The 54,490-nt window shown below is 73.1% G+C and carries 57 protein-coding genes and 1 rRNA gene (1 of these 58 cut by a window edge); 34 read left to right on the forward strand and 24 right to left on the reverse strand.

Features of this window, described 5'->3' with window-relative positions; genetic code table 11:
- Both rrf and ABEB07_RS05060 read left to right on the forward strand, forming a co-directional pair.
- A 5S ribosomal RNA gene (gene rrf / locus ABEB07_RS39145) occupies positions 1–67 on the forward strand; the annotation flags it as partial.
- A gap of 69 nt (positions 68–136) precedes the next feature.
- Positions 137–712, forward strand: a complete 576-nt coding sequence (locus tag ABEB07_RS05060; RefSeq protein WP_345667204.1) for a GNAT family N-acetyltransferase — start codon at positions 137–139, stop codon at positions 710–712.
- Between the two features lie 14 nt (positions 713–726).
- Here ABEB07_RS05060 and ABEB07_RS05065 read toward each other — a convergent pair whose 3' ends face one another.
- The 6 genes from ABEB07_RS05065 to ABEB07_RS05090 form a co-directional block, all read right to left on the reverse strand.
- A complete protein-coding gene (locus ABEB07_RS05065) occupies positions 727–2,256 on the reverse strand; it encodes a type IV secretory system conjugative DNA transfer family protein (RefSeq protein WP_345667205.1) in 1,530 nt (509 codons plus the stop codon).
- A gap of 23 nt (positions 2,257–2,279) precedes the next feature.
- Positions 2,280–3,704, reverse strand: a complete 1,425-nt coding sequence (locus ABEB07_RS05070) for an ATP-binding protein (protein ID WP_164588123.1) — start codon at positions 3,702–3,704, stop codon at positions 2,280–2,282.
- Between the two features lie 14 nt (positions 3,705–3,718).
- On the reverse strand, positions 3,719–5,278 hold the full coding sequence (locus ABEB07_RS05075) for an SCO6880 family protein (protein ID WP_176149562.1): 1,560 nt from the start codon (positions 5,276–5,278) through the stop codon (positions 3,719–3,721).
- On the reverse strand, positions 5,275–6,651 hold the full coding sequence (locus ABEB07_RS05080) for a hypothetical protein (RefSeq protein ID WP_345667206.1): 1,377 nt from the start codon (positions 6,649–6,651) through the stop codon (positions 5,275–5,277). The genes ABEB07_RS05075 and ABEB07_RS05080 overlap by 4 nt, the downstream gene beginning before the upstream one ends.
- Positions 6,641–7,495, reverse strand: a complete 855-nt coding sequence (locus tag ABEB07_RS05085; RefSeq protein ID WP_345667207.1) for a hypothetical protein — start codon at positions 7,493–7,495, stop codon at positions 6,641–6,643. Before ABEB07_RS05085 ends, ABEB07_RS05080 begins: the two co-directional genes overlap by 11 nt.
- Positions 7,496–7,756: 261 nt before the next feature.
- Entirely contained in the window at positions 7,757–8,065 is a 309-nt protein-coding gene (locus ABEB07_RS05090) for a hypothetical protein (RefSeq protein WP_009189392.1), read from the reverse strand.
- A gap of 543 nt (positions 8,066–8,608) precedes the next feature.
- Here ABEB07_RS05090 and ABEB07_RS05095 point away from each other — a divergent pair.
- The 3 genes from ABEB07_RS05095 (at position 8,609) to ABEB07_RS05105 (ending at position 11,542) form a co-directional block, all read left to right on the forward strand.
- Complete coding sequence (locus tag ABEB07_RS05095) at positions 8,609–9,406, forward strand: trypsin-like serine peptidase (protein WP_164588118.1); 798 nt, start codon at positions 8,609–8,611, stop codon at positions 9,404–9,406.
- Between the two features lie 183 nt (positions 9,407–9,589).
- A complete protein-coding gene (locus tag ABEB07_RS05100; protein ID WP_345667298.1) occupies positions 9,590–10,591 on the forward strand; it encodes a C40 family peptidase in 1,002 nt (333 codons plus the stop codon).
- A 246-nt stretch (positions 10,592–10,837) separates the two neighbouring features.
- A complete protein-coding gene (locus tag ABEB07_RS05105; RefSeq protein ID WP_345667208.1) occupies positions 10,838–11,542 on the forward strand; it encodes a phosphatase PAP2 family protein in 705 nt (234 codons plus the stop codon).
- A 137-nt stretch (positions 11,543–11,679) separates the two neighbouring features.
- Here the strand turns inward: ABEB07_RS05105 and ABEB07_RS05110 are convergent, their stop codons facing one another.
- Positions 11,680–13,281 (reverse strand): FAD-binding oxidoreductase, encoded by a 1,602-nt coding sequence (locus ABEB07_RS05110; protein ID WP_345667209.1) that lies wholly within the window; start codon positions 13,279–13,281, stop codon positions 11,680–11,682.
- Between the two features lie 408 nt (positions 13,282–13,689).
- Between ABEB07_RS05110 and pstS the strand changes: the two genes are divergently transcribed.
- The 4 genes from pstS to pstB all read left to right on the forward strand — a co-directional run bounded on the left by pstS (position 13,690) and on the right by pstB (position 17,835).
- A complete protein-coding gene (gene pstS, locus ABEB07_RS05115; RefSeq protein ID WP_345667210.1) occupies positions 13,690–14,817 on the forward strand; it encodes a phosphate ABC transporter substrate-binding protein PstS in 1,128 nt (375 codons plus the stop codon).
- Positions 14,818–14,918: 101 nt separating this feature from the next.
- On the forward strand, positions 14,919–15,926 hold the full coding sequence (gene pstC / locus ABEB07_RS05120) for a phosphate ABC transporter permease subunit PstC (RefSeq protein ID WP_164588114.1): 1,008 nt from the start codon (positions 14,919–14,921) through the stop codon (positions 15,924–15,926).
- Positions 15,923–16,987, forward strand: coding sequence for a phosphate ABC transporter permease PstA (gene pstA, locus ABEB07_RS05125; RefSeq protein WP_345667211.1), 1,065 nt, complete (start codon positions 15,923–15,925; stop codon positions 16,985–16,987). The genes pstC and pstA overlap by 4 nt, the downstream gene beginning before the upstream one ends.
- Before the next feature lie 71 nt (positions 16,988–17,058).
- Positions 17,059–17,835, forward strand: coding sequence for a phosphate ABC transporter ATP-binding protein PstB (pstB, locus tag ABEB07_RS05130; RefSeq protein ID WP_164588112.1), 777 nt, complete (start codon positions 17,059–17,061; stop codon positions 17,833–17,835).
- Between the two features lie 157 nt (positions 17,836–17,992).
- Here pstB and ABEB07_RS05135 read toward each other — a convergent pair whose 3' ends face one another.
- A complete protein-coding gene (locus ABEB07_RS05135; protein ID WP_164588111.1) occupies positions 17,993–18,991 on the reverse strand; it encodes an inorganic phosphate transporter in 999 nt (332 codons plus the stop codon).
- Positions 18,992–18,998: 7 nt separating this feature from the next.
- Positions 18,999–19,619 carry a DUF47 domain-containing protein gene (locus ABEB07_RS05140; protein WP_009189381.1) on the reverse strand — a complete coding sequence of 207 codons (621 nt, stop codon included), beginning with the start codon at positions 19,617–19,619 and terminating at the stop codon, positions 18,999–19,001.
- Between the two features lie 203 nt (positions 19,620–19,822).
- On the opposite strand from ABEB07_RS05140, the gene ABEB07_RS05145 reads away from it, so the two are divergent.
- Positions 19,823–20,170 carry a metal-sensitive transcriptional regulator gene (locus ABEB07_RS05145; RefSeq protein ID WP_345667212.1) on the forward strand — a complete coding sequence of 116 codons (348 nt, stop codon included), beginning with the start codon at positions 19,823–19,825 and terminating at the stop codon, positions 20,168–20,170.
- 52 nt (positions 20,171–20,222) lie between these two features.
- On the opposite strand, the gene ABEB07_RS05150 is transcribed toward ABEB07_RS05145, so the two are convergent.
- Positions 20,223–20,402: a hypothetical protein gene (locus ABEB07_RS05150; protein ID WP_164588109.1), complete on the reverse strand. Its 180-nt coding sequence runs from the start codon at positions 20,400–20,402 to the stop codon at positions 20,223–20,225.
- Positions 20,403–20,469: 67 nt separating this feature from the next.
- Entirely contained in the window at positions 20,470–21,309 is an 840-nt protein-coding gene (locus tag ABEB07_RS05155; RefSeq protein ID WP_345667299.1) for a hypothetical protein, read from the reverse strand.
- Positions 21,310–21,445: 136 nt separating this feature from the next.
- Here ABEB07_RS05155 and ABEB07_RS05160 point away from each other — a divergent pair, with 136 nt between their 5' ends.
- Positions 21,446–21,652, forward strand: coding sequence for a hypothetical protein (locus ABEB07_RS05160; protein WP_176152011.1), 207 nt, complete (start codon positions 21,446–21,448; stop codon positions 21,650–21,652).
- Between the two features lie 73 nt (positions 21,653–21,725).
- Here ABEB07_RS05160 and ABEB07_RS05165 read toward each other — a convergent pair whose 3' ends face one another.
- Positions 21,726–22,916 (reverse strand): CHAD domain-containing protein, encoded by a 1,191-nt coding sequence (locus tag ABEB07_RS05165; protein WP_345667213.1) that lies wholly within the window; start codon positions 22,914–22,916, stop codon positions 21,726–21,728.
- The gene (locus ABEB07_RS05170; RefSeq protein ID WP_425588952.1) at positions 22,897–25,254 is read right to left on the reverse strand and encodes an RNA degradosome polyphosphate kinase; all 2,358 of its coding nucleotides are present in this window, start codon (positions 25,252–25,254) and stop codon (positions 22,897–22,899) included. Before ABEB07_RS05170 ends, ABEB07_RS05165 begins: the two co-directional genes overlap by 20 nt.
- A 234-nt stretch (positions 25,255–25,488) precedes the next feature.
- On the opposite strand from ABEB07_RS05170, the gene ABEB07_RS05175 reads away from it, so the two are divergent.
- From ABEB07_RS05175 to ABEB07_RS05195, 5 genes are all read left to right on the forward strand, one after another.
- Positions 25,489–26,031: an RNA polymerase sigma factor gene (locus tag ABEB07_RS05175; protein ID WP_176149549.1), complete on the forward strand. Its 543-nt coding sequence runs from the start codon at positions 25,489–25,491 to the stop codon at positions 26,029–26,031.
- Positions 26,028–26,915: a zf-HC2 domain-containing protein gene (locus tag ABEB07_RS05180; protein ID WP_345667215.1), complete on the forward strand. Its 888-nt coding sequence runs from the start codon at positions 26,028–26,030 to the stop codon at positions 26,913–26,915. Before ABEB07_RS05175 ends, ABEB07_RS05180 begins: the two co-directional genes overlap by 4 nt.
- Positions 26,916–27,036: 121 nt before the next feature.
- Positions 27,037–27,900 carry an ABC transporter ATP-binding protein gene (locus tag ABEB07_RS05185; RefSeq protein WP_176149547.1) on the forward strand — a complete coding sequence of 288 codons (864 nt, stop codon included), beginning with the start codon at positions 27,037–27,039 and terminating at the stop codon, positions 27,898–27,900.
- Positions 27,897–29,471, forward strand: coding sequence for an ABC transporter permease (locus tag ABEB07_RS05190; protein WP_345667216.1), 1,575 nt, complete (start codon positions 27,897–27,899; stop codon positions 29,469–29,471). The genes ABEB07_RS05185 and ABEB07_RS05190 overlap by 4 nt, the downstream gene beginning before the upstream one ends.
- The gene (locus ABEB07_RS05195) at positions 29,459–30,178 is read left to right on the forward strand and encodes an ABC transporter (protein ID WP_345667217.1); all 720 of its coding nucleotides are present in this window, start codon (positions 29,459–29,461) and stop codon (positions 30,176–30,178) included. The genes ABEB07_RS05190 and ABEB07_RS05195 overlap by 13 nt, the downstream gene beginning before the upstream one ends.
- Before the next feature lie 47 nt (positions 30,179–30,225).
- On the opposite strand, the gene mshD is transcribed toward ABEB07_RS05195, so the two are convergent.
- The 7 genes from mshD to ABEB07_RS05230 form a co-directional block, all read right to left on the reverse strand.
- On the reverse strand, positions 30,226–31,146 hold the full coding sequence (gene mshD, locus ABEB07_RS05200; RefSeq protein ID WP_176149545.1) for a mycothiol synthase: 921 nt from the start codon (positions 31,144–31,146) through the stop codon (positions 30,226–30,228).
- Positions 31,147–31,241: 95 nt separating this feature from the next.
- Positions 31,242–32,744, reverse strand: coding sequence for a sensor histidine kinase (locus ABEB07_RS05205; RefSeq protein WP_345667218.1), 1,503 nt, complete (start codon positions 32,742–32,744; stop codon positions 31,242–31,244).
- The gene (locus tag ABEB07_RS05210) at positions 32,741–33,481 is read right to left on the reverse strand and encodes a response regulator transcription factor (protein WP_164585160.1); all 741 of its coding nucleotides are present in this window, start codon (positions 33,479–33,481) and stop codon (positions 32,741–32,743) included. The genes ABEB07_RS05205 and ABEB07_RS05210 overlap by 4 nt, the downstream gene beginning before the upstream one ends.
- Before the next feature lie 118 nt (positions 33,482–33,599).
- The gene (locus ABEB07_RS05215) at positions 33,600–34,277 is read right to left on the reverse strand and encodes a hypothetical protein (protein ID WP_345667221.1); all 678 of its coding nucleotides are present in this window, start codon (positions 34,275–34,277) and stop codon (positions 33,600–33,602) included.
- Between the two features lie 47 nt (positions 34,278–34,324).
- Complete coding sequence (locus tag ABEB07_RS05220; protein WP_345667222.1) at positions 34,325–35,527, reverse strand: S1C family serine protease; 1,203 nt, start codon at positions 35,525–35,527, stop codon at positions 34,325–34,327.
- 148 nt (positions 35,528–35,675) lie between these two features.
- Positions 35,676–36,698, reverse strand: coding sequence for a LacI family DNA-binding transcriptional regulator (locus ABEB07_RS05225; RefSeq protein WP_176149541.1), 1,023 nt, complete (start codon positions 36,696–36,698; stop codon positions 35,676–35,678).
- Positions 36,699–36,784: 86 nt separating this feature from the next.
- Positions 36,785–37,594: a response regulator transcription factor gene (locus ABEB07_RS05230; RefSeq protein WP_345667223.1), complete on the reverse strand. Its 810-nt coding sequence runs from the start codon at positions 37,592–37,594 to the stop codon at positions 36,785–36,787.
- 303 nt (positions 37,595–37,897) lie between these two features.
- Here ABEB07_RS05230 and ABEB07_RS05235 point away from each other — a divergent pair, with 303 nt between their 5' ends.
- The 8 genes from ABEB07_RS05235 to ABEB07_RS05265 all read left to right on the forward strand — a co-directional run bounded on the left by ABEB07_RS05235 (position 37,898) and on the right by ABEB07_RS05265 (position 43,408).
- A complete protein-coding gene (locus tag ABEB07_RS05235; protein ID WP_345667224.1) occupies positions 37,898–38,812 on the forward strand; it encodes an alpha/beta hydrolase in 915 nt (304 codons plus the stop codon).
- Between the two features lie 43 nt (positions 38,813–38,855).
- Positions 38,856–39,110 (forward strand): MoaD/ThiS family protein, encoded by a 255-nt coding sequence (locus ABEB07_RS05240; protein WP_345667225.1) that lies wholly within the window; start codon positions 38,856–38,858, stop codon positions 39,108–39,110.
- Positions 39,111–39,113: 3 nt separating this feature from the next.
- The gene (locus ABEB07_RS05245) at positions 39,114–40,430 is read left to right on the forward strand and encodes a hypothetical protein (RefSeq protein ID WP_345667226.1); all 1,317 of its coding nucleotides are present in this window, start codon (positions 39,114–39,116) and stop codon (positions 40,428–40,430) included.
- A gap of 207 nt (positions 40,431–40,637) precedes the next feature.
- Positions 40,638–41,357 carry an LmeA family phospholipid-binding protein gene (locus ABEB07_RS05250; RefSeq protein ID WP_164582606.1) on the forward strand — a complete coding sequence of 240 codons (720 nt, stop codon included), beginning with the start codon at positions 40,638–40,640 and terminating at the stop codon, positions 41,355–41,357.
- Between the two features lie 287 nt (positions 41,358–41,644).
- A complete protein-coding gene (locus tag ABEB07_RS39150; protein WP_351515640.1) occupies positions 41,645–41,725 on the forward strand; it encodes a putative leader peptide in 81 nt (26 codons plus the stop codon).
- A 141-nt stretch (positions 41,726–41,866) separates the two neighbouring features.
- Complete coding sequence (locus tag ABEB07_RS05255; protein ID WP_345667227.1) at positions 41,867–42,712, forward strand: sulfurtransferase; 846 nt, start codon at positions 41,867–41,869, stop codon at positions 42,710–42,712.
- Positions 42,713–42,751: 39 nt separating this feature from the next.
- Positions 42,752–43,039: a DUF1416 domain-containing protein gene (locus ABEB07_RS05260; RefSeq protein WP_009189358.1), complete on the forward strand. Its 288-nt coding sequence runs from the start codon at positions 42,752–42,754 to the stop codon at positions 43,037–43,039.
- Positions 43,040–43,150: 111 nt separating this feature from the next.
- Complete coding sequence (locus ABEB07_RS05265) at positions 43,151–43,408, forward strand: DUF3099 domain-containing protein (protein ID WP_164582603.1); 258 nt, start codon at positions 43,151–43,153, stop codon at positions 43,406–43,408.
- 25 nt (positions 43,409–43,433) lie between these two features.
- Here ABEB07_RS05265 and ABEB07_RS05270 read toward each other — a convergent pair whose 3' ends face one another.
- The gene (locus ABEB07_RS05270) at positions 43,434–43,796 is read right to left on the reverse strand and encodes a DsrE family protein (RefSeq protein ID WP_176149534.1); all 363 of its coding nucleotides are present in this window, start codon (positions 43,794–43,796) and stop codon (positions 43,434–43,436) included.
- A 105-nt stretch (positions 43,797–43,901) separates the two neighbouring features.
- Between ABEB07_RS05270 and ABEB07_RS05275 the strand changes: the two genes are divergently transcribed.
- The 6 genes from ABEB07_RS05275 (at position 43,902) to ygfZ (ending at position 48,719) form a co-directional block, all read left to right on the forward strand.
- Complete coding sequence (locus tag ABEB07_RS05275; RefSeq protein WP_345667228.1) at positions 43,902–44,717, forward strand: hypothetical protein; 816 nt, start codon at positions 43,902–43,904, stop codon at positions 44,715–44,717.
- Positions 44,714–45,613 carry a hypothetical protein gene (locus ABEB07_RS05280; RefSeq protein WP_345667229.1) on the forward strand — a complete coding sequence of 300 codons (900 nt, stop codon included), beginning with the start codon at positions 44,714–44,716 and terminating at the stop codon, positions 45,611–45,613. The genes ABEB07_RS05275 and ABEB07_RS05280 overlap by 4 nt, the downstream gene beginning before the upstream one ends.
- Positions 45,610–46,461, forward strand: a complete 852-nt coding sequence (locus ABEB07_RS05285; RefSeq protein WP_345667230.1) for a hypothetical protein — start codon at positions 45,610–45,612, stop codon at positions 46,459–46,461. Before ABEB07_RS05280 ends, ABEB07_RS05285 begins: the two co-directional genes overlap by 4 nt.
- A 225-nt stretch (positions 46,462–46,686) precedes the next feature.
- Complete coding sequence (locus ABEB07_RS05290) at positions 46,687–47,262, forward strand: heme-binding beta-barrel domain-containing protein (protein ID WP_164582595.1); 576 nt, start codon at positions 46,687–46,689, stop codon at positions 47,260–47,262.
- A gap of 44 nt (positions 47,263–47,306) precedes the next feature.
- Positions 47,307–47,744, forward strand: coding sequence for a Fur family transcriptional regulator (locus ABEB07_RS05295; RefSeq protein ID WP_176149532.1), 438 nt, complete (start codon positions 47,307–47,309; stop codon positions 47,742–47,744).
- Positions 47,745–47,753: 9 nt separating this feature from the next.
- On the forward strand, positions 47,754–48,719 hold the full coding sequence (ygfZ, locus tag ABEB07_RS05300; RefSeq protein WP_176149531.1) for a CAF17-like 4Fe-4S cluster assembly/insertion protein YgfZ: 966 nt from the start codon (positions 47,754–47,756) through the stop codon (positions 48,717–48,719).
- Between the two features lie 21 nt (positions 48,720–48,740).
- On the opposite strand, the gene dtd is transcribed toward ygfZ, so the two are convergent.
- The gene (gene dtd, locus ABEB07_RS05305) at positions 48,741–49,166 is read right to left on the reverse strand and encodes a D-aminoacyl-tRNA deacylase (RefSeq protein WP_345667232.1); all 426 of its coding nucleotides are present in this window, start codon (positions 49,164–49,166) and stop codon (positions 48,741–48,743) included.
- Between the two features lie 181 nt (positions 49,167–49,347).
- On the opposite strand from dtd, the gene ABEB07_RS05310 reads away from it, so the two are divergent.
- The gene (locus tag ABEB07_RS05310) at positions 49,348–50,148 is read left to right on the forward strand and encodes an RsiG family protein (protein WP_345667233.1); all 801 of its coding nucleotides are present in this window, start codon (positions 49,348–49,350) and stop codon (positions 50,146–50,148) included.
- Positions 50,149–50,329: 181 nt separating this feature from the next.
- Positions 50,330–51,607 (forward strand): GNAT family N-acetyltransferase, encoded by a 1,278-nt coding sequence (locus tag ABEB07_RS05315; RefSeq protein WP_345667234.1) that lies wholly within the window; start codon positions 50,330–50,332, stop codon positions 51,605–51,607.
- Positions 51,608–52,004: 397 nt separating this feature from the next.
- On the opposite strand, the gene ABEB07_RS05320 is transcribed toward ABEB07_RS05315, so the two are convergent.
- Complete coding sequence (locus ABEB07_RS05320; protein WP_176149527.1) at positions 52,005–52,193, reverse strand: hypothetical protein; 189 nt, start codon at positions 52,191–52,193, stop codon at positions 52,005–52,007.
- A 182-nt stretch (positions 52,194–52,375) separates the two neighbouring features.
- Here ABEB07_RS05320 and ABEB07_RS05325 point away from each other — a divergent pair, with 182 nt between their 5' ends.
- Both ABEB07_RS05325 and ABEB07_RS05330 read left to right on the forward strand, forming a co-directional pair.
- Complete coding sequence (locus tag ABEB07_RS05325; protein ID WP_425588953.1) at positions 52,376–53,320, forward strand: GntR family transcriptional regulator; 945 nt, start codon at positions 52,376–52,378, stop codon at positions 53,318–53,320.
- Positions 53,321–53,394: 74 nt separating this feature from the next.
- A complete protein-coding gene (locus ABEB07_RS05330; RefSeq protein WP_345667235.1) occupies positions 53,395–54,075 on the forward strand; it encodes an RraA family protein in 681 nt (226 codons plus the stop codon).
- A 36-nt stretch (positions 54,076–54,111) separates the two neighbouring features.
- Here the strand turns inward: ABEB07_RS05330 and ABEB07_RS05335 are convergent, their stop codons facing one another.
- On the reverse strand, positions 54,112–54,490 hold the final stretch of the coding sequence (locus tag ABEB07_RS05335; RefSeq protein ID WP_345667236.1) for a MerR family transcriptional regulator. It continues 695 nt past the right edge of the window; only the last 379 of its 1,074 coding nucleotides appear in the window; its start codon lies off the right edge, out of view; its stop codon occupies positions 54,112–54,114.

Consider the following 54,490-nt stretch of genomic DNA (forward strand, 5'->3'; position numbering starts at 1 on the left):
AGCTAAGCCTTACAGCGCCGATGGTACTGCAGGGGGGACCCTGTGGGAGAGTAGGACACCGCCGAACAATTTTTGAGAAAAGGCCCACGCCGGAAACGGTGTGGGCCTTTTCTTTTTTCTGGACTACCGTGACCCCATGAGCAGCCCTGACAGTCCCGACAGCGACGAGAAGTACCTGGTCCGTGCCATACGCGCCGACGAGTGGCCCGCCGTGAAGACGCTGCGGCTGCGTGCGTTGCAGGACCCGATCGCCCACCTCGCCTTCCTGGAGACGTACGACAACGCTGCCGCCAAGCCGGATTCCTTCTGGCGGGAGCGGGCGGCCGGGGCCGCCGAAGGCGCGGTCGCCATGCGGCAGTTCATCGCGGAGGCGCCCGACGGGGAGTGGGTCGGGAGCGTCACCGTGCTGATCGAGGAGCCCGGGACGAAGGACTGGGCCGGCTGCCCGGTCGAACAGCGGCAGGGGCATCTCGTCGGCGTGTACGTACGGCCCGAGCACCGCGGCTGCGGTCTCACCGAGGTCCTGTTCGACGAGGCCGTGCAGTGGGCCTGGTCGGTCGGCCTGGAGCGGGTGCGGCTGTTCGTGCACGAGGACAACGGGCGGGCCCAGCGCTTCTACCGGCGGTTCGGGTTCGTGCCGAGCGGCCACACCGTGCCCATGTCCGGGCATCCCGAGCAGACCGAGCTGGAGTACGTACTCGATCGGGCCTGAGGCCGGCGGGGCCGTCAGGCCGGCAGTTCGTCGTGCGGCCAGCGGGCGCGGCCCTGTTCCCGGGAGCGGAGCAGGGCCAGGGTCGGCAGTCCCCGCCCGGCGCCCGCGGCCAGCAGTTCGGGGAGCTGGGGCAGTGGCGCCACGGCCGCCACGTCGTCCAGGACGAGGGCGAGTGGTGGGTCGAGCCGACCGGAGGATGACCGTTCGGCCATGCGCCGGCCGCGCTCGACCACGCTTGCGGCGAGCGCCGTCAGAAGAGGCATGGCGCCCGGGTTGGTGCGAGGGTCCTCGATGGATTCCCCCACCACGTAAAGCGTTCCCCCTTCGTTGACGAAGGAATCCAAGGCGAGCGCATCATTTCGGTGCGGAGTGCAGGCCTCGCGGACGTTCACCGTGAAGAGGGCGGCCAGGGCACGGCTCGTCAGCTCCTGGGCGATGTCGCGGCGTTCGGGGTGCGAGGTGAGCGCGGCCTCCAGCTCTCCCGCGGCGCCGGCGGCCGCCTTCGGGCTGGTGCGCAGGGTCCGTACCGCGTCCTGGAGCTGGGTGCCCTGCGACCAGCGGTGCACGTGGCGGATGGTGCGGCCGTCGACGGCGGCGGCGTGCAGGAAACTGCGCAGCAGGGTCTCCGCGGTGTCGGCCACCGCCTGGTCGATTCTCGCGCTCGGGCGGACCGGGGCGAGGAGGGCCCTCGCCCGCGCCAGGGCGGTCTGCTTGTCCTCGCAGCCGGCCGTGGGGGACCAGTGCAGCCGGGCCGGGGTGTCGCACAGGTGCGTGGGGTCGTAGAGGAGGACCGGGCCGAGTTTGGCGCGGGAGTCCTTGGTGTCCTGCCACAGTGCCGGGTTCGAGGTGACGACGAGGGCGGGGCCGGCGGCGTCGCGGATCGCCTGGGCGGCCGGGCCCCGGCGTTCCTCCCGCGGCGCGACGAGCACGGTGGGCCGCGGAGCCTCCGGGAACGCCGTCGGCGGCGGTTCCTCGGCTGCGGGCGCGGGCGCCTCCGGCCCGGGTGTCCGTACGGGTGCCGGCTGCTGGGGGGCGGTGCGAGGTTCCGCCGGTGTGCGGGCGGGGGCGGTGCGCTGGAGGGGGACCTCGTGGTGGGCGGGGGCGTCGTACGGGACCGGTGCGGGCTCCGCCGGCCCCCGCTCCCTGGCCACCGCCGCTTCCGCGCGTCGGCGGGCCCGGCCGGCCCGCCAGCGGGTCAGCGTGCCCAGGACGAACACGGTCAGCACGCACAGCACCATCAGCTGGCCGATGAACAGGCCCCAGAACAGGCCGTACCCGGAGAGCGCGGCCGGTGGGGTGCCGGGCCAGGCGCCGGGGAGGTCGTGCGGTCGCGCGGCGAGGTGGCGCATGGCCAGGGGCGTACGGGTGAAGGAGACGCCGGACGGCCAGGAGCCGTGGCTGAACAGGCCGGCCAGGCCCGTCGCCGTCCACACCAGCAGCGTCATGCCGAGGAGGAAGGCGAGGAGGCCGATCAGCAGGCCGTCGGGAATGCCGCCCTGGCCGTCCCGACGGCCACCGCCCTGCCCGCGGTCGTCCGGTCTCACCGCTGTGCGCCTCTCTGTAGGCCCTAGGCCACCGTCGACTCGGAGGAGCCGCCCAGGTCGGGGACGTGCTGCTCCACGAAGGCCGCCGCCCGTGCCTCGGCCTCCAGTTCGGCGGCGCGCAGCGCGTCGTCGGCCAGGCGGTCGAGGGAGGACTCGGTCATGGCGCGGTCGGTGAAGACCAGCGGCCGTTCGGTCTCGGTGATCAGGTGCTTGACGACCTGGACGTTGCCGTTGACGTCCCACACCGCGATGCCCGGGGTCAGGGTCGGGATGATCTCCACCGCCCAGCGGGGCAGGCCGATCACCCGGCCGGTGGCGCGGGCCTCGTCGGCCTTCTGGGCGTAGATGGTGCGGGTGGAGGCCATCTTCAGGATCGCCGCGGCCTCCTTGGCCGCCGCGCCGTCCACCACGTCGGACAGGTGGTGGACGACCGCGACGAAGGAGAGGCCCAGCCGGCGCCCGAACTTCAGCAGCCGCTGGAACAGCTGGGCGACGAACGGGCTGTTGATGATGTGCCAGGCCTCTTCCACCAGGAAGATGCGCTTCTTGCGGTCGGGGCGGATCCAGGTGTGCTCCAGCCACACGCCGACGATCGCCATGAGGATGGGCATGGCGATGGAGTTGCGGTCGATGTGGGACAGGTCGAAGACGATCAGCGGCGCGTCCAGGTCGATGCCGACCGTGGTCGGGCCGTCGAACATGCCGCGCAGGTCGCCGTCGACCAGACGGTCCAGCACCAGGGCGACGTCCAGGCCCCAGGCGCGTACGTCGTCTATGGCGACGTTCATCGCCTCGGCCGACTCGGGCTCGGGGTGGCGCAGTTGCTCGACGATGTCGGACAGCACCGGCTGGCGCTGCACGATCGTCTCGTTGACGTAGGCGTGCGCGACCTTCAGGGCGAAGCCGGAGCGTTCGTCCAGGCCGTGGCCCATGGCGACCTCGATGATGGTGCGCAGCAGCGCCAGCTGGCCCGTGGTGGTGATCGACGGGTCCAGCGGGTTGAGGCGGATGCCGTGGTTGAGGGCGGCCGTCGGGTCGAGGCGGATGGGAGTTATCCCCAGCTCCTCGGCGATGAGGTTCCACTCGCCGACGCCGTCCTCGCCCTGGGCGTCCAGGACGACGACCTGGCGGTCGCGGAAGCGCAGCTGGCGCAGGACGTAGGTCTTCTCCAGCGCCGACTTGCCGTTGCCGGACTCGCCGAGGACCAGCCAGTGCGGGGCGGGCAGCTGCTGGCCGTACAGCTGGAAGGGGTCGTAGATGTAGCCCTTCCCGGAGTACACCTCGCGGCCGATGATGACGCCCGAGTCGCCGAGGCCGGGGGCGGCGGTGGGCAGGTAGACCGCCTGGGCCTGGCCGGTGGAGGTGCGCACCGGGAGCCTGGTCGTCTCGACCTTCCCGAACAGGAAGGACGTGAAGGCGTCCGTGAGCGCGGTCAGCGGGTCCCGCATCAGAGCATCAGCCCCTACCGTCGGATTCCGGTGGCGAACGGGAGCGTGTTCACGAAGGCGCGGTGGTGCTCGCGGTCGCACCACTCCAGCTTGAGGTACGACTTGCCGGCCGACGCCCTGATGGTGCGCTTGTCGCGGGCCAGGGCCTCGGGGGTGCGGGAGGAGACGGTGATGTAGCCGACCAGGTTGACGCCGGCGGCGCCGCTGGCGAGGTCCTCGCCGCGCTGGTCGATGCGGTTGTGGGCGGCGACGTCGCGCGGGTCGACGGTGCGGTTCATCTTGGCGGCGCGGCTGGCCTCGGCGACGTCGTTCGTCTTCTCGGTCAGCATGCGTTCGATGGCGACCTCGGTGGGTTCCAGGTCCATCGTGACGGCGACGGTGCGGATGACGTCCGGGGTGTGGACCAGGAGCGGGGCCAGGAAGTTGACGCCCACGGGGGTCATCGGCCACTCCTTGACCCAGGCGGTGGCGTGGCACCAGGGCTCGCGGGTGGTGGACTCGCGGGTCTTGGCCTGGAGGTACGTGGCCTCGCGGGCGTCCAGCTCGGCGGGCCAGGCGTTGCGCCGGGTCATCGCCTGGATGTGGTCGATCGGGTGGTCCGGGTCGTACATGGAGTGGATCAGCGAGGCGAGCCGGCCCTGGCCGAGCGGCTGGCGCACCCGGATGTCGGCCTCCTGGAGGCGGGAGCAGATGTCGGTCAGCTCGCGGGCCATGACGACGGCGAGGCCGGCGTCGCGGTCCAGCTTGCGGCCGGACTGCGGGCGGGTGGCGCGGGCCATGGCGTGCGCCTCGGCGGCCAGTTCGCGGGTGAAGTGCATGCAGGCGACGAGGTAGGCGCGGTGCTGCTCGCTGCTGGTGGAGACCATGGACTGGAGCTGGTCGTAGGACTGCTGGAGCCAGCCCGGGGCGCGCTCGTCGCCACGCTGGGTGACGTCCTTGGCGTGCGCGTCGGGGTCGGCGGGCAGGGTGCGGGCGAGCATCTGGAGGCGGGTGACGAAGCCGTCGCCGTTGGCCACGTGCTTGAGCAGGGTGCCGAAGCGGTCGACCAGGGCCTCCTGGTCCTCGGAGTCGCGCAGGCCGACGCCGGGGCCCTCGATCTCGATGGCGGCGGTGACGGTCTTGCGGTCGGCGTGCAGCAGGACGGCGATCTCGTCGGGGCCGAAGGGCGCGGCGAGCCAGGTGATGCGGCCGATGCCGGGCGGCGGGCCGATCTCGATCTCGCGGCCGTCGGTGCGGGTGCCGGCCTCCATCGCGCCGGAGCGGTAGGCGGCGTTGCGCTTGACGGTGCGCTTGTAGCTGCGGTTGATCTCGAACCACTTGTAGAAGGTGCGGTGCCGGTAGGGCACGTAGACGGCGGCGAGGGCCAGCAGCGGGAAGCCGGTCAGCAGCACGATGCGCAGGGGCAGCACCGGGACGAGGAGCCCGCACATCATGCCGATGGCCGCGCCCACGACGATGAGGGCGATCTCGCCCGTCTCGCGGTTGCGGCCGACGATGGCGTTCGGCCGGGCGCGGCCGATCAGATAAGTACGGCGGGGCGCGATCCCGGGGGACACGTGGGATTCGGTCGTCAACGCCCTTCACCTCCCGTGCGGTTGGTACTGCTGTTGCGGGTGCTGCTGGCGTGCGGGGTGTTGACCGGGCTGGGCGCCCGGGGGGCCGGGGTGGCGGAGGGGACGGATCCGCCGCCGCCGTCGGAGGCGCGCGAGCCGTGCGCGGCGAATCCTCCGGAGGCGGGGTTGGCCGGGCGGGGGGCGGAGCCGCCTCCGCCTCCGCCGCCGTTGCTGTCGGCGCGGGTGCTGTGGGTCTTGATGCCCTGGGCGACCATGGTGGCCGGGGAGCTGATGACGGCGGCGGCCTTGCGTTCGGCGCCCTGCATGATGCGGTTGTTGCGGCCGGCCGCGATCTCGTCGCCGAAGCCGGGGACGAAGCGGTAGATCATCGCGCTGGCGAAGATGGCGAGCAGGATGATGGCGAGGCCGGAGACGACGGCGCCGAGGGCGTCGGGGCCGCTGTCGGAGGTGGTGAGGGCGCTGGCCAGGCCGAGGACGATGACGATGACCGGCTTGACCAGGATGACCGCGATCATGATGCCGGCCCAGCGGCGGACGTGGCCCCAGAGGTTCTTGTCGACGAGTCCCGAGTAGACGACGACGCCGAGCAGGGCGCCGACGTAGAGCAGGATGGCGCGCAGGAACATCTCCAGGTAGAGGATGCCGGCGGCGAGGATGGAGACGAGGGAGACCAGGATCAGCATGATCGGGCCGCCGCCGATGTCGGTGCCCTTGTCCAGGGCGCCGGCGAAGGTGCCGAAGAACGTGCCGGTCTGGTCGCCGGTGGCCTTGGCCAGGACGTCGCTGACGCTGTCGGTCGCGGAGACGACGGTGTAGAGGATCAGCGGGGTGAAGGCGGAGGCGAGGACGGTCAGCCACAGGAAGCCGACCGCTTCGGAGATCGCGGTGGTCAGCGGTACGCCGCGCACGGCCCGCTTGGCCACGGCCAGCAGCCACAGCAGCAGGGTGAGGATGGCCGAGGCCGCGAAGACGATGGCGTACTGCTGGAGGAACTTCTGGTTGGTGAAGTCGACGGTGGCGGTCGACTGCACGGCGGTGCTGAGCTGCTTGACCGTCCAGGAGGCGGCGTCGGCGCAGCCCTTGGCGAGGGAGGAGAGGGGGTCGAGGGCGGAGGTGGGGTCGGAGGTGGTCGCCCCGCTTCCCTTGCTCTCGTTGCCGCGCTCGCAGTACTTCTTGGCCTCGCCGAAGATGAGGTCGCAGTTGTCCTTGCTCGGTGAGGGCGACGGTGACGACGGCGGCGTGGCCGCGCCCGATGGTGTCCCGCCGGGCGAAGGGGGCGCGGCGACGGCACGGGTCGCCAGCAGGACGGCCGACGTCTGTACGGCTGCCACGACTCCGGTGAGCCCCAGCGCGCGCTGCCTGCTACCGGGCATACGTGAACCCTCCGTACTCCTCGATGGCCTTGCTGATCTCGTCGGAGGTGGCGGCCCTGTCGTCACCGGGGACCGGGGCGGGGCCGTCCTTCTGCGAGTCGGCGACGATCTTCCAGTCGTTCCCGGTCCACCGCAGGTCGAACGTCCAGGTCTTCCAGGACGCGGTGACCGGGTCGGTCGAGCCCTGGCCGGACATGCCGATGAGGCCCACGTACCAGACGGCAACCCGGGCGGCGCTGTCGCCGTACTGCTGGACGGTGGCGCCCAGGGGGGTCACCCGGGAGACGAACGTGCTGCGGGACGGTGGGTTGCCGTTGGCGTCCAGGCCCATCTTGGCGAGGAAGTCGGCGGAGTATGCCTGGTCCATCGGGCCCTGGAGCTTCGCCGCGGCCTCGGAGGTGTAGAGGAGGTTCACGAGGGAGTGCCGGCTGGCCTTGTCGAACATGCCGGTCGAGCCCAGTGTCACGGCGTAGTTCGCCGCCGCGCTCTGTGCGCCGCTTTCGTCGTGGGGGAAGCCGGAGGGGATGCCCGCGGTCCTGGTGGTGACGGGTTTGTCGCCGGAGGCGGCCGTCGGCGCGGCCTTCGGTTTGTCGCCGCCGTCGCCGGAGGCGCCCGAGCCGCCGTTTCCGCCGCCGTGGTTCGCGAAGGCGATCGCGCCGATGAGCAGCACGACCACGGCGACCACCGTGATCAGTCCCCGGGAGGACGAGCGGGAGCCGCGGCGCGCGCCGCCGTAGGGGTCGCCGGCGCGGTCGGGGAGCCTGGTGCGGGTGCGGCCGCCGTCGTAGTACTCGTCGTCGGCGCGTGCGGACTCACCGAACCCGTGCTCGTCTCCGAGACTCATGTCCCGTACGCTCCCTCGACCTCGACCTCGACCTGAACCTCGTACCCCTCGTACCGGAACGCGTGGAAGTACGACGGTAGCCGTGCTGGTTGCCGCGTGGGCGCGGTGTGGTGACTCGACATCAGGGAAGCGCAACCTCGGCCGGTGGGCACGGTGGGTGGGTGGGGGCAGCGGGGGCACCGGGCGGCGTCCTCGGGGCCGGCCGGCGGCCTGGGCGGCGCACCGTGCGCGGCGTGCGCGGGTGTGCGCCGGTCACCCGCTCTACACGGCCATGCCGTACACGATGGTGAACAGCGTGCCGAGGGAGCCGATGATGAACACCCCGGTGAGGCCGGCGATGATCAGGCCCTTGCCCTGTTCCGCGCTGAAGGTGTCGCGCAGGGCGGTCGCGCCGATGCGCTGCTTGGCGGCTCCCCAGACGGCGATGCCGAGGCAGAGCAGGATGGCCACCGCCATCACCACCTCGATCATCACCTTCGCCTCGTTGCCCAGGCTGCCGAAGGGGCCCCAGTTCGGGGCGATCCCGCCGATGATGGTGTTGATGTCTCCCTTGTCGGCCGCAAAGAGCATGTAAGTCACCGCCCCTGGTGGGTAGTTCCGCGGCCCCTGCGGGCGCGCAGAGGTCAGGCTCATTGTCGCCGACGATGACGCCCGCGTATGTCGACTTGGCGCCATTGCCTGGCGAGTTTCGTACGTATGGTTACTGTGTGTATCACGGCAGGTCACGACGGGCAATGAAGTTCGACCGAAACCTGCCGTGTGGACCTGTCGTTCTCACTTCTCCCGCCCGGCGCGGTTTCTGACGGCCAGTCGGGTGAGCGCTGTCTCGATGGTCTCACGCTTCGCCGCTCCGGCGGCCCCGCGGCGCCGACGGAGTCGTGGCGTCCGCCGGTGCGCGCCGGGCGCCGGGGAGGACTGGGGCGCGCGGTCCGGGGCATCAGGTGCGCGGAGGGCGGTCGCCGGCGCCGTTCGGTGCGCCGGCCGGGCCCGTGGACCGGGGTCGGGGCGAGGAGGACGATGCGGGGCGCAGTGTGCGGTGATCGGGGGTTTCACAGGAAATTCTCAGTGAAGTCCGGACCCGTTTCTCACCTTCGTGGGTCACAGTGGGGCCTGATGATGCGCACCTCAGGTAACCAGAGTCCCGCTCGTCACGGACGCTCTCGTCGCCGCGCCCGGAACCAGGCGCTGTTCGTCGCCGTGGCGGTGATAGCGGTCACTTCCGCGTCCGTCGCGGCCGCCGACGACGGGTCGGGCCCGCTCGGAGTGACCGCGGTCTCCGCCACCACTCCGCCGAGCGCCCGGGTCGGCGCGCTGTTCGCGGCGGACAAGGCCGGCGCGCTGTCCGGGAACCACTTCTGCACCGCCTCGGTCGTGCACAGCGCGGGCCGGAACCTGATCCTGACGGCCGCGCACTGCGTGAGCGGCGACCGGGACCTGGTCTTCGTGCCGGGCTACCGGGCCGGGAAGGCGCCGTACGGCGTGTGGTCGGTGCGCAAGCGCTTCGTGCCCGGCGGCTGGTCCCGCGACCAGGACGAGGACAGCGACCTGGCCTTCGCCGTGCTCGACCCGCTCAAGGGCGACGACGTCGAGGACGTCGTCGGCGCCAACCGGTTCGTCACGGGCCGGCGGACCGGGGTCACGCCGGTGACCGTCAGCGGCTATCCCGACGAGCGCGAGGTGCCGGTCAGCTGCACCAACCGGCCCAGCGCGCACAGTGACACCCAACAGCGCATCGACTGCCCGAAGTTCACCAGCGGCACCAGCGGCAGCCCGTGGGTGAACGGCCGGCACGAGACCGTCGGCGTCCTGGGCGGCCACGAGATGGGCGGCTCCACTCCGGACACGTCCTACAGCGTCGTCTTCGCCGACGAGGCGGCGGAGCTGTACGAGGTCGCGGCGGGCGCTTCCTAGGAGGCCCGCGCGTGCCCGGGAAGGTTCTCGCGGGCGCGTTCCCGTGGTGCCGCCCGGTGTGGCCGTGCGGTGGCCGGTCCGTGTCGGCGGACCGTTTTCGGGTGTGTGGTCCCCTCTGAAAATAGGCAAGGCGACCTTAAGCTGTCCGCAGGCCGAATCGCGGCGGGCGGAGGGTGATTGACGGTGCGTAAGGGCTGGGTCGTGGCGTGCGCCGTCGTCGGTTCCGGGGTCTCCTTCGTGCTGGTGCTGGTGGTCGGCGTCTACGTCGTCGCGGGCAACATCGTGAACGGGGTGGGCGGCGGGTCCGTCGGGCTCGCCAAGGGCGCGGTGCCGGCCGCGTACCAGACGCTCGTGCAGAAGTGGGGCAATCTCTGTCCGGCCCTCAACCCGGCGCTGCTGGCCGCCCAGCTGTACCAGGAGAGCGGGTTTAACCCGAACGCCAAGTCCCCGGCGGCGGCCGAGGGGATAGCGCAGTTCATCCCCGGCACCTGGGCCACGCACGGCGTCGACGGCGACGGCGACGGCAGGCGTGACGTCTGGGACCCGGACGACGCGATTCCGTCCGCCGCCTCCTACGACTGCGAACTGGCCAAATATGTGCGGACGGTGCCGGGCAACGCCACGCACAACATGCTCGCCGCGTACAACGCGGGGGCAGACGCGGTCATCCGGTACGGCGGGGTGCCGCCGTACGCCGAGACGCGGAACTACGTGAAGACGATCACCACCCTGGAGAAGAGCTTCGCCGCTCCGGTGACCCGGGTGGACCCCTCGGAGCAGGCCGCCACCGCCATCTCCTACGCGCAGAGCAAGCTGGGCACGCCCTATCTGTGGGGCGGGGAGGGGACCGCGGCGCAGGGCGGGCGGTTCGACTGCTCGGGGCTGACCCGGGCGGCGTACGGAAGCGCGGGGATCGCGCTGCCTCGGGTGGCCAACGACCAGTACAACGCCGGTCCGCACCCCAAGCGGGAGGAACTCCTGCCGGGCGATCTGGTGTTCTTCTCCGACGATCTGACCAATTCGCGGGCCATCCGGCACGTGGGCATCTACGTCGGCGGCGGCTACATGATCGACGCCCCGCGCACGGGCGCCGTGATCCGCTTCGACCCCATCGACACACCGGACTACTTCGGGGCGACCCGGGTAACGGAAGATGGCGCGAAAGCGCTCCCCATCGCGGTGTGAACCGAGCGTGAACCATGGCCCTGAGCTGCGGCGACGAGTCTCTCTTCGGTAACGTCTGCGTGATCATTCGGTGGAGTGCGGAACGTATTCGGCGGGCCCGTGCGTTCCTGTTGACGTAGCCAAGCCGACGTCGGGCGCGGTGCCTGACGCGCGCACGCAGCGGGAGCGGACCTACGACCACGGGGGTGGCAGGAGCGGCGCACGCAGGGTGCGACCGGAACGACACGACGAAGGGGCCGCAGCACCATGGCTGGACTCGCCGAATCCGGGTCGAACCCCGACGTCGACCTGCTCTACGACATCAACGGCCTCGCCAAGGACGCCCCGCACTGGTTCGACCGGGCGGTGGAGTACGTCGGGGAGTACGGGTTGCTGCTCGCCTCGGTGCTGCTGGTGGTGTGGTGCTGGTGGTCCGTGCGGCGGCGGGGCGGCGAGCACGCCGCGGGGTCGGTCGCCGCGCTGGTGTGGGCGCCGCTGGCCGCCGGGATCGCGGTGCTGGTGAACGTGCCGATACGGGGGTTCGTGGAGCGGCCCCGGCCGTTCCGGGATCACCAGGGTCTGGATGTGCTGGTCTCCGGGAAGACCGACTTCTCCTTCGTCAGCGACCACGCCACGATCACCATGGCGATGGGGGTCGCGCTGTTCGTCGCGAACCGGCGGTTCGGTCTCGCGGGGATCGCGGTGGCGCTGCTGGAGGGCTTCTGCCGGGTGTACATGGGCGTGCACTACCCGACCGACGTGGTGGGCGGGTTCGCGCTCGGCACCGCCGTGGCGCTGCTGCTGTCGCCGATGGCGATGGCGTTGCTGACGCCCGTGGTGAAGGCGGTCGAGGGGACCGCCTGGGGGGCGTGGCTGGTGCGGGGGCGCGGGCAGCGGGGCGCCGAGGCCGTGGTGGCGGAGGCGCGGGGCGAGGAGCGGGCGTCGGTGGAGGAGCGGGACCTGGCCGCGTGAGGCCGTCCGGCGGTGCGTGCGGCCGCTCCGGTGTGCTTGTGAGGCAGCCCCGGCGTGCGTGAGGCCGGCCCGGCGGCGTGTGAGGTCGGCCTTGCCGCCTCTGGACCCGAGCAGGGTCTGCGGCCGGGCCGGGCGGGTTACAGGCCCTGCGGGAAGGTGAAGAAGCCCGTGGGGTCGTACTGCTGCTTCAGCTGCTTCAGGCGGGGCGCCGCCGCGCCGTAGTACGCCGTGCGCCAGTCGGTGAGGGTGGGGTCGGTGTAGTTCTGGTAGGCGGCGCCGGAGGCGTACGGCCTCATCGCGCCGTGCGCCGACGTCAGCCAGGACTGAGCCGTCGTGCCGGCCGTGCCGGGCGTCCAGGACGCGATGTACTGGGCCAGCATCCGTGAGCGGCGGTGGACGAACGCCGTCGCCGTGGGCGCGACCCGGTTGACCGCGCCGCCGAGCGCGACCAGCGCGACCGAGCCCGCGCCGCCGCGCACGCCCCGGACCTGGGCCAGGAGCGCTTGGACGCCGGCCGCGGAGAGCGAGCGGTCGAAGAAGTCCGAGCGGGCCGCGTACGTCTCGCGGCCCAGCCTGCCCTGCGGGGAGCGGCCGGGCGTCGGGCCGGGCAGATGGCACTGCGGCTCGCTCGGGAAGGACGAGCAGCCGGCGTACGCCTCCATGGCCTCCCGGTAGGAGTGGCGGCGCAGGGAGACGCCGGTGGCGCGCGCGCCGATCCGCGCCGCCAGACGGTCCACCGCGTTCTGGAGTTCGCCGTACGTGCCCAGGGAGAAGGCGGCCACCGACACCCTCGGGGCGCCGCCGGGGGTGTTCTCCAGGTGCAGGGAGGACCAGATCTCGTCCGGCTGGCCGGGCCCCCACTCCTGCCAGGCCGTCACCACGGCGGCCGCCCGGGCCCACGGCCAGGTGAGGTGGGCGGAGACGGCCTGCGGTGCGGGGTGGGTGCGGAAGCGCAGTTCGGTGACGACGCCGAAGTTGCCGTTGCCGGCGCCGCGCAGCGCCCAGAAGAGGTCCTTGTTCTCGGTGGAGTTCGCGGTCAGCGTCCTGCCGTCGGCGGTGACGACGGTGGCCTGGGTGAGGCTGTCGCAGGTCAGGCCGTAGGCGCGGGAGACCACGCCGTGGCCGCCGCCGAGGGTGAGGCCGGAGACGCCCACCGTGGGGCACGAGCCGGCGGGTATGGTCACGCCCTTGGCGGCCAGGGCGCGGTAGACATCGATGAGTTTCGCCCCGGCGCCCACCACCGCCGAGGTGCCGCTCGCCCGGACCTGGTTGAGCCGGGACACGTCGACGACCAGGCGGCCGTCGCCCGAGGACCAGCCGGCGTAGGAGTGGCCGCCGTTGCGCACGGCGACGCGGAGGCCGCGGGCGCGGGCGTAGGAGAGGGCCGTGCGGATGTCGTCGGGGTGCGCGACGTAGGCGACGGCGGCCGGGCGCAGGCCGTCGAAGCGGGTGTTGTAGAGCTGACGGGCCGTCGTCCAGTCGCTGTCGCCGGGGCGGAGCAGGGCGCCGTCCAGGGTGCGGGCGAGCGCGGCCCAGTCGGCGGCGGTGCGGTGCGCCGCCCCGGACGCCCCGGAGATCCTGGCGGACCCGGAGGAACCGGATGCCCCGGAAGCCAGGGTCGTACGGGAGGCGGCCGCGCCGGACGCGGCGCCGTTCCCGCCCGAACCGCCGCTGCACGCACCCGTGGCGAGCGCGGCGAGGGTCGCCGTGCCGCCCGATATGAACGCACGCCGTTCCATGTCGCGCCCTCCCTGTCGGTCTCGTATAGGCCCCGCATCGGCCCTGCATCGGCCCCGTGAACCGAGACGGCCGCCGGACCCGGCGGGTTCCTCCCCGGGGCGGAAGTCTGCCAGGGCGGTCCGGAGCGGACGCCCACCCGGACGCCCACCCTTGCGCGCACCCCGCCGTCGGACCTCCCGTCGGACCTGCCGTCGGGACCTGCACGTGTTCTCCCCGTGAGCGTTCCGTGACCTCACCGTGCCGACGGCAGGGGTTCACCCCGCGTTCACTTCCGGCCATCGGCGGCTTCACCTGTTCTGCCTAATTTCGGCCTTACCCGGTGCTGGTGCGCGACTCGGCGCACCGGTGTCGCCCACTCTTCGCACGCCGCCGGACAGGACGGCGGCAACTGGAAGGAACTCCCTCAAGTGAAGCTTCAGCGCAAGAACCGGCGGGCACTCGCTCTCGGCGCTCTCGCCGTCTCCGGCGCCCTGGCCCTCACAGCGTGCGGCTCCGACGACACGGGCGGCAAGGACAACGCCGGTGGCGGCAGCAGCACCGCGGCCTCCAACAGCTCCATCAAGTGCGACGGGGCCAAGGGCCAGCTGCTGGCCGACGGCTCCTCCGCGCAGAAGAACGCGATCGACGCCTGGGTGAAGGAGTTCAGCCAGGCCTGCGGCGTGCAGATCAACTACAAGGGCGGCGGCTCCGGCGCCGGTGTGACCGCGTTCGGCCAGGGCCAGGTCTCCTTCGCCGGCTCCGACTCGGCGCTCAAGCCGGAGGACGTCGCCGCGTCCAAGAAGGTCTGCTCCGGCGGCCAGGGCATCGACCTGCCGATGGTCGGCGGCCCGATCGCGGTCGGCTACAACGTCCCCGGCGTCTCGGACCTGGTGCTGGACGCGCCGACCCTGGCGAAGATCTTCGACGACAAGATCCAGAACTGGAACGACCCGGCGATCAAGAAGCTCAACCCGAACGCCAAGCTGCCCGACCTGAAGATCCAGGCCTTCCACCGCTCGGACGAGTCCGGCACCACGGACAACTTCACCAAGTACCTGAAGGCCGCCGCCCCGAGCGACTGGACGTACTCCGGCGGCAAGGCCTGGCAGGCCAAGGGCGGCCAGGCGGCCCCGCAGTCCTCCGGCGTGGCCCAGCAGGTCAAGCAGACCAACGGCGCCATCGGCTACTTCGAGCTGTCCTACGCCAAGGACCTGTCCACGGTCGCCATCGACACCGGCGCCTCCGCCCCGGTCAAGGCCACCGTCGACGGCGCCACCAAGGCCATCGCCGACGCCAAGGTCGTCGGCACCGGCAGCGACCTGTCGCTCAAGCTGAACTACGCCACCAAGGCCGACGGCGCCTACCCGATGGTCCTGGTCACCTACGAGATCGCCTGCGACAAGGGCAACAAGGCCGACACGCTGCCCGCGACCAAGGCGTTCCTGCGCTACATCGCCAGCGAGGACGGCCAGAAGATCCTCACCGAGAAGGACTACGCCCCGATCCCCGAGGCGATCATCAGCAAGGTCCGCACCACCATCGAGGGCCTGAGCTGATCCGAGTGCGGCCGGCCCCCACCCGGGGCCGGCCGCACCGTCCGGTGCACCGCCGCCAGGGGCCGTGAAAACGTGTACGGCTCCGCAGACCGGAGAACCCGATGGACATATCCACACAGCACACCGACGCCGCCGCGTCCCCCGGCGCGCCCGGCCCGGCCGCGCACCAGCGCGCCGCCCGCGCCGTCGCCCGCCCCGGAGACCGGATCTTCATCGGCCTGACCCGCGGGTCGGGCATCCTGCTCCTGGTGATCATGGCCGCGATCGCGGTCTTCCTCACCTACCGCGCGTGCCTCGCCATCAGCGACGACCACGGCAACTTCCTCACCACCTTCGAGTGGAACACCGGCCTGACCCCGCCGAGCTTCGGCATCGCCGTGCTCGTCTACGGCACGGTCGTCTCGTCGGTCATCGCCATGGCCATCGCGGTCCCGGTCGCGGTCGCCATCGCCCTCTTCCTCACCCACTACGCCCCGCGCCGCTTGAGCGGCCCGATCGCCTACGTGATCGACCTGCTCGCCGCCGTGCCGTCCATCGTCTACGGCCTGTGGGGCGCGCTGATCCTCGTCCCGCACATGAACGGCCTGTTCGGCTGGCTGGACAAGTACCTCGGCTGGACCGGGATCTTCTCCTGGAACGGCGGGGCGCCCCGCTCGATGCTCACCGTGGGCATCCTGCTGGCGATCATGATCCTGCCGATCATCACCAACGTGAGCCGCGAGGTCTTCCGGCAGGTCCCGCGCATGCACGAGGAGGCCGCCCTGGCCCTCGGCGCCACGCGCTGGGAGGTCATCCGCATGTCGGTGCTGCCCTTCGGCCGCTCCGGCGTGATCTCCGCCTCGATGCTCGGCCTCGGCCGCGCGCTCGGCGAGACGATGGCCGTGGCCACCGTGCTCTCCCCGACCTTCGAGATCAAGGCCAGCCTGCTCGACTCGGGCGGCGGCACCTTCGCCCAGAACATCGCCAGCAAGTTCAGCGAGGCGACCGAGTTCGGCCGGGACGCGCTGATCGCCTCCGGTCTGGTGCTCTTCGTCATCACCCTGCTGGTCAACGGCGCGGCCCGGCTGATCATCGCCCGCCGCAAGGAGTACTCGGGGGCCAACGCATGAGCACCGCAGCGATGTCCGACAAGCAGCGGCCGAGCAGCCTGCGCGGCGCCTCGCTGCCCCGGTGGACGCCCTGGGCGATCGCGGCCGGCTCGCTCGCCGTCGCGATCGTCCTCGGCCTGGCCGGCGGTCTGCACAGCCGCGTCCAGTGGGGCCTGATCGCCGCCGTCCTCTTCGTCCTCGGCACCTACGGCGTCACCGCCCGCGTCGAGGGCCGCCGGCAGGCCAAGGACCGCGTCGTGACCAGCCTGGTCTGGGTCGCCTTCCTGATCGCCCTGGTGCCGCTGATCTCCCTGGTGTGGGTGACCGTCAAGCGCGGTGTGAAGGTCCTCGACCCCTACTTCCTCACCCACTCGATGGGCGTGGTCGCCGACACCGAGCCGGGCGGCGGCATCTACCACGCCATCATCGGCAGCCTGGAGCAGGTGGGCCTGGCCACCCTGATCGGCGCGCCGGTCGGCGTCCTCACCGCGATCTACCTGGTGGAGTACGGCCGCGGCGCCCTCGCCCGCTCCGTCACCTTCTTCGTCGACGTGATGACCGGCATCCCGTCGATCGTCGCCGGTCTGTTCATCCTCAGCCTGATGCTGATGACCAAGACGCAGCCGTTCGGTTTCGCCGGCTCGCTGGCCCTGGCCATCCTCATGATGCCGGTCGTGGTCCGCTCCACCGAGGAGATGCTCAAGCTCGTCCCGAACGAGCTGCGCGAGGCATCCCTCGCCCTGGGCGTGCCCAAGTGGCGCACGATCCTCAAGGTGGTCCTGCCGACCTCCCTGGGCGGCATCACCACCGGCATCGTGCTGGCCATCGCCCGTATCGCGGGCGAGACCGCGCCCGTGCTGCTGCTGGTGTTCGGCAACCCGTTCATCAACACGAACCCCTTCGAGGGGGCGCAGTCCTCGCTGCCGCTGTACATCTACCAGCAGTACGCGAACAGCGCGGGCGAGGGAGCGGCGTACGACCGCGCGTGGGCGGCCTCGCTCACCCTGATCGCCTTCGTGATGATCCTCAACCTGGCGGCCCGCGGCATCGCCCGCTGGAAGGCGCCCAAGACCGGTCGTTGAAGCACCGACGCGCGGCCGGCGCCGCGCGAGCCCTTCCGGCGACACCCAGACTTTTTGGAAGTGAACCAGTCATGGCCAAGCGAATCGACGTGAGCGGACTCACCGCCTACTACGGCTCCCACAAGGCGATCGAGGACATCTCGATGACGGTCGAGCCGCGTTCGGTGACGGCCTTCATCGGGCCGTCCGGCTGCGGCAAGTCGACGTTCCTGCGCACCCTGAACCGCATGCACGAGGTCACCCCCGGCGGCCGGGTCGAGGGCAAGGTGATGCTCGACTCAGAGGACCTCTACGGCTCCGGCATCGACCCGGTCTCCGTCCGCCGCGAAGTGGGCATGGTCTTCCAGCGGCCCAACCCCTTCCCCACCATGTCGATCTTCGACAACGTGGCGGCGGGGCTGCGGCTGAACGGCAAGTACCGCAAGAGCGAGCTGAACGACATCGTCGAGAAGTCGCTCAAGGGCGCCAACCTGTGGAACGAGGTCAAGGACCGGCTGAACAAGCCGGGCTCGGGCCTGTCCGGCGGCCAGCAGCAGCGGCTGTGCATCGCCCGCGCGATCGCGGTCGAGCCGAAGGTGCTGCTCATGGACGAGCCGTGCTCCGCCCTCGACCCGATCTCGACCCTCGCCATCGAGGACCTGATCGGCGAGCTGAAGGAGCGCTTCACGATCGTCATCGTGACGCACAACATGCAGCAGGCCGCCCGTGTCTCGGACCGCACCGCGTTCTTCAACCTGGCCGCGGTCGGCCAGCCGGGCCGGCTGATCGAGATCGACGACACCGAGCGGATCTTCTCCAACCCGTCGGTGCAGGCCACGGAGGACTACATCTCCGGCCGCTTCGGCTGATCCCGGCGCCCGTCCTCGGCGACGGGGCCGGCGAGTCCCCTCGCGGTGCTGCATGGCGGTGCCACCGCGAGGACGCGGAAGGGCCCGTTCCCGGTTTGCCCGGGGCGGGCCCTTACGTATGCGCTCGGCTACCTATGCGCGCGGCGCGCGGCGTTTTCTACAGGAACGCCAGGTTGATCAGGGAGAAGGCGGCGGCCGCCACCAGCGCCGCGGCCGGCATGGTGATGAACCAGCCGAGCACGATGTTCTTGGCGACGCCCCAGCGGACCGCGTTGACCCGCTTGGTCGCGCCCACGCCCATGATCGCGGAGGTGATCACATGGGTGGTGGAGATCGGCGCCTTGAACAGGAACGCCGTGCCGAACATGATCGACGCGCCGGTCGCCTCGGCGGCGAAGCCCTGCGGCGGGTCCAGCTCGATGATCTTGCGGCCCAGGGTGCGCATGATGCGCCAGCCGCCCGCGTAGGTGCCCAGCGACAGCATCAGCGCGGAGACCAGCTTCACCCACACCGGGATGGGGTCGCCGTAGGTCTCGGCGCCGCCGATGACCAGCGCCATCACCACGACGCCCATGGTCTTCTGCGCGTCCTGGAGACCGTGGCCGAGGGCCATGCCGGCCGCCGAGACGGTCTGCGCTATGCGGAAGCCGCGCTTGGCCTTGTGCGGGTTGGCGCGGCGGAAGATCCACATGATCGCCGTCATCACCAGGTAGCCGCCGACCAGGCCGACCACCGGGGACAGGAACATCGGGATGACGATCTTGTCGAGGACTCCCGACCAGTGCACCGCCGTGCCGCCGGCCAGCGCCGCGCCGACCAGGCCGCCGAACAGGGCGTGCGAGGAGGACGAGGGCAGGCCGAAGTACCAGGTGACCAGGTTCCACACGACGCCGCCGAGCAGGGCCGCGAAGAGGATGGCCATGCCCTGGCCGCCGGTGGGCGTGTCGATCAGGCCCTCGCTGACCGTCTTGGCGATGCCGCTGCCGAGGAAGGCGCCGGCGAGGTTCATCACCGCGGCCATCGCCAGCGCGGCCCGCGGCGTGAGCGCGCGGGTCGACACGGAGGTGGCGATGGCGTTGGCGGAGTCGTGGAAGCCGTTGGTGTACGCGAAACCGAGCGCGACCAGGATGGTCAGTATCAGAGCGAAGGTGTCCATGGACGCCTCAGGACTCCTTGACCGCGATGGTCTCCACCGTGTTCGCCACGTGCTCGAAGGCGTCCGCCGCCTCCTCCAGCACGTCCACGATCTGCTTGAGCTTCAGCACCTCGATCGCGTCGTACTTGCCGTTGAACAGGTGGGCGAGGAGCTTGCGGTGGATCTGGTCCGCCTGGTTCTCCAGGCGGTTCACCTCGATCCAGTACTCGGTGAGGTTGTCCATGGTCCGCAGGTGCGGCATGGCCTCCGCCGTGAGCTCCGCGGCCCGCGCCAGCACCTCGATCTGCTGCTCGACGCCCTTGGGCAGTTCCTCGACGTTGTAGAGGACGACCAGGTCGACGGCCTCCTCCATGAAGTCCATGATGTCGTCGAGGGACGAGGCGAGGGAGTAGATGTCCTCGCGGTCGAAGGGCGTGATGAAGGAGGAGTTCAGCTGGTGGAAGATCGCGTGTGTGGCGTCGTCGCCCGCGTGCTCCGCGGCCCGCATGCGCTCTGCGATCTCGCCCCGGGCGGAGGAGTCCGCCCCGAGCAGTTCCATCAGGAGCTTCGAGCCCGTGACGATGTTGTCCGCGGACGCGGCGAACATGTCATAGAAGCTCGTCTCCCTGGGGGTCAGACGAAAGCGCACGTGTGGTCCTCGGGGTGCTTCGGTTTCGGTCAGGGTGATGCTAAGCGCATCATCCGGCCACGGCTAAGGGGCCGTCCCCAGTGTCGCCCATCAGGCACAGTGGTCGGCACGGGGGCGGACCAAGGCTCCTGTACCCCGGAAAATTCGTTACCATATACCGGGCAGGGGTATGTCTGCCCATCTTGTTCCAGCAGGAGGACGCGATGACGACCACCGAGGCCGGCGCGACGGCGCCCTGCGAGAGCGAACAGGGCGGGCCGGGGCACGTCACCCACGGCTACCACAAGCAGAAGGACGAGCACCTCAAGCGGCTGCGCCGGATCGAGGGCCAGATCCGGGGCCTGCAGCGCATGGTCGACGAGGACGTCTACTGCATCGACATACTCACCCAGGTGTCCGCCTCCACCAAGGCCCTCCAGTCCTTCGCGCTGCAACTGCTGGAGGAGCACCTGCGGCACTGCGTGGCCGACGCGGCCGTCAAGGGCGGCGCCGAGATCGACGCCAAGGTCGAGGAGGCCACGAAGGCGATCGGCCGGCTGCTGCGGACGTGACGCGCGTGACGCGGTGACGTGAGTCACACAGCGGCGGGCACCGTGCCGGAACTCACCGGCCGGTTTCCGTCCGTCGCTCCTCGGTCACCCTCAGCACCTCGTCGATGCACTCCAGACTGAGCCGTCCCCGGGCCGCCGACGCCGCGATGATCAGCTCCCCGCACAGTTCGATCTCGGCGAGGGCCACGTGGTCCTGAACTGCCGTACCGCCGACCGGAGCCACGCGCGTCACCTCTTCTCTGCCGTCACCGGCTTCCTAGAGTAGGGAGGGCGGGGGTCGTGCGCATGGCACGTAAGGGCTAGTTCGCCTCGGCGATACGGCCGGTGTAGATGTCCCGGGCGTGCGGCAGGGTCACGGTGACCCGGGTGCCGAAGGCGAACAGCAGCGTCGTGGAGTCGACGGCCACCGGGCTGCCGCTGCGGCCGTTGACGAACGAGAAGCTCTGCCGGAGCTTGCGGACACGGCCCTGGTCGTCGAGGTACGCGTCGAACGGCACCTGCGCCGTGGCGAACCCTTTCGCCGCCGCCCGCAGCGCCGCCCGGTCGGCCCCCGAGGCGGCCCGCGCCGCCAGCGCCAGGTCGGCGGTGCCCCGGAAGTGCCGCACCGCCACCCCCGCCACCTCGGTACGCCCCAGGTACGTCGCCCTGCGCGTCCCGCGCAGCACCCCGGCCGCGACGAGCGGGTCGGTGGCGCCGCCGGTGACGAGATTGCCGTCGGACAGCGTCGCCGTCGCCACCCGCACCCACTTGTCGGCGGGCACGCCCGCGCCCCGGTGCTTCATGAACAGGGCGCCCGGCGCGAGGAGCTCCACGATCGGCACGTGCTCGGGGGCCCCGGCCGGATCGGTGGGCAGCACCACGGTGAGCTGTCCGAGCTGCCCGCGGAAGTCGTAGGCGCCCTCGCCGCGGATCGTCACCCGGGTCCCGCCGGTGGCCATCTCCATCGCCGTACGGGTCTGCGAACTGCCCGCCGACAGCAGCGCCTCGGGGGCGTGGCGCAGGGTGCGCACCGGATCGTCGGCGGCGCGGGTGTCCTCGGAGGCGGCGCCCACTCCGGCGCATCCCGAGACGCACGCGCAGAGCAGCAGCCCCGCCGCGAACACCGCGCCGTCCCTCTGCCGTCGCTGCCGCTTGGCCATCGCCTGCCTACCCCCAGCCGGTACGTCCGTCACGGGCCCCTCCTCGTCCGGATAACGACGGGTGGGGGACCCCGTCACGCGGGGACCGCCGCCACCGCGAACCGCAACCGGGCGTTCACCCGGCCTGGGTAGCGTGGTGGGCGTGGCGCAGCAGGAGGGGCAGGGCCCCGGCCAGGAGCAGCGGAACGCCCCGGAGTACCAGGGGCGCCCCGACCATCGCACGACGACCGCCGAGCAGGGCCGCTTCTGCGTGGCGCGGTGCAGCTGCGGCTGGCGCGGGCCCGCGCGCCGGGCGCGCAGCCTGGCGCGCACGGACGCGGAGGGGCACACGGGGGGCGGCTGACGGTGGGCGGCTGACGGGCGCGGGGTGGTGATTCGGTACCGCGGTTCCGGGCGGTGGCGCGCCGGCGCCGCGCTCAGCCGGCGCCGACCGTCCGTTTCTGCCAGGACTGCTGGAAGGCGAACCGCGCCGCCTCCACCTCGTGCCGCTGGTCGGCGTGGAGCACGCCGAGCGCGTACGCGGTCGCCGGGGCGATGCGCGGGGTGCGGGCCGCCGCCGACGCGGCCGCCGCCGCCTCGGCGGCGTCCCGGTGCCGGTTCAGCGCCTGGCCGGCCGCCAGCAGCCGCGGGTCCACCGGCGCGTCCGGGTCCTCGCCGCCGCGCAGCGCCTCGCAGGCGTAGCGGTGCAGGCGCAGCAGCAGCCGGACCTGGTGCCAGGGGGCGTCCTGCGGGTGCGGCGCCGGGTCCGGGGACAGGCCGTGGATCAGTGCCGCCGCGTTGTACGGGCTGCCCGCGGTGACCAGCGGCAGGGCGGCGACGGCGTCGGTCAGCCGCTCCTCGGCCGCGGCGGCCAGGGGGCGCAGGTCGGCGGTGTGCGCGGCGGGGGTGAGCGGGACGTCGCTGGCGAGGACGGCGACCTTGTCGGCCACCGCGTGGAAGCGGGCGGAGCCGAGGGCCTGGAGGGCGGTGGAGTGGGCGCGGGTGCGGGCCAGGGTGAGCTGGCGGTCGAGCAGGGCGCCCGCCTTGGCGGCGCCGACGGTGAGGTTGCCCCGGTCCGAGGGCGCGGGGCCTCTCGCCGGAGTCGTGGGACGGGGGACCGGGCCGGCGGGTGCCGTGGCGGGCACCGCGGCGCCCGCTCTGCCCCGGGCGCCGGCGGCGGGCTCCGGTGCGGCGGCGGTCCCCGGCGTCCCGGCGGCACGACTGCCCGCGGCCACCTCGACGAGCGCGTCCGCGGGCGCGTCGGCCCGCGGGGAGAGGCGGTTCAGGGCCTGGAGCAGGCGGTCAAGGCGGGAGTGGCAGGCGTGTTCCAGGGCCAGGGTGCCGGAGAGCCAGGCGAGTTCGGGGCGGAGTTCCTCTGCCCAGGTCTCCTCCAGCAGGGGGCGGAAGGTGTGCAGGCTGCCGCTGATGCGGCGGGCCGAGCGGCGCAGGGCGCGCGCCGCGTCGACGGGCTCCGCCGGGCCGCCCGCCCCGCCGCCGCTCTCCTGGTGCAGGCGCAGGGCGCGCAGGAACTCCGTCGCCTGGGCGCGCAGGTACGCCGCGAGGGCGGCGGCGGGCACGGACGCGGCGGCGGCCGTGGAATCCGTCGGGTCAAGGTGTCGCTGTGCCACGCCGGCGCCTCCGGGCGTCTATGAGCATCTCCTGAACGTTGCGCAGGGGCTGGCCGTCCGGATCGGTCGCGTGCCGGGTCCACTCGCCGTCCGGGCCGAGGTGCCAGGAGGCGGTGGTGTCGGACATGCCGGTCTCGAGCAGCCGGTTGAGCGTGGCCCGGTGGGTGGGATCGGTGACCCGGACCAGGGCCTCGATGCGGCGGTCGAGGTTGCGGTGCATCATGTCGGCGCTGCCGATCCACATCTCGGGTTCGCCGCCGCCGCCGAACCCGAAGACGCGGGAGTGCTCCAGGAAGCGGCCGAGGATGGAGCGGACGCGGATGTTCTCCGACAGGCCGGGGACGCCGGGGCGCAGCGCGCAGATGCCGCGCACCCACACGTCGACGGGGACGCCGGCCTGCGAGGCGGCGTACAGCGCGTCGACGACCGCCTCGTCGACCATGGAGTTGACCTTGATACGGATGAACGCGGGGCGTCCGGCGCGGTGGTGCTGGATCTCCTTGTGGATGCGGGAGACCAGGCCGTCGCGCAGGGACTTGGGGGCGACGAGCAGGCGGCGGTAGGTCTCGCGGCGGGAGTAGCCGGAGAGCCGGTTGAAGAGGTCGGAGAGGTCCGCGCCGACCTGCGGGTCGGCGGTGAGCAGGCCGAGGTCCTCGTAGAGGCGGGCGGTCTTGGGGTGGTAGTTGCCGGTGCCGACGTGGCTGTAGCGGCGCAGCGTGTCGTCGCCCTCCTGACGGACCACCAGCGACAGTTTGCAGTGCGTCTTCAGGCCGACGAGGCCGTAGACGACGTGGCAGCCGGCCTCCTCCAGTTTGCGCGCCCACTTGATGTTGGCGTGCTCGTCGAAGCGGGCCTTGATCTCGACCAGGACGAGGACCTGCTTGCCGGACTCGGCGGCGTCTATGAGCGCGTCCACGATCGGGGAGTCGCCCGAGGTCCGGTACAGGGTCTGCTTGATGGCGAGGACGTCGGGGTCGGCGGCGGCCTGCTCCAGGAAGGCCTGCACGGAGGTGGAGAAGGAGTCGTAGGGGTGGTGCAGCAGGACGTCGCGGCTGCGCAGCGCGGCGAAGATGTCCGGCGGGGAGGCCGATTCGACCTCGGCGAGGTCGCGGTGGGTGCCGGCGATGAACTTCGGGTACTTCAGCTCGGGCCGGTCCAGGCTGTGGATGCGGAACAGGCCGGTCAGGTCGAGGGGGCCGGGCAGCGGGTAGACCTCGGCCTCGCCGATCTTCAGCTCGCGCACGAGGAGGTCCAGGACCTCGCGGTCGATGGACTCCTCGACCTCCAGGCGCACCGGCGGCCCGAAGCGGCGCCGCATCAGCTCCTTCTCCAGTGCCTGGAGGAGGTTCTCGGTGTCGTCCTCCTCGACCTCCAGGTCCTCGTTGCGGGTGAGGCGGAAGGTGTGGTGCTCAAGGACCTCCATGCCCGGGAACAGCTCCTCCAGGTGGGCGGCGATGACGTCCTCGAGGGGGACGTAGCGGCCGGGGGAGCTCTCCAGGAAGCGGTTGAGCAGCGGGGGCACCTTGACGCGGGCGAAGTGGCGGTGTCCGGTGACCGGGTTGCGCACCACGACGGCCAGGTTCAGGGAGAGGCCGGAGATGTACGGGAAGGGGTGCGCGGGGTCGACGGCGAGGGGGGTCAGCACGGGGAAGATGCGCTGGCGGAAGAGGGTGAACAGGCGGGCCTGCTCCTTGTCCGTCAGTTCGCTCCAGCGCACCAGGTGGATGCCCTCCTCCGCCAGGGCGGGGGCGACGTCCTCGTGGTAGCAGGCGGCGTGCCGGGCCATCAGCTCGCGCGAGCGCGCCCAGATCATCTCCAGCACCTCGCGGGGCTGGAGCCCGGAGGCGGAGCGGGTGGCCACGCCGGTGGCGATGCGGCGCTTGAGGCCGGCCACCCGGACCATGAAGAACTCGTCCAGGTTGCTGGCGAAGATGGCGAGGAAGTTCGCGCGCTCCAGCAGGGGGGTGTTCGGGTCCTCGGCGAGTTCGAGGACCCGTTCGTTGAAGGCGAGCCAGCTGCGTTCGCGGTCGAGGAAGCGGCCCTGCGGCAGGGTGTCGGCGCCGTCCGCCGACTCGTCGTAGCCGTCGAGGTCGGCGTCGATGTCGGGGTCCAGGTCGGAGACCGCGGCCGCCACGGTGTGCGAGCGGTGGGCGGCGATCGCGCCCACGGAGGGCTGGACCGGCTGGAGCGGCTGGACCTGTGCTGCCTGGGCGTCTGACTGGCTCATGAATCCATTCTTCCGCGCGGGGGGCGATACAGGCGCGTCGGAAAGCGCGGGCGGGAGCACGGCGGCGGACCCCTCGGGGGGCGGCGGGGGCTCGGGCACGGCGGGCTTCATTGGGTGAGCGTCGCAAGCCAGTCTGAATCACCGGTTACGGCGACATGACGTGCGGGCTAGCGGGACACGGCTCGCGGGTTCCGGGGGAGGGGGTTCCTTGAGGGGGAGCGGGTCGGTTGTCCCGGCCCGGGAAAGCCGGGGCGGACCTCCCCCGGAACTCCGCCCTCGGCAGCCGCCGGGAAAATCGTGGGCCGGGCAGTGAACCGGACGGACGGTCCCGGCCGATGAGGGGTTGTGAGCGGAACGAGAAGCGACGGGGAGCTGCTGCGGTGCATCGCCGCGGAGCGGGACCGGCGCGCCTTCGAGGAGCTGTACCGGCGGTACGCGCCGTGGCTGGCCGCGCGGCTGCGCGGGCGGTGCGCCGACCCGGCGATGGTCGACGACGTCGTCCAGGAGACCTTCCTGGCCCTCTGGCGCGGCAAGGCCGTCTACCGCGAGGACGGCGACGTGGCCGGCTGGCTGTGGCGGATCGGCGCCCGCCGGCTGGTCGACGCGCTGCGCGGCGACGGCGCCCGCGGCCGGCTGCGCCAGGCGCTCGCCCGGCTGCGCCACCGCGACGAGGCGTCCGCAGAGGAACGCGTGCTCTCGGGGGTCGAGCACGGGGACCTCGCGGGCGCCCTCACCCGGCTGTCACCGGAGCTGCGGGCGGTCCTGCAGGCCACGGTGATCGACGGACTCACGACCCGGGAGGCGGCCGTACTGCTCGGCATTCCGCCCGGCACGGTCAAGACGCGGGCGATGCGTGCCCGCAAGCAACTGCGGGAGGCGCTGGCATGAGCGGCGACACCAACCCTCGTCGGACCTGGCACCTGGCCGAGGAGGACCTGCGCGCCTACGACCGGGGCGAGCTGGCCCCGCCGCTGCTGTGGTCCGCCGACGCCCACCTCGCCGGCTGCGCCGAGTGCCGGGTGCGGCTCGCCGGCCTCGCCGACCCGGCCGTGCTCGACGCCGGCTGGGCCCGGCTCGACGCCGAGCTGGACGCACCGCGCCCGAGCCTGCTGGAACGGCTGCTGCTGCGGTGCGGCGTCGCCGACCACACCGCGCGGCTGCTGGCCGCCACACCGGTGCTGCGCCGGTCCTGGCTGCTGGCCGTGACCGCCGTCCTGGTCATGACCGTCGCCGCCTCCGACGCCCTGCGCCAGGCCGACTCGCCCACCCTGTTCCTCGCGCTCGCCCCGCTGCTGCCGCTGGCGGGGGTGGCGCTGGCGTACGGGCCCGTGTGCGACCCGGCGTACGAGATGGCCGTCGTCGCGCCGCTGCACGGGTTCCGGCTGGTGCTGGTGCGGACGGTGGCCGTGCTGGCCGTCGGGCTCGGCATGAACGGGCTCGCCACCCTCGCCCTGCCCGGCTACGGGCTGCGGGCGCTGGCCTGGCTGCTGCCCGCGCTCGCCCTCACCGCGACTGGGCTCGCGCTCACCCCGCGACTGGGCGCGGTCCTCGCGCCCGCCCTGACCGGCGGCGGCTGGATCGCCCTGCTGGCGGTGGCCGCGACCGGACGGCACGGCGACGCGCCGCTGCCGCCGTTCACCGCGGCCGGACAGGGCGCCGCCGCGGCCGTCGCCGCCCTCGCCGTCGTCCTCCTCGTCCACCTCCGCGACCGCTTCGACTTCGCCGCCGACCGCACCGCGCCCACCGGCGGCCCCTACGGAGGCACGCCATGACCCGCGCCCGCCCCGCCCCCCGGCGGCCGGCCCGGGCGTCCCGCGTCCGCCCCGCCCCGGCGCCCCGCCGCTTCCCCGCCCCCGGCGTCTTCGACGCCCCCCTTCCGCACGGGAGTGCCTCGTGACCGTCACCGTCTCCGCCTCCGGGCTCACCCTCCGCTACGGCGGCACCGTCGCCCTCGACGACGTGGCGCTGCGGCTGGAGGAGGGCATCACCGGACTGCTCGGGCCCAACGGGGCCGGCAAGACCACGCTGCTGCGGGTGCTCGCCACCGCGGTGCCCGCCGACCGGGGCGCCTTCACCGTCCTCGGCCACGACCCGGGCACCGCCGCGGGCCGCCTCGCGGTGCGCCGCACCCTCGGCTACCTGCCGCAGAACCCCGGCTTCCACCCGGACTTCACGGCGTTCGCGTTCGTCGACTACGTGGCGATCCTCAAGGAGCTGACCGACCGCGCCGCCCGCCACCGCGAGGTGCGGCGGGTGCTGGCGGAGGTCGACCTCGCCGACGTGCGCGGCCGGCGGATCAAGCGCCTGTCCGGCGGCATGCGCCAGCGCGTCGCCCTGGCCGCCGCCCTGGTCGGCGACCCCCGCTTCCTCGTCCTGGACGAGCCCACCGCGGGGCTCGACCCCGAGCAGCGGATGCGCTTCCGGGAGCTGATCACCCGCACCGGCGAGGGCCGCACCGTCCTGCTGTCCACCCACCAGACCGAGGACGTCGCGATGCTCTGCCACCGGGTGATCGTCATGGCCGGCGGCCACGTCCGCTTCGAGGGAACCCCCGCCGAGCTGACCGCCCGCGCCGCCGGCCGGGTGTGGTCCAGCGCCGAACGCGACCCGGGCGCCCGCGCCGGCTGGCGCACCGGCGCCGGCGCCTTCCGCAACGTGGGCGATCCGCCCGAGGGCGCCGACCTGCTCGAACCCACCCTGGAGGACGGCTACCTGCTCACCCTCGACGACACCGGCGCACAGGCGGTCACCCGATGACCACGACCGTCACCGCCCCGGACGCCGCCGTGACCCCCGCCGCGGCCCCCGGCGGCCCGCGCGCCCGGGCCGTCCTCGCCCTCGCCCTGTTCGAGGCGCGCGAACTGCTCCAGCAGATCGTCGTCCTGGTCTTCTTCACCGTGTACACGGTCGCCGTCGTCCGGCAGATGATCTCCGGGCACCTCGGCTGGCACGAGCTGACCGGCCACGAGGGCATGGCCGGCTACCCCGCCCTCCAGGACGCCGACCGGGAGACCCAGACCAGCGCCGTGCTGCTCGGCGTCGCCCTGTTCCTCTGCGCCAACCGGGCCGTGCTGCGCTCCCGCCGCCAGGACACCGACCGGCACTTCGGCACCCTGGCCATGGACCCGTGGCGGCGCACCCTCGGGCACGCCCTCTCCGTCGTCCCGTTCGCCCTGTTCAGCGGCCTGATCGTCGCCGTGCGCTTCGGCTGGGCGGCGCTCAGGCCCGGCGCGGTCGGCCACGGCTCCGTCTTCGAACTCGCGGTGTCCCCGCTGACGGTGCTGCTGTGCGGGGTCGCGGGCGTGCTGCTGGCCCGGCTGGTCCCCTCCGCCTTCGCCGCCCCGCTCCTCGCGGTCACCGCGTACGTCGTCGTCCTGGACTCCCTGGTGTTCGCGGACAGCCACTGGACCCAATGGCTGTCCCCGGTGGTGGCCGAGTCCGGCGGCGATCCGCTCCCCTCCGACCTGATCGGCCGCCCGGCCGCCTGGCACGCCCTCTACCTCACCGGCCTGATCGCGCTCCTGCTGTGCGCGGCGCTGCTGCGCAGCGGCGGCCGCACCGCCCGGATCAAGGCGGCGACCGCCCTCGCGCTGGCCGCCACCGCCGCCGGGATCGCCGGCCAGTCCCCGGGCCCGTCGGCCGCGCTCCAGGCGGCCCGGGCGCAGGTGTCCGAGCACCCGGAGAGCGTCGAGCGCTGTGCCGTGCGCGGGGCGACGACCTACTGCGCGCTGCCCGAGTGGACCGGCCGCACCGCCGACTGGGCCGAGGCCGTCGAGCGGGTGCGCTCGCTGACGCCCGGCCCCGCCGCCGCCCGGCCGCTGACCGTGCGGCAGCGCGTCGAAGCCCGTTACGGCCTGGAGGGCGACTCCTCCTACGACCCGCTCACCGCACCCGGCGTCGTCACCGTGGGCACCCGCTGGGGCGGCAACCGGGTACCCGAGTTCTCGACCGGGCTGGCCTCCACGCTGGTCGCGGGCGACGAGAAGGCCGGCGGCGAGGTGTGCGACGGCCGGGTGGTGGCCGTCATGTGGCTCGCGCTGGGCGCCGCCGACGACCCGCTCGGCCAACTGCGCGCCGTCCGGCTGGACGACAGCACCGAGGGCGGCTCGTACGTCCTGACGCCCACGTCCGGGCTGCTGATGAGCGCCGGCCAGACCAAGGTCGTGGCGGAGCTGCTGCACCGCCCGCGCGCGGAGGTGACGGCGCGGGTCAAGGCCCGCTGGACCGAGCTGACCAGGCCCGGCGTCTCCACGGCCCGGGCGGCGGAGCTGCTGGGCGTCGCGGCCACCGGCCTGGGCGCGGAGGGAGGGAACTCGTGCTCCGAGTGACGGTTGGAGGCGACGCGGGACGCGGGGCCGCGCTGCGGGCGCTGGCCGGCGCGGTGTGGCGGGTGCTGCCCTGGCGGGCGCTGGCGGCCGCGGGCGGCGCGGGCGCGGCGATGGCCGCCGGCACCCGGCTGCCCGGGCAGCAGCCGGACGCGCTGATCGGCCTGCTGGTGCTCCGGCTGGCCGCACTGGCCGGCGGGCTGGGGCTGGCGTTCCTGTTCGACGACCCCGCCCGGCACACCACCGAGACGGTCCCGGTGCGGCGGCCCGTGCGGGCCGGGCTGCGCCTGGCGCTCGTCGCGCCGCTCGCGGCGGGGTGGTGGGCGGCGGTGCTGTTCCTCGTGCCCGCCGCGGCCCGGCCGCCGGCCGGCGCGGTCACGCTGGAGGCGGCCGCGATCGGGGCGGGCGCGGTGGCCCTGGCGGCGGCCTCGGTACGGCTGCGGAGCGAGCCGGGACCCGGCGCGGGCGCCGCCCTCGCCCTGCTCGCGCTGGCCGTGGCCGCGCTGCTGCTGCCGAACCGGTGGGACCTGCTGGCCCCGCCCGGCGACCCGGACTGGGGCCAGGCGCACCGGCGGTGGGCGGCGCTGCTGGGCTGGGCGGCGGTGCTGTGCGCGGCCTGCCTGCCGCAGCCGCTGCGAAGACGTCGGCCCGCGCTCCGCACCCGCCGCCCACCGGACCCCGACGCCCCGGCACCGCTCCACGGCACCTGAGGCCCACGGGCCGCGCCCCGCCCGCGCACCACGTCCCGCGGGGTCTGTCAGGTCTCCGTGCGGTACATCAGGTCCGTTTCGTACGTGGTGAAGCCCAGGCGTTCGTAGACCGTCACCGCCGCCTTGTTGTCGGCGTCGACGTACAGCATCGCGGTCGGCAGGCCCGCCTCGGCGAGGTGGCGCAGGCCGATCACCGTGAGGGCCTTGCCGAGGCCGCCGCCCTGCGCGCCGGGGCGGACGCCGACGACGTACACCTCGCCGAGCCGTTCCTCGGCGTGGACCTTGGTCCAGTGGAAGCCGACCAGCCGACCCGCGCGCTCGGCGAGGAAGAAACCGGCCGGGTCGAACCACGGCTGGGCCTCGCGGTCGTCGAGGTCCCGCTGGGTGAGGGAGCCCTGCTCGGGGTGGTGGGCGAACGCCTCGGCGTTCACCGCGAGCCACGCGGCGTCGTCCTGACCGGGGACGAAGGACCGTACCGTGACGCCCTCGGGCAGCGCCGCCTCCGGCAGGGCGAAGTCCGTCAACGGCCGCCGCATCTGGCGCAGTTCGCGGAAGAGGGTGAGGCCGAGGACCTGGGCGAGGTGCCGGGCGGCGGAGTGCCCGCCGTGCGCCCAGACCCGAAGTCGCTTGCCGGAGGCGGCCAGCAGCGCCGCGCCCAGCGCCCGCCCGTGCCCGTGCCCGCGGTGCGCCGGGTGGACGACCAGCTCGGCGGCGGGCGCCTCCACGGGGTCGGTGTCCTCCAGCTGCGCGTAGCCGACGAGGTCGCCGTCGACGCTGAGCAGCAGGTGCGACACGCCTGCGCGGGCGCCGCCGCGCAGTTGCAGCCGGCCCTGCTCGGACACCGCCTGCCGGCCGTCCGCGCGGGCCGCCGCCGCCAGCAGTTCCAGCACGGCGTCGGCCTGTTCCGGGGTCGGCTCGGAGAGGGTTTCGAGCCGGCGGGCGATCGGTGCGCTGTCGTCGCTGGTCATGGCTCAGAGAGTACAGAGCCGCGGCCCGCGCCCGGCAGCGCAGGGCACGCCCGGGGCACCGCCCGCCATGGGCGCGGCCGCGCCCCGACGGGGCGCTACGGGGCGGCGGGCGGCGTCCGCGGCGGGGTCTCCGGCGGCGGGGTCGGTGCGCCGGGCAGCCGTACGGTGGCCACCGTGCCGCCGCCGGCGGCCGGGGACAGAGTGACCTCGCCGCCGGACTGGCGGACCGTGCGGGCGACGATGGACAGCCCGAGACCCGAGCCGGGCAGCGCGCGGGCGCTCGGTGAGCGCCAGAAACGGTCGAAGACGTGCGGGAGTTCGTCGGCGGCGATGCCGGGGCCGTGGTCGCGGACGGTGAGGACGCCGTCGGCGAGCCGGACCTCTACCGTGCCGCCCTCGGGGCTGAACTTCACCGCGTTGTCGAGGATGTTGACGACCGCGCGCTCCATCGCCGCCGGCTCCGCGCGGACGAACCAGGGCTCCACGTCGGCCGTGATGGTCAGCTCGCGGCCGCGCAGCCGGGCCCGGCGCAGCGCCGCCTCCACGGTGTCCTGGAGCGCGATCACCTGGATGCGCTCGCCGCGCTGGCTGTCGGAGCGGGACAGCTCCTGGAGGTCGCCGATGAGCGAGGCCAGCTCCGTCATCTGCGCCTTCACCGACGCCAGCAGCGCCTTGCGGTCGGCCTCGGGCAGCGGGCGGCCGGTCTCCTCGCTGCGGGTGAGGAGTTCGATGTTGGTGCGCAGGGAGGTCAGGGGCGTGCGCAGTTCGTGGCCGGCGTCGGCGATCAGCTGCTGCTGGAGGTCGCGGGAGGAGGCCAGGGAGGCGGTCATGGAGTTGAAGGAGCGCGACAGCCGGGCGATCTCGTCCTCGCTGTCGTCCGCCACGGGGATGCGGATGGTCAGGTCCTCGGTGCGGGCCACGTGCTCGACGGCCTCGGTGAGCCGGTCGACGGGCCGCAGTCCGGCGCGGGCCACCGCGAGGCCGGCCGCGCCGGCCCCGACGACGCCTATCCCGGAGACGAGCAGCAGGATCAGCGCCAGGTCGTTCAGGGTCCGCTGGGTGCTCTCCAGGGGGGTGGCGATGAGCAGGGCGGTGCCGGGGAAGAGGTGGGGCTCGGTGCCCAGGCCCTGGGTGACGATCAGGGGGAGCGTCAGCACCCGTACGGACGTGCCGTCGCTGGCGGTGCCGTTGCGCAGCACCTGCACCCCGTCGCGGTTGCCGCTACCGCTGAGCCGCCGGATCACGTCGCGGTCGGAGGCGGTCACCTTCACCACGCCGGCGGAGTTCGAGGAGACGCAGGCGGTGCCGTCCGCCCGCACCAGCTGGAGGTAGTAGTTGCCGCGGGTGCGCAGCTCGCTAGGGGAGCCCTGCGGGGTCTGGGTGCAGTCGCTGAGGGCGCCCACCACGTCGGAGTAGTGCTGCGGCTGCTGGGTGGCCTGCTTCAGGTCCTCGTCGACCTGCGCGAGGAGCCGGCCGCGGACGATGAACCAGCACGTCACCGACACCACGGCGACGCCGAACGCCACCGCGGCCGCCACCAGCAGCGCCAGCCGGGACCGCATCGGCAGGGCGCGGTAGCGGCGCACGGCGCCCTTCACTCCGCGCCGCCCTGCCGCAGGACGTAGCCGACGCCGCGCACGGTGTGCACCAGGCGCGGCTCGCCGCCGGCCTCGGTCTTGCGCCGCAGGTACATCACGTACACGTCGAGCGAGTTGGACGAGGGCTCGAAGTCGAAGCCCCAGACCGCCTTCAGGATCTGCTCGCGGGTGAGCACCTGGCGCGGGTGGGCCATGAACATCTCCAGGAGCGTGAACTCGGTGCGGGTCAGCTCCACCGGGCGGCCGCCGCGGGTGACCTCGCGGGTGGCGAGGTCCATGCGCAGGTCGCCGAAGGCGAGCACGTCGCCCTCGTCGGCGGCGCCCGCCACGGCCGCGGCGTAGGAGCTGCGGCGCAGCAGGGCGCGGATCCGGGCGAACAGTTCGTCCAGTTCGAACGGCTTGACCAGGTAGTCGTCGGCGCCGGCGTCCAGGCCGGTGACCCGGTCGCCGACGGTGTCGCGGGCGGTCAGCATCAGGATGGGGGTGGTGTCGCCGGTGCCGCGGATGCGGCGGGCCGCCGTCAGGCCGTCCATGCGGGGCATCTGGATGTCCAGGACGACGAGGTCGGGCCGGTAGGCGGCCGCCTTCTCCAGCGCGTCCGCCCCGTCCACGGCGACCTCGGTGCCGTAGCCCTCGAAGGCGAGGCTGCGCTGGAGCGCTTCGCGCACCGCGGGCTCGTCGTCGACGATCAGGATGCGCTGGGGGTCACGGTCGCGGTCGCCGTCGGCGGGGCTCATCGGTGGGCGTTCCTCGGGTGGTGGTGGACTGGCGTGGGGCGGTCGGGCGGTCGGGCGGTCGGGCGGTCCTGGCGGGACGCCCCTCAGGCTCGCATGTTTCCCGGCCGCCCCGTGCCCTTCAAGCCGCCATGGCCGTCAGCCGGCGCAGCGGCACCTTGTGGCGGTGCGGGCGCGCGGCCGGTGTGCGCAGCCCCATCAGCTGCGGCACCTCGGCGGCCTCGGGGATCCGGTGCGCGGCGAGGACGGGAGGGCCGGCGGGAGTGCGCGGGTCGGCGGGAGCGTGCGGGTCGGCGGGGACGGGAGGGCCGGAGGGGGCCGGGGCGGTACGGGGGCTGCCGGGGGAGGCCGGGTGCCGGCGGGCGGTGACGTCGGCACCGGCGGTGGTGGCGGGAGCGGTGGTGGCGGGAGCCGGGCGGACCTGCTCCTCGGCGGCCGGGCCCGGATGACCCGGGACCGTGCGGAGCCGGCCGTCGGCCGCCGGGCCTGTGTACGCCCGGCCGTGGGCCGCCGGACCCGTGTGCGCCCGGTTGTCGGCCGCCGGACCCGTGTCCGCGCGACCGGTGGCGGCCGGGGCCGCGTGCAGCGCGGCCGGGACCTGGTCCGCCAGAGCGGCGGTGCCCGCCGGGGCGGCGGTGCGCCTGGCCGGCAGGCCGTCCGGGAGGCAGTCGGCGAGGCCGTCCACCGGCAGGTTGGCCGGGCTGTGGAGTTCCTTCGCCACGGCCAGGGCGAGGGCGACGCCCGCGGGAACGGTCACGCCGACGGTGTCGGCCTTCTCGTGCGCGATCTGCTGGATCATGACGTTCTCCTGTTCGCCGGTTCAGGTCCCCCCGGAAGGTCGCCGTCTCAGCTCTGGGAGCCGGAGCGCAGCTTGGCCAGGTCGGCCTTGACGGTGTCGATCGGGATGGCGAAGCCGAGGCCCACGCTGCCCGCGCCGGAGGAGTCCGAGCCACTGGCCGTGGACGACGAGTACATGGCCGAGTTGATGCCGACGATGGCGCCGTTCATGTCGATCAGCGCACCGCCGGAGTTGCCCGGGTTGAGGGACGCGTCGGTCTGGATCGCCTGGTAGGTGGTGGTGGAGGAGCCGGTGTCGCCGTTGAACTGCCGGCCGCCGAACTGGAACGGCCACTGGCCGCCGCCCTGCCCCTGCCCCTGCCCCTGCTCCTGGCTCTCGTCGGTGGACACGGTGACGTCCCGGTGCAGGGCGGAGACGATGCCGCTGGTGACGGTGCCGGTCAGGCCCTCGGGGGAGCCGATCGCGACGACCTGGTCGCCGACCGCCACACCGGCGGAGTCGCCGAGCGTCGCCGCCTTCAGCCCGGAGGCGTCCGCCAGCTTGATCAGGGCGAGGTCCTTGGAGCTGTCGGTGCCGACGACCTGCGCGGTGTAGGTCCGGCCGTCGCTGGTGCGCGCCTTGACCGAGGAGGCGCCCGCGACGACGTGGTTGTTGGTGACGACCTCACCGCCGCCGGTGACGATCACGCCGGAGCCGGTGGAGGTGCCGTCGGCGAGCGTGGCGGTGATCTCCACGACGCTCGGGCTGACCGCCTTGGCGATCGCGGAGATGCTGCCCCGCTGGCTCGTGGGCACCACGCTGGTGCCGGCGGCGCCGGCGGCGACCGTGTTCTTGCCGGTCAGCTCCTGGAAGGCGAAGGCGGTGCCGCCGCCCACGGCCGCCGCCGCGATCGCCACGGCGGCCAGCAGCGCGAGCGGCCCCCTGGCGCGCTTCCTCGGCGCCGGCGCGGGAGCGTGACCGGGAGTTCCGGCCGGTGCGGCCGGCAGGACGGCGGTGGAGCCGTCGCCGCCGCTCCCGCCCGCGCCGCCGTGACCGCCGTAGCCGCCATGACCGCCGTAGCCGCCGTAGCCGCCGTGGCCGTACGCGGCCGTCGGCGCGGTGGCCGCGGGCTGCGCCGGGGCGTACGCCGGCGGGGGCGGCCACTCCGGGTTCACGGGCGTGGAGGCGTGCTGCTGCCGGTACGCGAACGGGTCGTGCCCGTCACCCTGGGGGTCCTCGTACTCGCCGCTGCGGCGGATGCTCTCGGTCATGTCATTGAGAGTGACCCGGGATCATGAGAGCTTCCTGAGGCCCTGCTGAGAAGCCCGACAGAACCGCGTATGCCCGATATAAGGACGGCTCGCGGAGTGGAGCGAGGACGGCCCGCGGACCCCGGTGTGACCGAAGCGGAAGACGACGCTACGCGCAGCCGCAGGACCTGCGGACCACCAGCCGGGACGGGAACACCTTCAGCCGCTCGCGCCGCGAGCCCGCGACCCGCAGCCCGTCGTCCAGCACCAGGTCCACCGCCGAGCGGGCCATCGCGGAGCGGTCGGAGGCGACCGTCGTCAGCGGCGGGTCCGCGAGCGCCGCCTCCTTGATGTCGTCGAACCCGGCCACCGCCAGCTCGCCCGGCACGTCGATGCGCAGCTCCCGCGCGGCCCGCAGCAGGCCGATCGCCTGGTCGTCGGTGGAGCAGAAGACCGCGGGCGGCCGGTCCGGACCGGCCAGCACCTCCAGGCCGACCCGGTAGGCGTCGTAGCGGTTGTACGGCGCCTCGAACAGACGGCCCTCGGTCGGCAGGCCGGCCTCGGCCATCGCGCGCCGCCAGCCCTCGACGTGGTCGGAGACCGGGTCGCCCACCGCCGGGGTGTCGGCCGTGCCGCCCATGCAGGCGACGTACTCGTAGCCGTGCTCCAGCAGGTGCCGTACGGCCAGCTGCGCGCCGCCGAGGTCGTCGGTGACCACGGCCACGTCGTCGATCGCCTCGGGCCGCTCGTGCAGCAGCACGATCCGGGCGTCCCAGGCGTCGATCTCGGCGGCGGCCAGGTCGTTGAGCGCGTGCGAGACGAGGATGAGGCCGGAGACCCGCATCCCGAGGAAGGCGCGCAGGTAGTGGACCTCGCGCTCGGCGACGTAGTCGGAGTTGCCGACGAGGACCATCTTGCCGCGCTCGGCGGCCGCCCACTCGACCGCGTGCGCCATCTCCCCGAAGAAGGGCTGGCGGGCGTCCGGGACGATCAGCCCTATCAGGTCGGTGCGCCGCGAGGCCATCGCCTGCGCCACCCGGTCGGGCCGGTACCCCAGCTCCTTGATCGCGGCGAGGACGCGCTCGCGCGTGGCCGGGGCGACCGGCCGGGGTCCGTTGTTGATGACGTAGCTGACCACGGCGGTGGAAGTCCCCGCCAGTCTCGCCACGTCGTCCCGAGTCACCTTGGCCACGCGCGGAGTCTACGCGGATGGACCCGCTCGCGGGCAGGGCGTATCACGACGTGGATGTGCGGCCGCAACGCCCTGCCGGACCCCCCTCACGCCTCCGCCGTGACCTCCGTGCGGGCCGCGCCCGCGGAGTCGTCCGCTTCGTCCCGGTTCGCGTCGTCCGTCCGCTCCGCGCGGCCCGGTTTCGCCTTGGCCCTGCCCTTCGTCTCGTCCGCCGCCCGGTCGCCCTTCTCGGGGGTGACGAACCGGTAGCCGACGTTGCGGACGGTGCCGATCAGCGACTCGTGCTCGGGGCCGAGCTTGGCGCGCAGCCGCCGTACGTGCACGTCCACGGTGCGGGTGCCGCCGAAGTAGTCGTAGCCCCACACCTCCTGGAGCAGCTGGGCGCGGGTGAAGACGCGGCCCGGGTGCTGCGCGAGGTACTTCAGCAGCTCGAACTCCTTGAAGGTGAGGTCCAGCACCCGGCCCTTCAGCTTGGCGCTGTAGGTGGCCTCGTCCACGGAGAGGTCGCCGTTGCGGATCTCCATCGGGGAGTCGTCGCCGCCGATCTGCTGCCGGCCCATCGCCAGCCGCAGCCGGGCCTCGACCTCGGCGGGTCCGGCCGTGTCCAGCAGGACGTCGTCGATGCCCCAGTCGGCGGTGACCGCCGCGAGGCCGCCCTCCGTCACGACCAGGATCAGCGGACAGCCGGGGCCGGTCGAGCGCAGCAGCTGGCACAGGCTGCGCACCTGCGGCAGGTCGCGGCGCCCGTCGACCAGGATGACGTCGGCGCCCGGCGTGTCGACGAGCGCGGGGCCCTCGGCGGGGGCCACGCGCACGTTGTGCAGCAGCAGACCGAGGGCGGGGAGTACCTCCGCCGACGGTTGCAGGGCGTTGGTCAACAGCAGCAGAGAACTCATCGCGTCCCACCTGCCCGGGTCGTCACGCGTTCTTCGTGCACGGTTCGCTCGTCCATGGCGTCTGGTTCCTCCTCGGGTCCCTGCGAGGACGTATGCGGCACTCATCGTCGCTTCGTCGTGGTGCGGGTCCCGCGCCCCTGGGGCCCGCCGCGGATCCCGGGAATTCCGAGGAACCCCAAGAGCCACCGCGCCTCCGTCACGCCGTACACCTGCGGTTTCCCGCGTCGTATACAACGCTTCCGAAAGCACAAAAGGACCCGGGGGCTTCACTGCCCGAGTCCTCTTCCCAGCACAATAGCCGACATGAGCTCGGATCCGGCAGGTCATGTGGCGCGTTCAACGGCCGTCCCGGATGCCGGGACGGCGCCGCGGACGCCTGTCAGGCGGTTTCTGCGCACCGCCGACGGGGTGGCGGTCGACGCCCGGTACGAGCCGCGGGCGGCCGGGCGCGGGAGCGCCGCGGGACACGCGGGCGACCCTTCGGGGACATCTGGCGTCGATCAGGTGTTCGTGATCGCACACGGTTTCACCGGGGATCTGGACCGGCCGCACGTGCGCCGGGCGGCGCGGGCCTTCGCCCGGTACGGGGCCGTGGTGACCTTCTCCTTCCGCGGCCACGGGTCCTCCGGCGGGCGCTCGACGGTCGGCGACCGGGAGGTGCTGGACCTGGCCGCGGCGGTGGCGTGGGCGCGCGGCCTCGGGCACACGCGCGTGACGACCGTCGGCTTCTCCATGGGCGGCTCGGTCGTGCTGCGGCACGCGGCGCTGTACGGCCCCGGGAGCGGGGTGGGCGACGCGGGCGACGCCGGTGAGGGGAGCGGGGCGGCGCGGACGGACGCCGTGATCTCGGTGAGCGCGCCGGCCCGCTGGTACTACCGGGGCACCGCCCCCATGCGCCGGCTGCACTGGCTCGTCATGCGCCGCACGGGCCGCCTGGTCGGCCGCTACGGCCTGCGCACCCGCATCCACCACCGCGACTGGGACCCGGTCCCGCTCTCCCCGGTGGCGGCGGCCGGGCGGATCGCGCCGGTGCCGCTGCTGATCGTGCACGGCGACCGGGACGCCTACTTCCCGCTCGACCACCCGCGCACGCTGGCCGCCGCCGCCGGCGACCACGGCGAACTGTGGCTGGAGCCCGGCATGGGCCACGCCGAGAACGCCGCCCCCGACGCCCTCCTGGACCGCATGGCACGCTGGGCCCTCGCACAGGCGGGCTAGCCTGAGGCGTGTCCGACGACACCGACGATTTTCGAGGAACGGGATGGCAAAGGTCACCGTGCGCTACTGGGCGGCGGCGAAGGCCGCGGCCGGGGTCGCCGAGGAGCCCTGCGAGGCGCTGACGCTCGCCGAGGCGCTGGACGCCGTGCGCGAGCGGCACCCCGGCGAACTCGCGCGCGTCCTGCTGCGCTGCTCGTTCCTCATCGACGGCGACCCGGTGGGAACGCGCGGGCATGAGACCGTACGGCTGATCGAGGGCGGCACGGTCGAGGTGCTCCCGCCGTTCGCAGGAGGGTGAGCGATGACCGACCGGCCGTATGAGGTGCCGCCGCACGAGGGCCCGTACGGGGCCCCTTACGAGGGGTACGACCCGTACGACCCCTACGCCCAGCAGCACCCCCAGGGGCAGCAGCACCCTCAGGGACAGCCCCAGCCGCACGCGCAGGCGCCGTCCCAGCCGCAGGCGTGGCCCGGGCAGCAGCAGCCGTACGGCGACGCGCACGCCGAGGCGCACGCCGACCCGTACACGCAGGAGTGGCAGGGGCAGACCTGGGAGACCCAGACCCACAGCCGCATCGACGCGACGGCGCAGCCGCCCGCCCCGACGGCCTACATGACCCCGCTGGGCCACCAGGACCAGCCCGCCCCGGCGCCGGCCCACCACACCCAGCAGCGGCAACCGTCCGCCGCCGAGGCGTACGCCGCTCGGCAGCAGCAGCATCAGCAGCCGTCCGCCGCCGGGCCCTACGCCACCCCCGCTCAGGAACCGGCCCACGGCCGGCAGGCCTCGGCGGCCCCCGAGGCCGCGGCCGACGGCGCCGGGTCCGGCTACGGCCCCGCGACCCTGGGCGGCAACGCCCGCGTCACCGACGCCCAGCGGGCCCGCGCGGAGGGCCGCTCGCCGGTCATCGAACCGGGGATGCAGCCCGCCGCCCTCACCGCGCTGCTGGGACTGCTGCTCGCCGGTGCGGCACAGGTCGGCACGTACGCGCTGCTCGTACCGCTGGTGCTGCTCCAGGCCGTGACGGCCGCGGGCTGGTTCCGGCTCAACGGCATGTGGCCGGCCCGGCAGGGCATCGCCCTCGGCTTCGCCGGCGCGCTCGTCTGCGACGCGGCGGTGCTGGCCACCGGCCGCGCGCACGCGCCCGCCGCGATCCTGGGCACGCTCGGGGTGTGGGTGCTGCTCTCCCTCGTCCTCCAGCTGCGCTCCCACGCCGACCCGGACGAGCGGATGTACGGCCTGACGGCGACCGTCGCCGCGGCGGCGCTGGCCATCGTCGCGACCGGTTACCTGGCGGGCGGCGCGGACGCGGTCACGGTCGGCGCGGCGTCGGTCGCGGTGGCCGTCCTCGCCCGCGCCCTGCCGCTGCCCACGGCGGCCTCGGTGGTCGTCGCGCTGCTCGCGGCGGCGGGCGCCGGCGTCGCGGTCGGCGGTGCGACCGGGCTGGGCACGAAGGGCGCGGTGCTCGGCGCGGGCGCCGCGGTGTGCGCCCTGATCGGCCACCGCGCGGCCAGCTACGACTACCCCTCCCGCTTCGTCCACTTCACCGCGGGCGTCGCCCTGCCCCTGACGGCGGCGGCCCCGGCGGTGTGGGTGCTGGGCCGCGCGCTCGGCTGACCGCCGGGACGGGCGGACCGGGCGGCCCCGGCGCCCCGCGTGGATGACATGCCGTGCGGGTCCGACATGCCCGTACGGATCGCGCGCGGGGCGGGTCGGCCCTGTCACAGGTGATCGACAATCCCCCGGTCCGGCGGACGGCCGGGGCTAGGCTCGCGGCGGGCGGCCGGCCGGTCGCCGCGAGCCCAGAGGTGGGGGAAACACCGCATGCGCGCGCTGCGAGTACTTCTGATCGTCGTCGTGATCCTTGGTGTGCTGTTCGTGGTGGTCGACCGGGTCGCGGTGTACTTCGCGGAGGACCAGGCCGCGGACAAGCTCCGCACCTCGCAGAACCTGGCGAGCACCCCCGACGTGTCCATCAAGGGCTTCCCCTTCCTCACCCAGATGGCGAGCGGCGAACTGGACGACGTCGAGGTCGGCATCAAGGACTACGAGGCGGACACCGGCAAGGCCGGCCAGAAGATCCGCATCGACGACCTCAAGGCCCACATGCGGGACGTGACCTTCTCCGGCGACTACAGCTCGGCCACCGCGGCCACCGCCACCGGCACCGCCACCATCGCCTACGACGAGCTGCTGAAGGCGGCGAAGTCTGAGCCCACCGACATCGGCCTCGGCATCACGGCGCAGGTGGTCGGGCTGGCGGACGGCGGCGACGGCCGGATCAAGGTCACCCTCAAGGTCGGCGGCCAGCCGGTCTCCGTGCTCAGCTCGGTCGCGGTGAAGGACAACCGGATGCAGGTGCGCGCCGACTCCCTGCCGAAGCTGCCCGGGGTGGCGCTGATCGAGGACCGGATCCGGTCGATCACCGACTTCCAGCAGGCGATCGACCAGCTGCCGGGCGGCATCCGGCTGGACTCGGTGCGGGCGGCGGCGGGCGGCGTCGAGATCACGGTGAAGGGTTCGAACGTCAAGCTCGCCGGGTAGCAGCCCGACTGCCTGCCGGGTAGCCGACCGATCGCTCGCCGGGTAGCAGCCCGACTGCCTACCGGGCAGCCGACCGATCGCCCGCCGGGCAGCAGACCGATTGTCCGACAGGCGAGACGCCCCCGTCCGCACGGTCGGCGCGCGGGCGGGCGCCGGCGTCCGGAGGCGGTGCGAAGCGGGCACGGGGAGCCCCGGGACACGCCACCGATCCCACAGTGCGGACGATCCCGTCTCACCATGCGACATGCCGGTGACATGGCCGCCTGTCCCTCCCTACGATCGTCATCATGAAGCGACAGGCGGATCTCACGAAGCGGCGGGCAGTGGACCTGTGCCGCGTTGCCGCCATGCTCTGTCGCTCCTTCTGAGCGGGAGCGCGTCTCCCGTATCCCGCAGGCCCCGCCTGGCCCGGGGCCGTCCGCGCGCCACGCACGCCGACGCCCGTCCGTGCGCCCGCGCGCCCCTCGCACTCGCACGCCCCGCCGTAACTGCCCCGGAGGAGATTGAGCATGAGCCGTAGCGACGTACTGGTCGACGCCGACTGGGTCCAGGACCACCTGGACGACCCGAACATCGCCATCGTCGAGGTGGACGAGGACACGTCCGCGTACGACAAGAACCACATCAAGAACGCCATCCGGATCGACTGGACCCAGGACCTCCAGGACCCGGTCCGCCGCGACTTCGTCGACCAGGCCGGCTTCGAGAAGCTCCTGTCGGACAAGGGCATCGCCAACGACCACACGGTGGTCCTGTACGGCGGCAACAACAACTGGTTCGCGTCCTACGCCTACTGGTACTTCAAGCTGTACGGCCACGAGAACGTCAAGCTCCTCGACGGCGGCCGCAAGAAGTGGGAGCTGGACGCCCGCGAGCTGGTCGACGGCACCGACGTGCCCGAGCGCGCGAAGACCGAGTACCGGGCCAAGCCGCAGGACTCCTCCATCCGCGCGTTCCGCGACGACGTGGTCAAGGCCATCGGCGTGCAGAACCTGGTGGACGTCCGTTCGCCCGACGAGTTCTCCGGCAAGCTGCTCGCCCCGGCGCACCTGCCGCAGGAGCAGTCGCAGCGCCCGGGCCACGTCCCGTCGGCCGCCAACATCCCGTGGTCCAAGAACGCCAACGACGACGGCACCTTCAAGTCGGACGAGGAGCTGAAGGCCCTCTACGCCGCCGAGGACGTCGACCTGGCCAAGGACACCATCGCCTACTGCCGCATCGGTGAGCGCTCCGCGCTGACCTGGTTCGTGCTGCACGAGCTGCTGGGCGTGGAGAACGTCAAGAACTACGACGGCTCCTGGACCGAGTACGGCTCCCTGGTGGGCGTGCCGATCGAGCTGGGCTCCGGCAAGTAACCCTCCCGACCCCTCAAGACCCCTCTACAGGAGTACGACATGTGCGGAGCGAAGGCCGGCGGCCCCGACGCCTCGACGATCAAGCCCGGTGAGACGACGATCCAGGGCCAGGTGACGCGTGACGGCGAGCCCGTGACGGGGTACGTCCGCCTGCTGGACTCGACCGGCGAGTTCACCGCGGAGGTCCCCACCTCCGCCACCGGCCAGTTCCGGTTCTACGCGGCCGAGGGCACCTGGACCGTCCGGGCCCTGGTCCCCGGCGGCACCGCCGACCGCACGGTCGTGGCCCAGAAGGGCGGCCTCGCCGAGGTCGCGATCGCGGTCTGAGACCCGCGCTCGACCGCTGAGACCGCGGAAGGGCCGCATCCCTCGGGTTGGACGCCTGGGGTGCGGCCCTTCGGCATGCCCGCCCGGCGGCCGCGGACCTACTCTTGAGTCATGTACGCACGCCGTCGTCACGCGTATTTCGTCATGATGGGCATCTGCGTCACGCTGTTCGTCCTGGCCTGGGGCGTCGTGCGCCTGTGGTCGGTGCCCGCGGCGGTCGGCATGTGCCTGTTCGCCATGGTGATCCCGCCGGTCGCCGCCATGGTCGCCAACCGCCGGGGTCCCGAGGACCGCTGGTGGGACGACCCGTCCGGCGACCCGAAGTCCGACGAGTGGTGGGACGAGCTGGACGGCAAGAAACGCCACTGAGCGCCGCCGGGGCGGCGCGGCCGGCTCAGTAGACGAGCGCCTGCGTCTGTTCACCGAGGGCCTCCTGCACGAAGACCTGCGCGCCCGCGATCCGCACGCCGGCGAGGACGTCCTCCTCGGTGATGTCGCGCCGGGCCGCGCACTGGGTGCACAGGGTGACGCGGCCGGCCGCGAGGATCGAGTCGATCAGGTCGGGCAGCGGGGCCGCGTGCGGCAGTTCGAACTCGGCGGCGCGGCCGGGCAGGGCGAACCAGGAGGACTCGCCGGTCAGCCACAGGGACACGTCCACGCCGCTGGCCACGGCCACCGCCGCGACCGTGAAGGCCTGCGAGCACCGCTCGGGCGCGTCCGCCCCCGCCGTCACCTTGATCACGAGCTTCTTCGCCATGGCTGAATCGTAATCAACTCCCCTACAACTCGGTGCAACACCCATGGGTCTCCTGTGGAGCGCGCATACGGAACGCGCGCCTCACCCGACCGAGGGGGGAACCTCGTGCACGACCCCGAAGGGGCGCAGGACTCCGAGAGAACCCAGGAGCCACCGCCCGCGACCGACCCGCCCGCCGCCCTGGAGGGCGCTGACGGCACGGCCCCGGCCCGGCCGCGCCGTCCCAGGGGGCGTACGACGCTGATGATCGCGGCGGCGGCCGTGCTCGGCGCGGTGGCCGGCTCCTGCACCGGCTATCTGATCCAGGCCGACCGCCGCCCCACCGCCCTGCCCCCGCTCTCCCAGCCCGTGGTCCCGCAGGCGACGGGCGAGGTCGAGCCGCTGTCGGCCGCGCAGGACCGCCGCGTCAAGGTCGACGGCGACCTGCGCAAGCTGCTGGTCGAACGGCCCGCGGGCGCCCAGGACGCCGACTCCGCGCCGGGCCAGGACGGCTGGCTGGACCAGGCCGCCTACGCGGAGCAGTACACCCAGCCGTCCGGTGTCTTCATCGACCTCGCCCGCGACGGCTTCCGCCGCTCGGCGGTGACGTCGTGGCAGGTGGACGAGACGCACACGGTCGACGTCGTCCTCACGCAGTTCCGCCAGGAGGAGAACCCGGCCGCCAAGAACTGGACCGAGCTGGTCCGCAAGTCCAACCAGGACGGCGGCGGCATCCGCAGCTGGCCCATCCCCGGCACGGGCGAGGGCCGGGTGTACGTCCACGACACCCCGGACCAGGACCCGGGCTACCTCCCGGTGTACACCGCTCGGGCGTACGGCTGGCGCGGCGACATCTCCATGGAGATCTCGATCGACGACGACAAGCCGATCTCGAAGGCGGAGATCATGAACCTGGCCAAGAGCCAGATGGGGAAGCTGTGAGCGAGAACGTCGAGGTCTCCGAGACCCCCGAGGCCCCCAAGACCGCCGCGACCCCCAAGACCGCCGCGAACCCCGAGACCGCCGCGACCCCCGAGACGCCCGGGACCGCCGAGAGCCACGACGCTCCCGAGCCGGTGCGCCGGCAGGTCCGCCGCGGCCGGATCGCCGCCGTCGTGGGCTCGGCCCTCCTGGCCTGCGCGCTCGTCGGCGGAGTCGGCTGGACCGTCGTCACCGTCCAGGACGCCGACCGCACGCCCGGCGCACCGACCTGGAAGTTCCCGGGCCCCGACGCGAAGAGCGCGAAGAAGCAGAACGCGAAGGGGCTGAGCGCCCTGCTCCTGCCGTACGGCGTGCACGGCTACGAACGCGGCCCCGACATGGAGGAGTTCGGCTCGGACACCGAGCTGAGCGGGCAGCAGGCCACCGCGCTGAGCAAGCAGGCGGTCAAGGACCTGCCGTCCGACGCGCGGCGGCGGGTGGAGAAGATGCTCGACAAGGAGCACGTCAAGGGCATGGCGATGCGCAGCTATGTCGTCAACGTCGGCGACACGTTCGACTACAACCTCTTCACGGCCGAGGTCACGCTGTCCCGCATGGAGAGCCGGGACACCGTGCGCACCATGTCCCGGTCCATCAGCGGCCTCTTCGGAGCGGTGGACGTCTTCCGCAAGGGACCGAAGGTCAAGGGCCACGACGAGGCGCGGTGCTTCCTGACCCCGAAGGACGACCGGAAGGGGCGGAAGAAGCACGTCGACCACATGCTCTGCTCCGCCTACCGGGGAGACGTCATGGTCACCGCCACCGCCGAGGGGCCCGGGGACATCGACGGGGAAGCCGTCGCCGCGTTCGTCGCCGCACAACTCGACCGCATCGACAACCCGGGACAGGCCGTATGACCGAGCAGACGCAGACGCAGACGCAGACGCAGCCGACGACCGACACCGATCGGCCCCCGGCGGCCCCCGCACCCGCCCGCCCCCCGCGCGATCGCCGGGTCCTGCGGGCCGTGCTGCGCTGGACGGCGGTCGTCGCCGTCTTCGCCGCCGTGGGCGCCGGGACCGCGTACGGGATCACCGGCATGGAGCGCACGGACGTGCCCGGTCTCGCCACCGCGTCGGACGGCCGCTGGGCCTACCCGCGGATCACCCGGCCGCCGCTGCCCGCCGGCCGGCCCGCGCCCGCCAGTGTGGACAACCGGGCCGGCGCCCACTACGCGGACCTGCGCCGCCTGCTCCTGCCCGCCCCCGAGGGCGCCCGCGAGGATCAGGTGCTGCGCGGAACCGACGGCTGGCTGCCCACGAAGGACTTCCTGGCCCTGTTCCCGGCGCGCCGGGACCGCCAGGAGGCCGGCCAGCTGCTGACCGACTACGGGCTGCGGCACATCGCCGCCCGCGGCTGGACCACCGGGGACGGCACCCGCACCCGGATCTACCTGCTCCAGTTCGACACGAGCACGGTGGCCCACACGGTCTACGGCGAGTTCAGCACCTTCACCGGGCCCGCGTTCGCCACCGCGGGCGCGCCGGAGACCCGCTTCGACGACACCTTCCCGGGCAACACCTTCATCAGCGGGGTCGCCCGTTACCCCTACGACGAGGTGAAGCCGTACGGCGTCGAGCAGGTCCGGCAGGCCTACCTGAACGCCGGGGACGTCATGGCCGTGATCGTGCAGGACCGCAGGGACGCCGCCCCCGCGATCCCCTTCCGGCAGACCGTGGTCCTGGAGAGCGAACTGCTCGCCTGAGCGCTGGGCGCACCTCGGGAAGAGGGCCGGAGCCCGGCCGACTAAGCTGGGCACCGGCCCTTCGGGTACGTACGTACCGCACCCCGCTCACCAAGGAGCACCCCGTGGAGATCTTCTTCGAAACCCTGCTGGTTCTGGTCTGCGTCGGCGTCCTCGCGTTCGCCGGACTGACCGTGAAGAAGCTGTACCAGGGCCAGCGCTGACGACATCCAGGGACTGCCGCTCATGATCGAGATCCCGTCCGACCTCCACAAGGACCTGGTTCCCCTCGCCTTCCTGCTCGGCGACTGGGCCGGCGCCGGCGTGCACGACTTCCCCGGCTCCGAGAAGTGCAACTTCGGGCAGGAGGTCACCTTCTCCCACGACGGCCGGGACTTCCTGGAGTACCGCTCCCGCACCTGGGTGCTGGACAACGACGGCAACAAGGTGCGCCCGCTGGAGACCGAGTCCGGCTTCTGGCGGATCGGCGCCGACCGCAAGGTCGAGGTCACGATGACCCGCGACGACGGCGTCATCGAGATCTGGTACGGCGAGATGGCCGACAAGAAGCCGCAGATCGACCTGGTCACGGACGCCGTGGCGCGCACCGCCGACTCCGCCCCCTACACCGGCGGCAAGCGGCTGTACGGCTACGTCAAGAGCGACCTGATGTGGGTCGGCGAGAAGCAGACCCCCGAGGTCGAGCTGCGCCCCTACATGTCCGCCCACCTCAAGAAGGCGGTCACCCCCGAAGAGGTCGAACGCTGGGCCAAGGCGCTCCCGGACGACCTGCCGGACGACGGCATCGCCTTCTTCAAGTAGGCGATGCCAGGGCGTCGCTGGACAGTGGTCCTAGACTCTGGGGTGTGGTGAGCACCGACTGGAAGAGCGACCTCAGGCAGCGCGGCTACCGGCTGACGCCGCAGCGGCAACTCGTGCTCGAAGCGGTGGACACCCTGGAGCACGCCACCCCCGACGACATCCTGGGCGAGGTGCGCAGGACCGCGTCGGGGGTCAACATCTCCACGGTGTACCGCACCCTGGAGCTGCTGGAGGAACTGGGCCTGGTCAGCCACGCCCACCTCGGCCACGGCGCGCCCACCTACCACCTGGCCGACCGCCACCACCATCTGCACCTGGTCTGCCGGGACTGCGAGAACGTGATCGAGGCCGACGTCGAGGTCGCCGCCGACTTCACCGCCAAGCTGCGCGAGCAGTTCGGCTTCGACACCGACATGAAGCACTTCGCGATCTTCGGCCGGTGCGAGGACTGCTCGCTCAAGAGCGCGACCGCCACGTCGTAGGCTGGCCGTATGAAGAGCCCCCTGCTGTCGCTGCCCGGCGCCGTCGCCGCCGAGGGCGTGGACGAAGACGTCGCCGCGCACTACGGCGACCTGTTCCGCGAGCAGCGCGCCCTCGCGGACGGCACCGGCTTCGTCGACCTCTCCCACCGCGGCGTCGTCACCGTCACCGGACCGGACCGGCTGAGCTGGCTGCACCTGCTGCTCACCCAGCACGTCAGCGAGCTGCCGCCCGGCCGGGCCACCGAGGCGCTGGTGCTGTCCGCGAACGGCCACATCGAGCACGCGCTCTACCTGGTCGACGACGGCGAGACGGTGTGGGCGCACGTGGAGCCCGGCACCCAGGAGGCGCTGATCGCCTACCTGGAGTCGATGAAGTTCTTCTACCGGGTCGAGGTCGCCGACCGGAGCGCCGACGTCGCCGTCGTGCACCTGCCGGCCGGCTCCATCGCCGAGGTCCCGGACGGCGTCGCCGTACGCGAGACCGCGCACGGCCGCGACCTGTTCCTGCCCCGCCACGACCTGGAGTCGTACGCGGAGAAGGCCGGCCCGCCGGCCGGCGTCCTCGCCCACGAGGCGCTGCGCGTCGAGCAGCACCGGCCCCGCCTCGGCTTCGAGACCGACCACCGCACCATCCCGCACGAGCTGGGCTGGATCGGCGCCGCCGTGCACCTCCAGAAGGGCTGCTACCGCGGCCAGGAGACCGTGGCCCGGGTGCAGAACCTCGGCAAGCCGCCGCGCCGCCTGGTCTTCCTGCACCTCGACGGCAGCGACGTGCACCTGCCGCCGCACGGCACGGAGATCCGGCTCGCCGACGAGGGCCCGGACGGCCGCAGGATCGGCGTCGTCACCACCTCGGTGCGCCACTACGAACTGGGCCCGGTCGCCCTCGCCGTGATCAAGCGGAACGTCCCGGTGGACGCGCCGCTGACCGCGGGGGACACGGCGGCGGCCCAGGAGACCGTCGTGGCGCCGTAGGCTCCCGCCTCCGTACGGTTCTCACATCTCCAGCAGGACGGTGAACGGGCCGTCGTTGGTCAGCGACACCCGCATCCGCGCGCCGAACCGGCCCGTCGCCACCGTCGCGCCCAGCTCCCGCAGCCGGGCGACCACCTCCGCCACGAGCGGCTCGGCGACCTCGCCGGGCGCCGCCGCGTTCCAGGTGGGGCGGCGGCCCTTGCGGGCGTCGCCGTAGAGCGTGAACTGGCTGATCACCAGCAGCGGGGCGTCGATGTCGCCGCACGACCTCTCCTCGGACAGCATCCGGATCGACCACAGCTTGCGGGCGAGCCGCGCCGCCGTCTCCGCGGTGTCCTCGTGGGTGACCCCGACCAGGACGCACAGGCCCTCGCCCTCAATGGCCCCCACCGTCTCGCCGTCCACGACGACGCTCGCGCCGTCCACCCTCTGCACCACTGCACGCATGCCGACCATGATGCCGGGCGACCGGACGCGCGCCCCCGGCGGGCCGGTGCGTCCATATCGTGCTTCTTTCTGATCCGTAACCCCCCATCTGGGGGTGATCGGGCGCACTCGTTCACATACGGGCCACTTGGGGTGGCACGATGCTTCCGTACGCGCCGGTCGAGGGGAACGGTTGAGCCTCATGAGCACATCGAGTACCGAGCAGCAGGCGCAGCCCGGGGCGATCTCGCCGCTCGGCGCGGCGGTCGCGGAGACCTGCCGGCCACCGGTGCAGCGCACCGACAGCCCGCCGCTGCCGTCGGAGCCGGCCGTCGTGGGCGCGGCGCCCGTCGTGGAGACGGCGCCGGACGCGGAGACGGTTCCGGGCGTGGGCGCGGTGCCGGGCGTGGCGGCGGCCGTCGAGCCGTCGCCGGCGACCGGCCCCGCGGAGCCCGACCTGACCGCGCCGAGCCTGCCGGAGCTGCGCGCCCTGCGCCGGCGGGCCCAGCGGGACGAGGCCGACCTGAGTTACGTACGGCGGCTGCTCCAGGGCCGGATCGACATCCTGCGCGCGGAGCTGGCCCGGCGCGGCGCCGGGACCGCCCCCGGGGACGAATCGGGTGCGGCGGCCGGGGCCGGGACGGGGCCGGGGCTCACCTCCGTCGTGCACGCGGGGCAGGGGCCGGTCGTCGACCGGCTCGCGGAGATCCTGAAGGACGCGCCCGCACGCCAGCGTTCCTCGGCGCGGCACGTGACCCTCGGGACGCCGCAGAGCGAGGAGGTGCGACGGCTGGCCGCGGAGATGCTGGGCGAGGTCGAACTGTCCGACCTGGACGCCCGCACCGATCTGGAGCTCGGCGCGGCGATGGGCCGGCTGGTGCGCTACGAGCGCCAGGTGTCCCGGCGCCGACAACTGCTCCAGCACACGGCGGACGACTGCAGCGCGGAGATCGCCCGCCGCTACCGCGACGGCGAGGCCCAGGTGGACGACCTGCTGCTCTGACCGGGCGGTGCGCTCATGCTCTGACCGGGCGGTGCGCGATCGGGCGCGAGGGCGCTGTGCGCGGGGCGGTATGTGCGAGGGAGGTGTGTGCGACGGAGGTGTGCGCGGGGGCAGCGGTGGGGGCCGCGGCGGCCGGGAAATTGCCGCGACACCCCCGCCGCCGCCCCCTACGGTCGGGGCCATGACTGCCGCCCCCTCCCCTCTCACCCCTCGCACCCCTCTCGATGTACGTCCCGTCACCGAGGGCGAGATCCCCGACTGGATCCGCGCGCTGAACACCGGGTTCCTGCGGTCCCCGACCGTCGCCGAGACCGAGATCGCCGACCGCTCCTCCTACCTCGTCCCCGCCCGCACCCTCGGCGCCTTCGACGCCGGCCGCTGCGTGGCAACCTTCTACTCCTTCGCGCAGGAACTGACCGTCGTGGGCGGCGCGACCGTTCCCGCCGACGCCATCACCAGCGTCACCGTCACCGCCACCCACCGCCGTCGCGGCCTGCTCACCCGGATGATGGCCCGGGACCTGGCCGCGGCGAAGGAGCGCGGCGACGTCGCCGCCCTCCTGATCGCCGCCGAGTACCCGATCTACGGCCGCTTCGGCTTCGGCCCCGCGACCTGGGCCACCGAGTGGACGGTGGACGTGCCCCGGACCGGACTCGACCCGCGCGCCCCGGGCCCGGAGGACGGCGGCCGCATCGACCTCGTGGACGGCGACGAGGTGCGCAAGCTCGGCCCCGAGCTGTTCGAGCGGCTGCGCCGCCTGCAGCCCGGAGCGATCGACCGGTCCGAGCGGTGGTGGCAGATCGCCACCGGGGCGCTGCGCCTGGACCGCCAGCCGTGGACCGAGCCCTTCCACGCCGTCCACCGCGCGCCCGACGGCACCGTCGACGGCCTGGTGACGTACGTGTGCGACGACCACTGGGGCGATGCCAAGCAGCCGTTGAACACGGCCACGGTGAAGGACCTGATCGCGGTGACGCCGGCCGCCGAGCGCGCCCTGTGGCGGTACGTGTGCTCGGTCGACTGGGTGGTGCGGGTCAAGAGCGGCTGGCGGGCCCCCGACGACGTGCTGCCGCTGCTCCTGCCGGACCCCCGGGCGGCCGTGATCAGCACGCAGGCGGACTGGCTGTGGGCGCGGGTCCTGGACGTCCCCCGGGCGCTGGAGGCGCGGACCTACGACGCGGAAGGCACGCTCGTGCTGGACGTCGTGGACCGGACCGGGCTGTCCGGCGGACGGTGGCGGCTGGAGGCGTCGGCGACCGGCGCGTCCTGTACGCCCACCACCGAGAGCGCCGATCTGACGCTGGACGTGGCGGAGTTGGCGCCGCTGTGGCTGGGTGACGAGTCCGCGGTGCGGCTCGCGGCGCTGGGCCGGGTCCGGGAAGAACGAGCGGGCGCCGCCCGAGTGGCCGACGCCCTGCTGCGTACGTCCAGGCGGCCGTGGTGCCCGGACATCTTCTGAACGCTCCTTCCGGCCTTCGGCGGTGACAGGGATGACGTATCCGTAGCGTGCTGCTGTGCTGTGCCGCTGTTCTGTTGTGGCGGTGCGTGGAGACGGTCTTCTGTTGTGGCTGTGCTCGGCTGTTCGGTTGTCGGTGTTCAGTTGTGGCTGTGCTGTTCGTGCTGTTCGTGCGGGCCGTGCCGTCGCGGACCGGGCTCCCGGCTCCCCTCCAGGAGAGGAGCGCGGTCCTGCGCGTCTCGTCTGTCACCCTGGCGGCCAACCGGGGAAGGTCTGAACCAGGTCAGTCAAGTTGGCCGCCAACTCCTTCCCTTCTTATCTCCACTTGGGAGCCCCGCATAACCACCTTGCGGGCAACTCGCTCAGGATGGCGGGAAGTTGCGCCCGAAACTGGCCATGGTCACCGGACGGACCCGGCGACCAGGGTGAGCAGCACCGCCGCTCCGGCGAAACCCACGGCCGGGTTTCTGGCCTTGACGCCGACGGAGAGCAGCAGGAGTCCGACGAAGCCCCACGTGCCGTACTTCCACTGGACGATCTGCTCCAGGCCGGCGGCGGAAAGGGCGGACAGAAGAGCGGGAGCGAGCACGGTGATTCCCCCTTCGGATGCGCGTGGGCGGTGCGGGACGGAACACTTGGCGAGTGAGGAGGTAAACCTTCCGCCAACTAAGCTAAGTTGGTAACCAACTCTACTGAAGTTGTCCCCACTTGGCGGCCACTCTTAAACAACTTACAAACAACTGCCGCGAGATGGATCAAAGTTGTAGCGTTTTGGTCGTGACCCAGGAGAACGAGCGGGGAAACGCGCAGCAGACCGCGCAGCAGACCGCGCAGAGCACCGCGACCGTGAACGGCGGACCGAGTGCCCCGAGGGCCTCGTCGGCCCAGGAGATCGCCGAGAGCCTGCGCGAGCGGATCCGCACCGGCGACCTGAAGCCGGGCGACCGCCTGCCCACCCAGGCCGAACTGGCCGACGAGTTCGGGGTGGAGCGCGGCGCCGTCCGCCAGGCCCTGCGGGCGCTCCAGGACGACGGCCTGCTCAGCAACGTCAGCAAGGGCAGCCCGCCCAGGATCGCCGAGGCCGCCCCCGTACGGGAGGAGCCCCAGCCCACCCTGGTCGGCCTCGCCCCCCGGCTGACGGACGCGTTCGCGGCGCGCCGGGTGCGCATCGACGTGGTGTGCCACACGGCGGAGACGCTGATGGTCGCGCTCAGTGAGCCGATGCGCCTGATCCACGAGGGCCGGCTGCGCCCGGAGGCCATCGAGCTGCGCGTCCTCGTGCCGTCCCGGGACATCACCCTCGCCTTCCCCGTCTCCGCGACGGGCGACGGCGAGGAGGACGCCGTGATCCACCGGCGCTGGACGCAGATGCGCGACGCGCAGGCCCAGGTGCTGCGGCACAACCTGATGTCCCTGCGCGCCACCCACGGCATCGACGTCCGGGTGACCTTCCGCGCGCTGCCCTTCACCCCGCCGGTCAAGCTCTACCTGCTGGACGGCGAGGAGGCGCTGCTCGGCTACTACACGCTCACCCGGCGCGAGGAGGGCTGGGGCGACGGGACGCTGGACATGTTCGACGCGCTGGGCTCCAAGTCCCTGCTGTTCTCCTTCGTCAAGAGCGCGGGCCGCCGCGACGCGGTGTTCGTCGCCGAGTCCCAGAAGTGGTTCGACGCCCTGTGGGAGACCATCAGCACGGAACTGTCACTGTCCGCCTAGCCCCCGCCCGGGCCGACGCTAATGACACGGGCGGCCCTGGAGCAACGCGATTTCGGCGCACTAGGTTCATGGCCATGACCGAACCCACCATCGTGCCCGAGTCCTCCGCCGTGTCCGTGTCCGTGTCCGGCGCCGTCGTCGGCGGCCTCCGGGACGTCCCCACCACCACCCTCGCCGACCTGCTGGGCCGCGCCCGCGTCATGGACGTCGTCGTCCGCCCGCTGTGGCAGCCGGTGCCGCGCGTGGCGGGGCCGGCGTTCACCGTGCGGTGTCCGCCCGGCGACAACCTGATGCTGCACGCCGCCGTCCATCGGGCCGCTCCCGGTGCGGTGATCGTGGTGGAGTCGGGCGACCTCGACTTCGCGCTGGCCGGCGGCAACGTGTGCGCGGTGGCGCAGCGCCGGGGCGTGGCCGCGATCGTCGCCGACGGTCTGATCCGCGACCTTGCCGAGGTGCGGGAGGCCGGCTTCCCCGTCTTCGCCCGCGGCGTCATCCCGATCCCGGGCGCCAAGTCGGCCGTCACACCGCTGAACCGGCGGGTGCGGTGCGCGGGCGCCGAGGTCGACGCGGGCGATGTCGTGGTGGCCGACGAGGAGGGCGTGGTCGTGGTCCCGGCCGCCCGCGCCGAGGAGACCCTCACCGCGGCCCGCGCCCGACTCGCCCAGGAAGCGGCCCAGAGCCTGGACGACTGGGAGAAGGCACACCGAAACCGCATCGACGCCCTCCTGCACGCGGGCGGCCACGAAGAGTCCTGAGCTCCCGCGCCCACCGCCCCCCGCGCGCGGCCGCGGTTACGCCGCCACCACGTCGGCGACCACGCAGCTGACGTTGTCCGGTCCACCGGAGCCGTTGGCGAGGGCGACCAGTTCGCACACGGCCCGCTCGGGGTCGGTGACCTCGGCGAGCACCCGCTGGACGTCCGAGACCGGCACGACCGTGGACAGCCCGTCGGAGCACAGCAGATAGCGGTCGCCCCGTCGGGCATCGTGCAGCCGCATGTCGGGCGTGCCGTCGGCGCCCTCGCCCAAGGCGCGCACCAGCAGCGACCGTTGCGGGTGGGAGGCGGCCTCCGCCGGGCTCAGCCGCCCTTCGTCGACCATCGACTGCACCAGGGTGTGGTCGTGGGTGATCTGGAACAACTCGCCGTCGCGCAGCAGGTGGACGCGGGAG

The sequence above is a fragment of the Streptomyces similanensis genome (assembly GCF_039543625.1).
GTDB classification, from domain to species: domain Bacteria; phylum Actinomycetota; class Actinomycetes; order Streptomycetales; family Streptomycetaceae; genus Streptomyces; species Streptomyces similanensis.

Excerpts from the sequence above, each read along its gene's own strand:
- ABEB07_RS05060 (WP_345667204.1), top strand. The coding sequence starts at position 137 with ATGAGCAGCCCTGACAGTCCCGACAGCGACGAGAAGTACCTGGTCCGT.
- ABEB07_RS05070 (WP_164588123.1), bottom strand. The coding sequence starts at position 3,704 with ATGCGGGACCCGCTGACCGCGCTCACGGACGCCTTCACGTCCTTCCTG.
- ABEB07_RS05080 (WP_345667206.1), bottom strand. The coding sequence starts at position 6,651 with ATGCCCGGTAGCAGGCAGCGCGCGCTGGGGCTCACCGGAGTCGTGGCA.
- ABEB07_RS05085 (WP_345667207.1), bottom strand. The coding sequence starts at position 7,495 with ATGAGTCTCGGAGACGAGCACGGGTTCGGTGAGTCCGCACGCGCCGAC.
- ABEB07_RS05090 (WP_009189392.1), bottom strand. The coding sequence starts at position 8,065 with ATGCTCTTTGCGGCCGACAAGGGAGACATCAACACCATCATCGGCGGG.
- ABEB07_RS05095 (WP_164588118.1), top strand. The coding sequence starts at position 8,609 with ATGATGCGCACCTCAGGTAACCAGAGTCCCGCTCGTCACGGACGCTCT.
- ABEB07_RS05105 (WP_345667208.1), top strand. The coding sequence starts at position 10,838 with ATGGCTGGACTCGCCGAATCCGGGTCGAACCCCGACGTCGACCTGCTC.
- ABEB07_RS05110 (WP_345667209.1), bottom strand. The coding sequence starts at position 13,281 with ATGGAACGGCGTGCGTTCATATCGGGCGGCACGGCGACCCTCGCCGCG.
- pstC (WP_164588114.1), top strand. The coding sequence starts at position 14,919 with ATGGACATATCCACACAGCACACCGACGCCGCCGCGTCCCCCGGCGCG.
- pstA (WP_345667211.1), top strand. The coding sequence starts at position 15,923 with ATGAGCACCGCAGCGATGTCCGACAAGCAGCGGCCGAGCAGCCTGCGC.
- pstB (WP_164588112.1), top strand. The coding sequence starts at position 17,059 with ATGGCCAAGCGAATCGACGTGAGCGGACTCACCGCCTACTACGGCTCC.
- ABEB07_RS05135 (WP_164588111.1), bottom strand. The coding sequence starts at position 18,991 with ATGGACACCTTCGCTCTGATACTGACCATCCTGGTCGCGCTCGGTTTC.
- ABEB07_RS05145 (WP_345667212.1), top strand. The coding sequence starts at position 19,823 with ATGACGACCACCGAGGCCGGCGCGACGGCGCCCTGCGAGAGCGAACAG.
- ABEB07_RS05155 (WP_345667299.1), bottom strand. The coding sequence starts at position 21,309 with ATGGCCAAGCGGCAGCGACGGCAGAGGGACGGCGCGGTGTTCGCGGCG.
- ABEB07_RS05170 (WP_425588952.1), bottom strand. The coding sequence starts at position 25,254 with ATGAAGCCCGCCGTGCCCGAGCCCCCGCCGCCCCCCGAGGGGTCCGCC.
- ABEB07_RS05180 (WP_345667215.1), top strand. The coding sequence starts at position 26,028 with ATGAGCGGCGACACCAACCCTCGTCGGACCTGGCACCTGGCCGAGGAG.
- ABEB07_RS05190 (WP_345667216.1), top strand. The coding sequence starts at position 27,897 with ATGACCACGACCGTCACCGCCCCGGACGCCGCCGTGACCCCCGCCGCG.
- mshD (WP_176149545.1), bottom strand. The coding sequence starts at position 31,146 with ATGACCAGCGACGACAGCGCACCGATCGCCCGCCGGCTCGAAACCCTC.
- ABEB07_RS05210 (WP_164585160.1), bottom strand. The coding sequence starts at position 33,481 with ATGAGCCCCGCCGACGGCGACCGCGACCGTGACCCCCAGCGCATCCTG.
- ABEB07_RS05215 (WP_345667221.1), bottom strand. The coding sequence starts at position 34,277 with ATGATCCAGCAGATCGCGCACGAGAAGGCCGACACCGTCGGCGTGACC.
- ABEB07_RS05220 (WP_345667222.1), bottom strand. The coding sequence starts at position 35,527 with ATGACCGAGAGCATCCGCCGCAGCGGCGAGTACGAGGACCCCCAGGGT.
- ABEB07_RS05230 (WP_345667223.1), bottom strand. The coding sequence starts at position 37,594 with ATGAGTTCTCTGCTGCTGTTGACCAACGCCCTGCAACCGTCGGCGGAG.
- ABEB07_RS05235 (WP_345667224.1), top strand. The coding sequence starts at position 37,898 with ATGAGCTCGGATCCGGCAGGTCATGTGGCGCGTTCAACGGCCGTCCCG.
- ABEB07_RS05240 (WP_345667225.1), top strand. The coding sequence starts at position 38,856 with ATGGCAAAGGTCACCGTGCGCTACTGGGCGGCGGCGAAGGCCGCGGCC.
- ABEB07_RS05245 (WP_345667226.1), top strand. The coding sequence starts at position 39,114 with ATGACCGACCGGCCGTATGAGGTGCCGCCGCACGAGGGCCCGTACGGG.
- ABEB07_RS05250 (WP_164582606.1), top strand. The coding sequence starts at position 40,638 with ATGCGCGCGCTGCGAGTACTTCTGATCGTCGTCGTGATCCTTGGTGTG.
- ABEB07_RS39150 (WP_351515640.1), top strand. The coding sequence starts at position 41,645 with ATGAAGCGACAGGCGGATCTCACGAAGCGGCGGGCAGTGGACCTGTGC.
- ABEB07_RS05255 (WP_345667227.1), top strand. The coding sequence starts at position 41,867 with ATGAGCCGTAGCGACGTACTGGTCGACGCCGACTGGGTCCAGGACCAC.
- ABEB07_RS05260 (WP_009189358.1), top strand. The coding sequence starts at position 42,752 with ATGTGCGGAGCGAAGGCCGGCGGCCCCGACGCCTCGACGATCAAGCCC.
- ABEB07_RS05265 (WP_164582603.1), top strand. The coding sequence starts at position 43,151 with ATGTACGCACGCCGTCGTCACGCGTATTTCGTCATGATGGGCATCTGC.
- ABEB07_RS05270 (WP_176149534.1), bottom strand. The coding sequence starts at position 43,796 with ATGGCGAAGAAGCTCGTGATCAAGGTGACGGCGGGGGCGGACGCGCCC.
- ABEB07_RS05285 (WP_345667230.1), top strand. The coding sequence starts at position 45,610 with ATGACCGAGCAGACGCAGACGCAGACGCAGACGCAGCCGACGACCGAC.
- ABEB07_RS05290 (WP_164582595.1), top strand. The coding sequence starts at position 46,687 with ATGATCGAGATCCCGTCCGACCTCCACAAGGACCTGGTTCCCCTCGCC.
- ygfZ (WP_176149531.1), top strand. The coding sequence starts at position 47,754 with ATGAAGAGCCCCCTGCTGTCGCTGCCCGGCGCCGTCGCCGCCGAGGGC.
- dtd (WP_345667232.1), bottom strand. The coding sequence starts at position 49,166 with ATGCGTGCAGTGGTGCAGAGGGTGGACGGCGCGAGCGTCGTCGTGGAC.
- ABEB07_RS05310 (WP_345667233.1), top strand. The coding sequence starts at position 49,348 with ATGAGCACATCGAGTACCGAGCAGCAGGCGCAGCCCGGGGCGATCTCG.
- ABEB07_RS05315 (WP_345667234.1), top strand. The coding sequence starts at position 50,330 with ATGACTGCCGCCCCCTCCCCTCTCACCCCTCGCACCCCTCTCGATGTA.
- ABEB07_RS05330 (WP_345667235.1), top strand. The coding sequence starts at position 53,395 with ATGACCGAACCCACCATCGTGCCCGAGTCCTCCGCCGTGTCCGTGTCC.